Source organism: Phenylobacterium sp. (assembly GCF_036402295.1).
Classification (GTDB): Bacteria; Pseudomonadota; Alphaproteobacteria; order Caulobacterales; family Caulobacteraceae; genus Phenylobacterium.
Genome location: NZ_DASWTE010000010.1, coordinates 1 through 51,822, shown reverse-complemented (window position 1 = coordinate 51,822; position 51,822 = coordinate 1). Strand labels below are relative to the sequence as shown.

Here is a 51,822-nt window from a genome sequence, read left to right as displayed (position 1 = left end):
TGTCGGACCAGCGCGGAACGTCCCTTCGAGCACAGAGTATCGCTGGCTCAGGCCGCGCGCTGCGGTGTCGTTCACCCATTTGGGCCTCTCTACCCAGAGGGAGTTCGCCAAAACGCTCGCATCGAAGTCGGCCTTGCTCAGGTAGATCGCGTTCCCCTCAAACTCGAAGTTCAGGTAGCCAACGACGCGGACACGCTCGCCGTCGTGGCGCACGGGATCGGCGATCAACGCCACCAACGGCAGGTCGCGCGGTTGAGGTGTGGGTGCGGCCTTCGCCGCAGCCGACGTGACCAGAACGAATGAAAGAAGCAGGGCGCGCCACATACCCCATGATGACCACCGCTGTGCAAGCGGGACAATGGGGAGCCCGAACGTCGCCTAAGGGTCGATTTCACGCATTGCCTCACGGCCGACGAGCGGACGTTCGCCGGGGGCCGTCCGTCATCCTGCCCCCTTGGGATGCGCTGAAATCTTGACAGCTGAGTATGATGTTCTTTGTTCTCGTGCAGGCGGTGTCCGTCCTGATCGCGGAACGCATCGACGCAGTGTTGTCGGTGATGGCCGAGGTGTGTCTGGAGTCCCTGGTGGAGGCCGGCCAGAGGCAGAAGGCCGCCGAGGATTTCGAGGCCTTCGAACACTCCGCGCTCGTGTGCCTCCACGGCCACGGCGCCGCTCGCAGCGGCGCTGACGGCCACGCTGGCCTTGCAAGCTTTTGACGCGGGCGCCAGTCTCCGCGCCTCTTTGAAACCCGGGACCCACGTCATGGACCGCGCAGCGGCCCAGCAGTCTTCGCTCGTCCGCGTCGACCTCTCGACCCTGCTGAAGCTGTCGGGGCCGGTCGTACTGTCGCGCCTGGGCATCATGGCCATGGGCCTGACCGACGCGGTGGTGGTGGGACGCTACTCGGCGACGCAGCTCGGCTACCACGCGCTGGGCTGGGCGCCGACCAGCGTGGTGCTGACCATGGTGGTGGGCCTGCTGGCCGGCGTGCAGGTGATGACCGCCCGCGCCATCGGCGAGGGGCGGCGCGACAAGACCGGCGCCGTACTGCGCCGGGGCCTGATCTACGCCTTCTGGATCGGGATCGCCTCGACGGTGTTCCTGGCCATCATCGGGCCGCCGTTCCTGCACGTCATCGGCCTCGACAAGGACCTGGCCGACGGCTCCAGCCGCGCGCTCCTGGTCTTCTCCCTGTCGCTCACCGGCTATGCGATCAGTGTCACGGCGAGCTTCTGGCTGGAGGGACTGTCGCGGCCCGGGCCCGCGGCCTGGGCCATGTGGGCGGCCAACGTCGTGAACCTGGCGCTCGTGCTCTTGCTGGTGCCCGGGACGTTCGGGATTCCTGCCGGCGGGGCCGTGGGCGCGGCGTGGGCCACGACGGGCGCGCGGACGTTCCTGGCGATCGCCACCCTGGGCTACATCGCACTCATGCCCGAGGCCCGCGCCCTGGGCGTGTTCGCCAAGCCCGAGCGCGACCGCGCCGCCGAGGCCGAGCAGCGCCGGATCGGTTACGGCGCGGGTGTGTCGAACTTCCTGGAGGTCTCGGCGTTCGCGAGCATGAACGTCATCGCGGGCTGGATCAGCGGCCTGACCGTGGCGGCGTGGGCCATCGTGCTGAACGTGGCGGCGATCGTCTTCATGGTGCCGCTGGGCCTCGCGACCGGGGCGGCTGTGCTGGTGGGCAAGGCCTACGGCGCGCGTGACCCGGCCGGTGTCAACCGCGCCGGCGCGGTGTCCTTCGCCGTGGCGGCGGTGTTCGGACTGGTGGTCTCGCTGGCGGTCTGGCCGACCGCGACGCTGATTGTGAGCGGCTACACGACGGACGCGCCGACGATCGCCTTGGCGGCGCCGGCGCTGGTGCTGTCGTGCCTTTTCTTCTTCCCGGACTGCCTCCAGGTGGTGGCGGCCCAGGCCCTGCGCGCCCGCGGCGACGTCTGGCTGCCCACCTACACCCACCTGACCAGCTACGTCGCGGTGATGATGCCGCTCGCCTGGTGGTTCGCGATCCCGTTGGGCATGGGGATCAACGGCATCGTATGGGCCGTGGTGATCGCGAGCTTCCTGTCCGGCGGCCTGCTGCTGGGCCGCTTCTGGATGCTGAGCCGGCGGAATCGGCCTGACGCATAGGTTTCACGCTGCCTTGCGACGAGCGGTGTTGCGTCGCAACCTTGCCGCGATTAGTGGTCGAAGACGTCCTTGTGCGTGTGAGGGTGCTGCAATGTCCAAGTGGTTCGCCATCGCGTTGGGTGCGCTGGCGGTGGTGTCGGCTCAGCCTGCCCAAGCCCAGGCGGTCGCCGTGATCAACGGCGTAAAGAGCCAGATCGACAATTCGCCGTCCGATCCGGGGGCCGGCGTGATCGAGGTCGGCAAGATCTCGGAGTATTCGAATCCGACCACGATCGAGGACATCCACACCCTGACAGGTCTCGTGGAGGCCTTCGCGTTCTACGACTTCGATCCGGACCCGTTCGGCCCGACCTACCTGACGTTCGACCTGCTGGCGCAGGGCGGCAGCTATGCGCCGCCGTTCGGACCCGGCAACGTCGACCGGCCCTTCGACGGCGAAATCGCGCTGGGCTGGTTCATCCCGGCGTTCCTGGGTGACCCCGGCCTCGTCGTCACCCCGCTCACCACCTTCTCGGTGGCTGCCGCGACGACCGGTGCGGGGTCGACCTTCAGCCTGCGTATCGACGCGCTGCTGGATACGGTCCTAGCCGGTGTGCCCGCGGCGGGCTCGGACATCGGTTTCAAGCTGACGGCGATCGGCGCGCCCAACGACACCGCCTGGCTGTTCAACAACTTCCGCCTGACCGAGACCGACCAGACGAACCTGATCGGCGGCGCCGTCCCTGAGCCGGCCGGCTGGGCGATGATGATCGTGGGCTTCCTCGCCGTGGGGTCCAGCCTGCGCGGCGCCCGCCGGCTCGCCGCAGCCTAGCTGGCTAGGCGCCGGCTCCCAGGATCCAGCCTTCCTCGCGCTCGGCGTCCAGCACGACGTCGGCGGCGGTGCCCTTCGCCGGCCCGAACAGGACGCCCAGCTTGTTGGCCTCGTCCAGGCGCGCGAAGTGCTCGGCCGTGGTGCGCACCTGGGCCAGGTCCTTCACCTCGCCGGGCGCCGGCGCGGGCTTGAGCAACGACGGATAGACTTCGGCCACCACCGCCTCGACGCCCGCGAGATCCGCCTCGGTCAGCGTCTTGAACCCCGTCTCGAACGGCCAGGCCTTCAAGCCATCGCCGCGCGCCGCCTTGAGCCTGCGCACGAACGGGATGCCCAGGATCGCCTGACCGCCCACCGAGCCGTTGTAGTAGAGCTTCCAGATCGAGGCCGCGCCCTTGGCCGCGAGGTCGGCGTGGCGGAACTCCGGCAGGTCGTCGGGGCCGTGCTCGCGCGTCCGCTTCGGTTGCAGGGTGGTCAGCGTGTCCTTTGGTGGGCAGCCCCAGAACGGGAACGGGCCGCCGGTGATCCGCCGGTTGATCTCGGACCCGACGCCGAAGCGGTTGTTGGTGTTGTCGGCCTTGTCCTTGACCATCTTGGCGAGCTGGTCCCAGGTCGCCCGCCACGGCTCCTCGCCTGGCAGCTTCAGCGCCGCTGAGAACCCGCGCGGGAAGCCCAGCGGGAAGTCGAAGCCGATCAGGACCCGCTCGCTGCGCTTGCGCAGGTCGTCCAGGATCGCCGTCAGCCGCGTCTCGGCCTCGGCCCGGGTGGGCGGGTTATAGCTCTCGAACGCCATCCGGAAGCGGATGTCGCGCTTGAGCACGCCGATCCAGATGGAGTCCGCGCCGGTGGTCGGCTTCGCGGCCGCGCTCCAGTCGACGATCACATAGGCGCTGAACAGGCGCGGCACGGGTGACTCCGGGGGTACTCGGGGAAGGTGCGAGCGTTCTACGCCATCCGCTCCCGGAAGGGGAGGGAAGCTAGGCGAGCTTCACCAGCATCTTGCCCAGGTTTTCACCCTTGAAGAGGCCCAGGAAGGCGTCCGGGGCCTTCTCGATGCCCTCGAAGACGGTCTCCTTCCACGTCACCTTGCCCTCTTTCACCCAGCCGGACAGGTCGTGCAGGAAGGCCGGCATCATGTCCCACGAGCTCGAGACGATGAACCCTTCCATCCGCAGCTGCTTGCCGACCATCATGAACAGATTGCGCGGGCCGGGGGGCAGTTCGGTGGCGTTGTACATCGAGATCGCGCCGCAGAGCGCGAAGCGGCCAAAGGGCCGGGCCGCGGTCAGGGCCGCTTCCAGGTGCTCGCCGCCGACGTTGTCGAAATAGACGTCGATGCCGTTCGGGGCCGCCTTCATCAGGGCCGCGGTCAAGTCCTTCTCGGCCTTGTAGTGGATGGCGTGGTCGACGCCGATCTCCTTCAGGAAGGCGATCTTTTTGGCGCCGCCGGCCGAGCCGATCACCGTGTGGCCCTTCGCCTTGGCGATCTGCACGACCATCGAGCCCACGGCGCCGGCCGCGCCTGAGACGAACACCACGTCGCCGTCCTTGAGCGCCGCGATCTTCAGGAGCCCGACGTAGGCGGTGAGGCCAGGCATGCCGGCCGCGCCCAGGAAGGCCTGGGGCGGCAGGCCCATCGGGTCGAGCTTCTGCACTTGGGCCGCGGGCGCGTTGAAGCCTTCGCGCCAGCCGAAGCCGGACTGCACGAGATCGCCGGGCTTCAGGGCGCCGTCGCCCGAGGCGACGACCTCGCCGACTGCGCCGCCGTCCATGGCCTTCCCCAGCTGGAAGGGCGGGGTGTAGCTCTGCACGTCGTTCATGCGGCCGCGCATATAGGGGTCGACCGTCATCCAGAGGTTCTTCACCTGCACCTCGCCGGCGCCCGGCGCGGGCAGGTCGACGGTGGCGAGCTCGAAGTTGGCGGCGGTGGGAAGGCCCTGGGGCCGGCTCTTCAGGCGGATCTCGCGGACGGCGGTCATGGGGCTTCCTCCAGCTGATTTTCAAACACTTGTATGACCTTCGGCGGGTGGCGTCGAGGGCGCGCAGCGTGCTAGGCGCGGCGACATGAGCGAGACCTTGCGGGGCGGCGTGATCGGGGCGGGCGTGTTCGGGGGGCACCACGCCCGGCAGTACGCGCGGCTGCCCAGCGTCACCTTCGCCGGCGTATACGATACCCACCCGGACCGGGCGGCCAAGGTGGCCATGCTGCTGGGCGGTCGCGCCTTCGCCGATCTCGAGCACCTGCTGGAGGTCGTGGACGTGGTGACGGTGGCCTCGCCCGCGACGCATCATGCCGACCAGGCGCTGGCCGCCATCGCGGCGGGCAAGCACGTCTACATCGAGAAGCCGATCGCCATTGGGGTCGCCGAGGCCGAGAAGGTGCGCGCCGCGGCCGCCCGGGCCGGTGTCGTCGTCGCCTGCGGCCACCAGGAGCGGGTGGTGTTCCAGGCTATGGGCCTGCTGGACGTGCCGGAGCAGCCGCTCTTGCTGGAGGCGCTGCGCCACGGCCCGCCGTCCGAGCGCAGCCGCGACGTCTCGGCCGTACTGGACCTGATGGTGCACGACATCGACCTGTGCCTGGCGATCGCCGCCTCCGAGCCCGTCACCGCCGAGGCCGAGGGCGTCCGCGGGCCCGACGGTGTCTGGGACATGGTGCGGGCCGAGGCCAGCTTCGAGAGCGGCTTCACGGCCATCCTCGACGTGTCGCGCCAGGCCGAAACGCGGCGGCGGACCATGCGCATCGTGTATCCCTCGGGCGAGGTCGAGATCGACTTCATGGCGCGGACCTTCCGCAACACCACGCCCTATCCGCTGAACGCCGACTTCGCCGACACGCCGGCCGCGACCGACCCGCTGGGGACCAGCGTCGAGGGCTTCCTGCAGGCCGTCCGCGGGCTGGCCCCGCGCCCCGTCGTGACGCCGGACGAGGCCATCGCCGCGCTCGACCTCGCCATCGCCGTCGAACAGGCGTTGGAAGACGCCCCGTAACGGAGATAGGTTCCGCGCCGACCCATTCCGCGGAGGCCCCCATGTCCAGCGCCCACGACTACAGCTTCGACGCCATCAGCGGCGGCCCGCTGCCCATGACGACCTTCAAGGGCAAGGCGGTGCTGGTGGTGAACGTCGCCTCCAAGTGCGGCCTCACCCCGCAGTACGACGGCCTGGAGAAGCTCTACTCCGACTTCAAGGACAAGGGCCTCGTGGTGCTGGGCGTGCCGTGCAACCAGTTCATGGGCCAGGAGCCGGGGTCGGAGGAGGAGATCCAGACGTTCTGCCGGACCACCTACGGCATCGACTTCCCGATGACCGCCAAGGTCGATGTGAAGGACGCCGAGGCGCACCCCTTCTACAAGTGGGCGGCGGGCGAACTGGGCGAGCCGGCGGTCCCGGTCTGGAACTTCCACAAGATCCTGGTGGGCAAGGACGGCAAGGCCCTGCAGGCCTTCGGCCCGCGCACCGAGCCGCAGGATCCGGGGCTGGTGGCGGCTATCGAAGCGGCCCTCTAAGCGCGATCACGAGCCGGGGGTGAGGCCGTGTCGCTCGCCCTTGCGGCCGCGCACGGCCAGGTCGACCGTGAGCAGGCGGCGTTCGCCGTCCATGCGCATCTGGTTGCCGGGCATCCACATCATGGCCACGTAATCGCCGAGCGAATCCTCGACGGCGCGGCTGAAGCCCTGGGCGTCCTGGGCCTTGTTCATCTGCAGCTTGGCGAAGCGGAGGTAGCCGGGGTCGTTCTCAGCCACGCGGCGGGCCCAGGCGAAGGTCTCGGACTCCAGGGAAGCGGCCGGCAGCACGCGGTTGACGAAGCCGGCGTCCGCCGCCTCCTGCGCGGTGATGAACCGGCTTTCGAAGCAGAGCTCCTTGGCGCGGCGGACGCCGATATCCCAGGGGATCGACATGTACTCCACGAAGCCCGGCAGGAACTGGGCGTCCTCAGCGGCGAAGACCACGTCCATGGCGGCGGCCAACATCCAGCCGGCGTAAATGCAGTAGCCCTCGACCATCGCCACGGTCGGCTTCTCGAAGTTGCGCCACTTCAGGAGCAGGTCGAGGTTGTACTTCTTGAAGGCGTCGTAGTGCTGGATGCCGCCGGGCCCGATCTTGGCCGCCCGGTACTCCGCGCCTTCGGGTGTGCCCAGGTCGTGCCCCGTGGAGAACACGCCGCCGGCGCCGCGGACCAGCACGACGCGCACGTCGGGGTCCTTGCGCGCCAGGTCGAAGGCGGCGTCGATCTCGTCCAGCATCCGCCAGCTCTGGGCGTTGCGATAGCGCGGCCGGTTCAACGTGATGACGCCGACGCCCGCGTCCACGGCGTAGAGGATGTCTTCGAACGCCACCGGTCGCTCCCTCGTCTGTTTCGCGCGACTATAGGCCCATGAACGGGAAGGGGCGCCCGGCCTTGCAGCCGGACGCCCCCTCGTTCGCCCCTTCAGGAGGCGATCAGAAGAAGCGGTACTGGAGCTCCACGCCGTAGGTGCGCGGCGGGTTCAGTTCGTAGGTGGTGCTCTGCCCGAACACGCCGGTGCGGCCGGGGGTTGGGTTCGGGAAGGTGGGGGTCGTGCCGGCCCGGCGGGTGGCGGTGGCCCCGTTGGCGTAGCCTTCGTCGTTCAGGATGTTCTTGGCGAACGCGATGATCGTGTAGCGGTCGTCCTTGTCCCGCCAGGTCAGGCGCGCGTCGAGCTGATCGAAGTCAGGCGACTTGTAGTAGCTGCGGTTGAAGATGCTGCCGTACTGGGCGCCGCGCCAGACGTAGGTGATCGAGCCGGTCAGGCGGCCGGGATCGAATTCCCACGTGTAGTTGCCATTGATCGTGAAGCGGTGCTTGGCCGAGTTGGGCAGGCTGTAGCCGCTCAGGTCCTGCAGGAACTGCGGGCCCGCGCAGAAGGCGTCGATGACCGTCGTCGCCTGCGTCCGCCGCGCGCCCGGCGCCTGGGCGCAGGAGTCCGCCCCGTCGACGGCCCGGCCCTCTTTGATCTCGGTGTCGAGGAACGAGTAATTCGCCAGGATCTGCAGGTTCTCGATCGGCTGCCAGATCGACTCGAGCTCGATGCCCTTGGACTCGGCTTTCGGCACGTTGAACAGGATCGAGTTGGCCGTGCCACCCGCCGTGGCGGAGGGCTGTGACAGCGGCACCTGGGCGTTCTTGTAGCGGTAGTAGAATATGTCGCCGTTGATCTGAAGCGTCGGGCCGATGTTGGTCTTCAGGCCGACTTCGAAGCTGTCCAGGGTCTCCTTTTCGGTGCGCGGGTCGGCGCCAAGCGACGTGTCGATGCCGATCCGGAAGCCGCCCGCCTTGTAGCCGCGGCTGTACTTGGCGTAGCCCATGGTGTCTTCGGTCGGGTTGTACTGGAACCCGAGCGTTCCGGTGACCGCCTTCCACTTGTCGTCGTAGAGGCGGGTCTTGAAGCCGCTGACGGGGTCATAGGTGGTCGAGACCACGCCTTCGCCGCCGACGTTGCCCAGGGCGACGCGGGTGACGTCGATGGGCAGGTCCGGATGCAGCGTGCCCGGCGCGAAGACGATGCGCACCCGCTCGTAGCCGTGCTTGTGGTCCGTGCCGTAGCGCAGGCCGACGGTGGTCTTCCACTTGGGCGCGAACTCCCAGTCGATCTGAGTGAAGATCGCCTTGGAGTGCAGGTTGAAGTGGGGGCGGTCGTCGTAAATCCGGCGCAGCGGAGCCGGCGGCGCAAGTCCCCCTCCCGCATCGGCGACGACGGTGTCCAGGCGCGCCTCGTCCGGCAGCTGGGTGAAGACCGGCTGGTCGTAGGTCTCGTGGTAGAGGAAGGCGCCGAAGACGTACTGCAACGGCCCGTCGTGGGTGGAGATGAGGTTGATCTCGTGGCTCCACCACTCCTCGCGCTCCTGGTAGTCGAACTCGTAGCGGGTGGGATAGGTGCGGCGCGGCACGGCGCCCGCCAGGCACGCCGGAACGGCCGCGGCCGGCAGGGTGTGGCAGGTCGAGTACGACTGAACGCCGGTGCCGTCCTGATCGCCGGTCAGGTAGTAGTGGTACTTGGTTCCGCCGGTGATGTACTTCAGGTCGAAGTCGTCGGCGTGGAACGTCCAGTGGTTGGCGACGATGACGGTGTCCTTCAGCTTCACCGTCCCGGGCGTGTTCACGCAGATGGTGCGTGAGTCGTTCAGCGCCGGGTTCACCGCCGGACAGCCCGTGTTCACGTTCGTCGCCAGGCCTGAGTAGGCGAAGCCGGCCTGCGGCACCAGGTTGTTGCCCTGGGACTGCTGGGAGGTCGTGTAGGGGAAGGGCGCCCAGCTCGAACGCGAGCCCGGTCCGCCCGCGCCGTTGTCCCACTTGATCAGGCTGACCTTGAACCAGGTCTCGAACCGGTCGCTGAACTGGATCGCGAGCTGGCCTTCGAAGAAGGTCGTATCGACGACGCCACCCTCGTCCTTGGCGCCTGGCGTTGTGCTGACGTTGTCGAACCAGCCCTTCGTCTGCTTGTCCCAGTTGCCGGCCAGTCGGAACTGCATCCAGTCGGTGATCGGCCCTGAGACCGCCGCCTCCAGGAGATGGCGGTTGTAGTTCTGGTAGGTGCCGCGGACTTCGCCGTACCACTCCTCGGTCGGCCGGCGGGAGACGATGTTGATCGCGCCGCCGATCGAGTTGCGCCCATAGAGCGTGCCCTGCGGGCCGCGCAGCACTTCCAGCCGCTCGATGAAGATCGGCGTCTCGCCGGCCTGGACCGTCGAGGTGGAATAGATGCCGTCGGAATAGACCGCGACCGAAGAGTCGGCGGCGTGGCTGTTGTTCAGGCGGCCGACGCCGCGCAGCGAGATGCGGTCGGTCTGGGTGGAGTACTGCAGTCCGGGCGTGAAGTTCGTCATGTCCTGGACGGTGTTGATGCCGACCAGGTCACGCTTCTCGGCGGTGAACGCCGAGATCGCCACCGGCACGTCTTGCAGGCTCTGTTCCCGCTTCTCGGCCGTGACCACCAGTTCTTCGATCGTGTTGACGGTCTGGGCCTGGGCGGCGCCAACGCCCAAGGAAGCGGCCAGCAGAGTGCTGGACGCCAGCAAGTGGAGTCTAAACTTCATTTGAACTGCCTCCCCTCAGTGTTTTTGTCGGCGGACTAGCCGCCTACTCTCTTGATGACGCCGGGGCCGCCGCCGGTTCATGCGCCAGCGTTCGACCCCGGTGAGAACGCGAACTCAGAACTTGTAGCGAAGCTCGACGCCGTAGGTCCGGGGCGGGGTGACGTAGTAGGTCTTCCGGATGCCCTGGACGCAGTAGATCGTGCCGAGCTGGCCCAGCGCCGGGTTGCCCGTGCCGCGGGTCACCGGGCTGCAGGTCAGGCCCGCCGGGTTCGCTCCGTAGAGGAAGGCGGTGTACTGCCCGTCGACGCGGTCGGACGTGGCGCCCTGGTCGTAGCCGGTGTCGTCGAAGATATTCTTCACATATCCGATGACCTCGAACTTGCCCTTCGCGTCCTTCCAGAGCAGGCGGGCGTCCACCTGATCCCAGGACGGCGCCTTGTTGTACCAGCGCTCGAACAGCTCCCCGTAGGTGTTGTCGCGCCAGGAGTACGAGACGCTGGCGGTGAGCGAGCCGGGGTCAAAGTCCCAGGTGTAGTTGGCCGCAACCGCGATCTTGTTCCGCGGCGCATTGGGCAGGTCGTTGCCCTTCAGGCTCTGGATCCGCTGGAAGCCGCCGCCGGGCAGGCCGGCTGTGGGCTCGTCCAGCACGCAGTCGCCGGCGACCGCCGCGCCGCCGGCCAGGCACTCGGCCAGCGTGTGGATCGGCTGGGCGCCCGGCTGGGCGGCTGTCGGGTCGGTGGTGTCGACCGCGAAGCCTTTCTTGATCTCGGCGTCGATGTACGAGTAGTTCAGGATAAGTTGCAGATTATCAATGGGTTGCCAGAGGATTTCGACCTCGGCGCCCTGCGAGCGGGACTTCGGCGTGTTGTAGAACGACGTCGTCCCCTGAGAGACCGTCTGGCCGAGCAAGGCTCCCGTCTGGACCACGCTGATCGGAATCTGCAGGTTCTTATAGTCGTAGTAGTAGAGGGCTAGGTTGGTCTGGAGCGTCGGGCCCCAGTTCTTCTTCAGGCCGAACTCGAAGGCGTCGACGGTCTCTTCTTCCGAGTAGGGCAGGAAGCTCAGGACCGTGAAGATGCCGATGTTGAAGCCGCCTGAACGGTAGCCCTTCGAATAGCTGAGGTAGCTGAGCGTATCGTCGTCGGGAGCCCACTCGATCTTGGCGGTCCCGGTGACCTTGCTCCATTTGGCGTCATAGTCGCGCGAGGCGAATCCCGTGGCGGGATCGTAGCGCGTTGGGCCCACCACGCCGGTGGGGATTGGGTCCAGGGCCCCACCCGTGCCGCCGGCGACCACGGTGGTCACGCCGGTCAGGTCGAGCGGCGCGGCAAAGATTTCCGGGGGGACGCCGCCCAGGCAGGCGGGCAGGCCGAAGCACAGCAGGCGCACGGACTCGGTGCCGTACTTGCGGTCGTGCGAGTAGCGGATGCCGCCCGTGAAGGTGAAGTCGCCCAGCTCATAGCTGGCCTGGCCGTAGAAGGCGTACGAGGTGTTCTTGACGTCAGGCCGGTTGTCGAACCGGCGGCCGATACCGGGCGGGCAAGCCGCCGCGGGCGCCGAGGCGCCGTTGCCGGGCGAGATGCCGCTCAGGCAGACGCCGAAAGGCGGGGCGATCGCCCACTCACTTTGCCGTTCGTCCTCGATGGTGAAGACGGGCTGGCGGTATTCCTGGTGGTAGTAGTAGGCGCCGGCGATCCACTGGAACGGGCTCTCCTTCGTGGAGACGAGGTTCAGCTCGTGGCTGATGAAGCCGTTCCGCTCCTGATAGTCGAACTCCTCCTGGGGATAGACCCTGGTGCGGGGGCCACCCGTGGGGTTGATCAGGTCGTACTGCGTGACGGCCGGGTCCTGGCTGCCGCCGGGGACCGAGCCCGTCAGATGGTACCAGTACCGCACACCGCCGACGATGTATCTGATGTCGAAATCTTCAGCGTGATAGGTCCAGTGGCTCGCCACCGTATACGCGTTCGGAACGCGCACGTTGTAGGCGGTCGGCCGGTTGATCCGCCAAGGACTGTTGTACGACGCGTTCGTGCAGCCGTCCGGACTGGCGAGGACCACGTTGACCGCAAGCCCACTGCACCCGAAGCCCGGGTTGAAGTGGGTCGCCTCGCTGTAGAATTGGGTGAGGTCGAAGGAGTCGGCCCCATTGGGGTTCGTCGCCGAGCGCAGCGCCTTGCGGCTGCCATCGAGGTTGAAGATCTCGGGAGTCCAGCCGGCCGACTGCGAGCCGGGGCCCCCGGCGCCGTGGCGCCAGTTCGTGAACCCGACCTTGGTCCACATCTCGACCTTGTCGTTGAACTGAACCTGGATCTGCCCTTCGACGTAGAAGCTGTTGAGGACGTTGCCCTCGGACGACATGCCGGGGACGGTGTTCTTGATCCAGCCCTTGGTCTGGCTTTCCCAGTTGGCCGCGAGGCGCAGTTGGACCTTCTCTCCCAGATAGCCGGGCGCCGGACCTGAGACCGCCGCCTCGAGGACCGAGCGGTTGTAGTTGCCATAGGTGGCGCGCACCTCGGCGTAGGGCTCGGTGGTCGGCCGGCGCGAGAGGATATTGATCGCGCCCGCGATGGCGTTGCGACCGTACAGAGTGCCCTGCGGACCGCGCAGGATCTCCACTCGGTCGAGGAATAGCGTCGAGCTGCCGGCTCGCACCGCGAAGGTCTCGTAGACCCCGTCGGCGTAGTTGGCGACCGAGGCGTCCGCCGAGAGCACGTTGGTGAGGCGGCCCAGGCCGCGCAACGACACCCGGTCCGTCGAGGTCGAGTACTGCAGGCCTGGCGTGAAGTTGGTCATGTCCTGGATGGACTGGATGCCGACGATGTCACGCTGTTCCGACGTGAACGCCGAGATCGCGACCGGGACGTCCTGCAGACTCTGTTCCCGCTTTTCCGCCGTGACCACCAGCTCCGCGATCGTGTTGGGACTGGAGGTCTGGGCGTTGGCGGATGCGCCGACGAAGGCGGCCAGCAGAGCGCTGGACGCCAGCAGATATGGCTTGAACCCCATCTGTACTGCCTCCCCGCAGCATTGATGTCAGCGCTATTGGCTGCGCTTGAGAGGCAAGCTGAAGCAGGTCCGATAAACCGTCAACGCAGATTCGGCCGTGTGAACGGCGTTAAGTTAATAGCCCTCAGTTACAGGCTTAGCTGTGCCAAAGTCGTTACCGCATATGACCTTGTAAGCTGGACAGTTTTAAGCAATCATCACGCCGTTTCTGACTTTGTTCATCCCAATGACAACCTAGAGGCGCGCCAAAAGCGCGCCTTCTTTGTTTTTACACCGCCCTAAAACAGCCACAGGTGGGTCGAATTTCGCATTTGCGAAACATATGGATGCCTTACGAAATAAGGGATCACGGCTGTCTTGGAGACCGGCGTTATCTGCACTGCAGCATGGCCGCCCGAGGGTCCGGAAGGTACGCGCGAGGGTTGATCAGGCCACCCTGAGTGGGTCTGCTCTTCCGTCCGGGGCGGGGGGACCTTAGAGAGGGCGCCTCAAGTCGCGGAGGCCCTGTCATGCATCGCAAGCCGGATGGATCCTGGGACAAGTCCCGGCTCCCCAGCCGCCACACGACCGAGGGGCCGGCGCGCGCGCCGCACCGGTCGTACTATTACGCGATGGGCCTCGGCACCCGCGAGATCGCCCAGCCGTTCGTGGGCGTGGCCTCGTGCTGGAATCAAGCGGCGCCCTGCAACACCGCCCTGATGCGCCAGGCCAACGCTGCGGCCGAGGGCGTGACGCGGGCGGGCGGCACGGCGCGCGAGTTCTGCACCATCACCGTCACCGACGGCATCGCCATGGGCCACGAGGGCATGCGCAGCTCGCTGGTCAGCCGCGAGGTGATCGCCGACTCGGTGGAGCTAACCATGCGCGGCCACGCCTACGACGCCCTGGTGGGGATCGCCGGCTGCGACAAGAGCCTGCCGGGCATGATGATGGCCATGCTGCGCCTCAACGTGCCATCCGTCTTCATGTACGGCGGCTCGATCCTGCCCGGTCGCCTCGATGGCAAGGACCTGACGGTTCAGGACGTGTTCGAGGCGGTGGGCCAGTTCTCGGCGGGCACGATCGACGAGGCCCGGCTCTGCCAGGTGGAGCAGCACGCCTGCCCTGGCGACGGCGCTTGCGGCGGCCAGTTCACCGCCAACACCATGGCGCTCGTGTCCGAGGCCATCGGTCTGGCCCTGCCGCTCAGCTCGGCGCTGCCGGCCGTCTACGAGAGCCGTGACGAGTATGCGCGCGCCTCGGGCGAGGCGGTGATGCGGCTGATCGAGCAGAACATCCGCCCGCGCGACATCTGCACCCGCAAGGCGTTCGAGAACGCTGCGGTCGTCGTCGCCGCAACCGGCGGCTCGACCAACGGCGGCCTGCACCTGCCGGCCATGGCGCACGAATGCGGGATCGAGTTCACCCTGCGCGACTTCGCCGAGATCTGCGCACGCACGCCCTACATCGCCGACCTGAAGCCCGGCGGCCGGTTCGTGGCCAAGGACATGGGCGAGGCGGGCGGCGCCCCGATGCTCATCAAGACCCTGCTCGAGGGCGGCTACCTGCATGGCGACTGCATGACCGTCACCGGCAGGACGCTCGCCGAGAACGTGGCCGACGTTGAGTGGCGCGACGACCAGGAGGTCATCCGCCCGATCTCGAACCCGCTGTCGCCGACCGGCGGCGTGGTCGGCCTGTGGGGCAACCTGGCGCCCGACGGGGCGATCGTGAAGGTCGCGGGCCTGAAGCACATCAAGCACCGGGGCCCGGCGCGGGTGTTCGACGGCGAGGAAGCCTGCTTCGCCGCCGTGGAAGCGCGCGACTACAAGGAAGGCGACGTCCTCGTCATCCGCTACGAGGGCGCCAAGGGCGGACCGGGCATGCGCGAGATGCTGTCGACCACGGCGGCCATCTATGGCCAGGGCGTGGAGAACATCGCCCTCATCACAGACGGCCGGTTCTCGGGCGCCACGCGCGGCCTGTGCGTGGGTCACGTCGGCCCCGAGGCGCAGGAAGGCGGGCCGATCGCGCTGGTGAAGGACGGTGACATCATCACCATCGACGCCGAGACCGGGACGATCGAGCTGGAGGTGGACGCCGCCGAGCTGGAGCGCCGCAGGGCCGACTGGAAGCCGCGCAAGACCAACTACCAGTCCGGCGCGATCTGGAAGTTCGCCCAGGCCGTGGGCCCCGCCCACCTTGGCGCGACCACCCACCCGGGCGCTGCGGCCGAGACCCACGTCTACGCGGACATCTGATGAAGACCATCGGCGTCCTGGGCGGGATGAGTGCGGAATCCACCGCGGTCTACTACCGCGAGCTGAACCGCCTGGTGCGCGAGCGCCTTGGCGGACTGCACTCGGCCGAGCTGCTGATCCGGTCGGTGGACTTCGCGCCGATCGCCGAGCTGCAGGCCAAGGATGACTGGGACGCCACCGGCGCCCTGTTGGCGGAGGCGGCTACGCGGCTGGAAGGCGGCGGCGCGGAGGTGATCGTGCTGGCCACCAACACCATGCACCTGAACGCCGACGCGATCTGCGACGCCATCGGCGTGCCCTTCCTCCATATCGGCGACGCGACGGCCGCGGCGCTGAAGGCGCGTGGCGTGAGGCGGCCGTTGCTGCTGGCCACGCGCTTCACCATGGAGAAGGACTTCTACAAGGACCGGCTCCGCGCCGCCGGCCTCGACCCCTTGATCCCGAGCGACGCGGACCGCGAGCGCCTGCAGGCGATCATCTATGACGAACTCTGCCAAGGAATGGTGAAGCCCACGTCCCAGGCCGAAGGGATGCTGATGGTCGAGCGCGGCCGCGCGGCGGGCGCCGACGGCGTCATCTTCGGCTGCACGGAGGTGGGCCTGCTGCTCTCGCCGGGCGACATCGACGTCCCGGTGGTCGACACCTCGATCGTCCACTGCGAGGCGGCGGTGGAGTTCGCGTTGGGCTGAGGGTCACCAGACGCCCGGAAGCAGCCGGAAGCGGACCTTATGGCGGTAGTCGTCGTAGCCGGCCAGCTCCTTTGAGAGGACCCGTTCCTCGCCGATGGACCGCAGGGCGACGAGCAGGATCATGGCGGCGCCGCCGACAAGGCCGATGCGCGAGCCCAGCAGCATGGGCGTTCCCAACATCCAGAGGGTCGCGCCGGCATAGAGCGGGTGTCGCACCACCGCGTAGGGCCCGGTGTCGATCACATGCTGCTGGCGGTCGGTCTGCACCTGCACTGCCGGGGCCGCAAAGCTGTTCTCGCGGAAGGTCCGCCACGCGATGGCCATGCAGGTCAACGCCATCGCGCCGCCCACAGCCTGAACCGGCCAACCCCAGGCCGGCGGGTTGAGCCGCGCCTCCCAACCCATCGCGATGAACCACGCCGGGACGCCGAGCAGCAGCACGGTGAAGAACACCCGGTCCCAACCGCGCAGTCCGCGGCCGCCCGAGACCGACGTGCGCTCCTTGAGCAGGGCGGGGTCCGTGCGCGCGAGCCCATAGGCCATCGCGACGCTCGTGACGACGAAGAGCACGATGAAGACCCAGGCTTGCGGCCAGTCCAGGCGGCCGGCCGGGAAGAACAGCATCAGGCCGAAAAGAACCGCTATCACCGCGGTCTGTGCGATCGCTCGACCGAACATTGCGCGCCTCAGGGCAGGGCAGCCACCCCGAACATATAGGGATGCCCCCAGGCCAGCGCCGCCCAGGCGACGACGCCCAACAGGATACGCCACCAGCCGATCTCACCCAGGCTGAGCTTCTGCCGGCCGGCCAGGATCGCGGCGAACGGGATGTTCGAGGTCTGGGCGGCGAAGGCGTCCCAGGTCGCGCCCAGCGCGCGCTTGCGCTTGGCGTCGATGCTGGCCGTGCCAAAGAGCGCCAGCAGCAGCAGCGAGCCGAACAGCACCAGGCTGGCGCGCTCGCCGTTCACGACCAGGTGGCCGAACGCCCAGATCGCCACGCCCCAGAGGAACGGGTGGCGGGTGATGCGCAGCATGCCCTGGATCGCGTCGGGCCGTTCCAGGACGCTTTCCTGGCGCACGCTGGTGGGGTTTCGGGTGGCGAGGCCCGGCACGATCAGCAGCATGGCCACCAGCTGCAGCACGAGCTGCACCTGCCGCGAGGCGTCGCCGACGGTCCAGTAGACCGCGTTCCACGACTCGGTCCGCGCCTGGGCGAACCCGTAGCCCAGCCAGCCCAGGCCCGCGAACGAGGCCAAGACGAAGAGGCCAGTGTAGGGGCCCTGGCCGATGCGCGCGATGATCCCGTCCCGAAGGCGCGTGCCCGAGACGAACAGGTGGATCGCGATGAAGAAGGCGGCGGCGGCGAGCAGGTTCAGCATGGCGTCCAACCTTCGGCCCGTTGTGTTTACAATGTCAATTTATAGCGTCTTCGGAATCGTCTTCAAACGCATCGTCGTCGAAGAGGGGACCGGCCGCGACGGGCGGCGGGCGTGTGGCGATCGGCGCGGGCGCCGCGGCGGGCTTGGCGACCGGCCGGCGGAGGAGCGATTCCATCCGCGACATCCAGCTGTTGGCCTCGTGCAGGGCCCCGTCCGCGTCGAGGCGCCCGCGGCGGCCCTCGTCCTCGAGCCGCCAGAGGTCGAGGTTGAAATCGGGATAGCCGGGGTCGTCGAAGACAAATCGGAGGCGCACCAGCTCCGCGGGATCGGCCAGCTGGTCCAGCGGCCGCCGCGGCTCGCCGCGGAAGGCCCGCGCCGCCACCTGGCGGTCGACGATCAGCTCCACGCCGGTCAGTTCGTCCAGGCGGTAGTCGAGCCGCCAGCCGCCCTTGTCCCACGCGACGCAGACCCGTCCCGCGCTCAGGTCGAACCCGATGCCGGCGCCGCGGCCGCGGGCGATCAGCAGGGGCTGGGGAACGGCGTCCAGCCCCTCGGTCAGGGTGCGCCGGATGCGGCGGCCCTCGTCGAGGAACCAGACGACGGCGCCTCCCAGCAGCGTCAGCGCGCCGCCGGCGAGCGCGAGCAGTGTCAGGAGCCTCGCGAGCTCTTCCATGTGCCGAGACTACGCCGTTCGCCTGAGTCGGCTAAGCCGACCGGATCACGGGGATATGCGGGGCCGCGTCGAGAGGGACCAGGCCCTTCAGCCGCGGGTCGTCGATGACCTCCACCTCGCGGTAGAAGGGTGTGAAGCCCGAGCGGATGTAGAACTGGACCGCGTTCTGGTGGTCGAAGGTGCAGGTGTGCACCCAGAACCGCTTGATCGGCTGCGACCAGGCCCGCCGGATCGCCCGGTTCATCAGCCAGCGCGCCGCCCCGCCGCCCACGAGTCCCTTCGTGACCCCGAAGAAGGCCAGTTCGCAGGTCTCGGGCTCGGCGAAATCGAGCTCCAGCATGCCCGTCTCGCCGCCGGGCGCCTCCAGCCGATAGACCTCCACCTTGGGGTCCTGGACGATGGCCAACAGCTCTGCGGCCGGCATCTGCAGGCGGCTGAACCACATCCAGTCGTGGCCGACGGCGGTGTAGAGCGCCAGGTACTCCTCGCGCGTCGGGGCCTCGATGCGCCGCAGCGTCCACTCGGGGCTCTCGACCTCCGGGCGAAGCGCTGGCGCCGCGAACATCTGCAGCCCGGTGACGATCGCCGCGGCCTTGCCGGGCGGCACGTCGTGGAAGCCGTCGGACAGCATGGCCTAGAGATCGAGCTCAACCACGAGGGGCACGTGGTCGGACGGCTTGTCCCAGGCGCGCACGTGCTTGTGGATCGCGGCGCCCGCCAGCTTGTCGGCCGCCTGGGGCGAGAGCAGGGCGTGGTCGATGCGGATGCCGTTGTTCCGCTGCCAGGCGCCGGCCTGGTAGTCCCAGAAGGTGAAGGCGCCCGGCGCGCCGTCGGCCTGCAGATAGGCTTCGGTGAGCCCCAGGTTCTTCAGCGCCCGAAAGGCGCGGCGGGTTTCCGGCTGGAAAAGGGCGTCATCGACCCAGTTCTCCGGGTGCGCCGCGTCCCGCACCTCGGGGATGACGTTGTAGTCGCCGAGCAGGCAGAACGGCTCTTCCCAGGACAACAACTCGCGGGCGTGCGCGTTCAGCCGGTCCATCCAGGCGAGCTTGTAGCCGAACTTCTCCGTGGCGACGGGATTGCCGTTCGGCAGGTAGATCGAGGCCACGCGCACCGGCTCGGGGCCGGAGACCACCGCCTCGATGTAGCGGGCCTGTTCGTCGCCGTCGTCGCCGGGCAGGCCGCGGCGGATGTCCTCCAGCGGCGTCTTCGAGAGCAGGGCCACGCCGTTGTAGGTCTTCTGGCCGTAGATGGCGACGTTATAGCCAAGCCGTTCAAAGGCTTCGGTCGGAAACTTCTCGTCGATGCACTTGATCTCCTGCAGGCACGCGACGTCCGGGGTGGCCTCCTCGAACCAGCGCACGACCGTCTCCAGCCGCGCGTTGACCGAGTTCACGTTCCAGGTGGCGATCCGCATCCCAAGCTCCCGTTGCGGCGCCGAAGCTAGTGGCGCGGGCAGTGTTGCTCAATGGGCCCGACGCAGCCGCGCGCGGTGCTAGATCGAGAAGCTTACCCCGCAACCGCAGCTGGACTTGGCGTTGGGGTTGCGGACACGGAATTCGGCCCCGGCCAACTCGTCCACGAAATCGATCTCCGACCCCTTCAGCAGGGCCAGCGACACCACGTCGACCAAGGCCGCGGCGCCGTCGCGTTCGACCCTCAGGTCGTCGGGCTGGGCCTCGTCCACCAGGTCGAACTGGTACTGGAAGCCTGAGCAGCCGCCGCCCTCCACGGCCACGCGCAGCATCACCGGGCGGCCCTCGTGGGCGCCGATGGCCTGGATGCGTTTCGCCGCGGCGGGCGAGAGGGTGAGTTCGGTTGTGGTCATGCTCTGTTAGACGACGATGGGCCTCGACTATATGAGGGCGTCCTAGGCTTCGACCAAGAGGCCATGAGTTCAGAACGGTTTTATGGCCTCCACGCTCCCCCCTCGGGCTCCCTTCGCCGAACAGCCTGCCGCGTCACGGGGCCGCAAGGTCCCGGAGGCCCACAGCCGTACGCGCACCGACTTCGCCCGCGACCGCGATCGCATCATCCACTCCACGGCGTTCCGGCGCCTTAAGGAAAAGACGCAGGTGTTCGTGGCCCATGAGGGCGACCACTTCCGCACGCGCCTGACCCACTCGCTCGAGGTGGCGCAGATCGCGCGATCGGTGGCCACGGCGCTCGGCCTGGACGCGGACCTCGCCGAGACCGTCGCCCTGGCGCACGATCTCGGGCACCCGCCGTTCGGCCACGCCGGCGAGGACGAGCTGCAGATCCAGATGCAGGGCTACGGCGGCTTCGACCACAACGTCCAGACGTTCCGGGTCGTGACCAAGCTGGAGCGTCGCTATCCGCGGTTCGACGGCCTGAACCTGACCTGGGAGACCCTGGAAGGGGTGATCAAGCACAACGGCCCGGTGGTGGACCAACTCGCCAAGCCGTCCTGGAGCGCGATTTCCGAGTTCGACGGCCAATATGCGCTGCGGCTCGACACCTGGGCGTCGGCCGAGGCGCAGGTCGCGGCCCTCGCCGACGACATCGCCTACAACAACCACGACGTCGACGACGGCGTCCTGGCGGGCCTCTTCAACCTCGACGAACTGGCCGACGTTCCGCTGATCGGGCCGCACGTGAAGAGCACCTGGGCCGACTACCCGGACTGCGAGCCGGGCATCGTGCGGCTGGAGGCCGTGCGGCGGATGATCGGAGCCATGGTCGACGACGTCATGGCCGAGACACGGCGGCGCGCCGAGGCGGACAAGGTGGGCTCGCCCGAGGACGTCCGCATGCTGGGCCACGCCCTGGTGTCGTTCTCGCGCGACATGATCGAGGACCTGGCGGTCCTGCGCCGCTTCCTGATGGAACGGATGTACCGCCACTGGAAGGTCAACCGCACCCGCAGCCAGGCCCGCCGCATCCTGGCCGAGATGTTCCAGCTGTTCATGGCCGAGCCCGACGTGCTGCCCGCCGAGTGGTTCGCCCGCGCCCAGGGCCGCGACGAGGCCGGGCGGGCGAGGGTGGTCTGCGACTACATCGCCGGCATGACCGACCGCTTCGCGATCGAGGAGCACCGCAAGCTGTTCCACCTCGACGTCTGGAACTGACGCCGCCGTGGACGTGCTGGTGGTGAGAGCGCCGATGTACCACTCGCCGGGCGACGAGGCGGCCTTCGCGGGCTGGCTGAAGCGAATCCGGGCGGTGAGCGGCGTGCAGAACCGCGGGCGCGATCTGCACATCCAACTGCGGCCGGGAAAGGTCTCGTCCGACGAGCTGCGCGAGTTCCGGGCGCTGTTCCACCGCTACGGCATGGACACCAGCGACATCGAGGGGCTGGGGCGGCGCTGAACACCCACAGGATTCAGGGGGCTGCCACACTCCGGTCCTTCCGCGCTCCGATAGACTGCCTCTCTGCGCACTTGATTCGCCTTCGGAGCCTTCGCGATGTCCGACCATGAGCGCGGCGCCTATACGCCGCCCCACGCCGACGCCCCGCTGAGCTTCGACCCGCGCCAGCCCGTGCGCGGCGCACGGCCGATTCCGCTGACCCTGATTCTGTCGGTGCTGGTGCTGGCGGCGCTGGTGGCCGCGATACTGTGGTTCTACCAGTCGGGCGTGCGCCAGGCCGGCCAGGCGCCGCAGACGGTGGGCGCCCCCATCGTCGGCATCAAGGAGGCCGCCAAGGCGGACGCACAGCCGCAGGATCCTGCCGCGGGCCTGCAGATCTACCGTTCCGACGAGGCGGCGGGCGGCCAGATGCAGACGCTGCCGGCCGAGCCCACCTTCGCCCCGCCGCCCGAGACGCCCCAGGCGCGCCCGACGACGCCGATCGTGGTGGCCCAGGCGCCGCCCGCCAAGCCCCCGCCGGCGCAGGCTGCGCCCAAGGCGGCCGCGCCCCCACCCGCCGCGACCCAGGCGGCCCTGAAGCCTCCGATTCCGGCCACGCCTGTCGCCAAGCCCGCGCCGCCGCCGGCCCAGAAGGTCGCCGCCGCGCCGCCACCGCCGGAGAAGAAGGCGCCTGCGCCCGAGCCCAAGGCCGCGGCCTCGGGCGGCGCGCGGGTGCAGATCGGCGCGGTGTCGTCGACGGCGATCGCGGACAAGGCCTGGAAGGAGGCGGTCGCCGCCGCGCCCGGCCTCGCCGCGGGCAAGGGCAAGGCCGTCGAGAAGATCGAGGGCGGGTCGCTCTACCGCACGTTCGTCACCGGCTTCGGCTCGCGCGCCGACGCCCAGGCCTTCTGCGCCAAGCTGCAGTCCGCCGGGAAGAGCTGCTTCGTCCGGTGAGCGTGACGGCCTGCATCCTGGGCTGTTCGGGACCGGTCCTGACAGCGCAGGAGCGCGCCTTCTTCGCGGAGGTCCGGCCGTGGGGCTTCATCCTCTTCGGCCGCAACGTCGACACGCCGGAGCAGGTGCGGGCGCTTACGGCGGCGCTGCGCGAGATCGTGGGCCGCGCCGACGCGCCGATCCTGGTGGACCAGGAAGGCGGCCGCGTGCAGCGCCTGGGCCCGCCGCACTGGGGGCGCTATCCACCCGGGCGGGCCTACGGAAAGCTGAAGACGGCCGACCCGCTGGTGCGGCGGGAGATCGCGCGCCTCGGTGGCCGGTTGATCGCCCATGACCTCGCCGCGGTCGGCATCAACGTCGACTGTCTGCCCGTACTGGACGTGCCGGCGCCCGGCGCGAACCAGGTGATCGGCGACCGCGCCTATGCCGACACGCCGGAGGAGGTGGCGCTGCTGGGCCGGGCCGCCGCCGAGGGACTGCTGGCCGGCGGCGTTCTCCCGGTCGTCAAGCACATGCCCGGCCAGGGGCGGGCGAGCGCCGACAGCCATCTCGAGCCGCCGATCGTCGACGCCAGCTGGGAGGAGCTCGACGCCCGCGACTTCGTCCCGTTCCGCGCGCTGTCCGACATGCCGATGGCGATGACGGGGCACGTGATCTACGCCGCGATCGACCGCAAGCGACCGGCGACGACCTCGGGCAGCGTGATGCGGACGGCGATCCGCGGCGCCATCGGCTTTGCAGGCCTGGTGATGAGCGACGACCTGTCGATGAACGCGCTCGCGGGGAGCCTCCAAGAGCGGGGGGCGGATGCGCGCGCCGCCGGCTGCGACGTGGTCCTGCACTGCAACGGCGACCTGGCCGAGATGGCGGCGGTGGCGGCCGGGGCCGGACCGTTGCGCGGCAGGGCGGCGCGGCGGGCGGAGGCGGCGCTGGCGCGGCGACCGAAAGCTGTGGAGCCCTTCGATGCGGCGGCGGGCCGCGCTCGCTTCGACTCCGCGTTTGAGGGAAGGTTCGCGGCATGAGCGGCGGATTCCAGCCCAGCCTCGACTTTTCCGCCGCCGCAAGCGCGGCCGAGGACGGCGAGGCGCTGATCGTCGACATCGAGGGCTACGAGGGTCCGCTGCACGTGCTGCTTGCGCTGGCGCGCACCCAGAAGGTCGACCTGCTCAAGCTGTCGGTGCTGAAGCTGGCCGAACAGTACCTGTCCTTCGTGCAGGAGGCGCGACGGCTCCGGTTCAGCCTCGCGGCCGACTACCTCGTGATGGCGGCCTGGCTGGCCTATCTGAAGTCGCGCCTATTGCTGCCCAAGCCCGAACAGCCCAAGGCCGAGGAGCCGCCGGCCGAAGAGATGGCCGCGCGCCTGGCCTTCCGCCTCGCCAAGCTGGAGGCCATGCGCAACGCGGCCGAGACCCTGCGCACCGCCCCGCAGCTGGGCCGCGAGGTGTTCGGCCGCGGCGATCCCGAGGCGATCCGCATCGTGCCGTCGGGCCGCATCGAGGGCGACCTCTACAGCCTGATGAGCGCCTACATCGGCCAGCGCCAGAAGGAGGCGCAGCGCAGCTACAAGCCGGCCATCCCGCACACCTATCCGCTGGAGGACGCGCGCGATCGGCTGCGTCGCCTGCTGCCCGACCTCGACCGCTGGACGCCGCTGGCGGGCGTGGCGCCGATGGGGACGCCGACCGCCGGCCCAACGCGAGCCTCGTACGTGGCCTCGACGCTGTCGGCCAGCCTGGAGCTGGTGAAGGAGGGCGCGCTGGAGGCCCGCCAGCTGGAAGCCTTCGCAGACATCTTCCTGCGGGCGAAGCGCAATCCCTCCCCTTCAGGGGAGGGTGGCGAGCCAAGCGAGACGGGTGGGGATATGCGGGCCGGAGCTGGGCATGCGTGATGATCCACACTTCCCCACCCTGGCGCCTGCGGCGCCTGTCCCTCCCCTGAAGGGGAGGGAGCCGTGAGCGACGCCATCGAGACCGCCCGCGAGATCGAGGCGCTGCTATTCGCCGCCGCCGGCCCGCTGACCGAGGCCGACCTCGCCAAGCGGCTGCCCGAAGGCGCTGACGTGGCCGGCGGCTTGGCCCTGCTTTCGCGGCGCTACGAGGGACACGGCGTGGTGCTGGCCAACGTGGCAGGCGGCTGGCGCTTCCAGACCGCCGAGGACCTCGCCTGGCTGATGACCGAGGAGCGCGACGAGCCGCGCCGACTGTCGAAGGCCGCCCAGGAGACGCTCGCCATCATCGCCTACCACCAGCCGGTGACTCGGGCCGAGATCGAGTCGGTGCGCGGCGTGCAGGCGTCCAAGGGGACGCTGGACGTCTTGCTGGAGCTGGGCCTCGTGCGCATGCGCGGCCGCCGCCGCACGCCGGGCCGGCCGGTCACCTACGGCACCACCGACGCTTTCCTGGAGCACTATGGGCTCGCCAGCCTCGCCGACCTGCCGGGCATGGCCGAGATGAAGGCCGCCGGCCTGCTGTCGCTGGACCTGCCGCCGGACTTCGCAGTGCCCAATCCGGACGCCCTGGCAGCCGACGAGGACCCGCTGGACGCCGATGCGCCCGAGTTCCACGTCGATTTCCTGGGCGAAGACGAAGGCGCGCACTGATGCCGCGTTGGCTTGCAGGCGGCGGAACGACTATATAGCGCCGTGAGACAACGGGTGGTCGCCACAGGGGCGTCGCCCAAGGAGAGTTCAGCGCATGGGCGCCCTCAGCATCTGGCATATCCTTCTGATCGTGGTCGTGGCCGCGCTGCTGTTCGGCGGCCGGGGCAAGATCTCCGGCCTCATGGGCGACACGGCCAAGGGCATCCGCGCCTTCCGTGACGGCCTGAAGGGCGAGGACAGCTCGGAAGAAGCCAAGAAGACGCTTCCGACCGACGACAAGGACGGCGCGCGCGGCTGATCGCGCGCAATGCAAAGGTAATCCGCGCCGGCCGCCTTGATGCGGCCGGCGCTTCTCATTAGGCCTCCGCCATGCTCCCTGAAGTCGGCATGACCGAGCTCATCGTCATCGCCATCGTGGCGTTGATCGTCGTGGGCCCGAAGGACCTCCCGATCCTACTCCGCCGTTTCGGCCAGTTCATGGCCAAGCTGCGCGGCATGGCGTCCGAGTTCCGCGCCAGCTTCGACGAAATGGCGCGCCAGTCCGAGCTGGACGAACTGCGCAAGGAGGTCGAGGCCATGCGCCGCGGCCAGTTCGGCGGCACGGACTACGGCGCCGAGATGAATTCAACCGTCAGCGAGATCGAGCAGTCGATGGCCGACGTGGGCGTCCAGCTGCATCCGCCGATGAGCTACCAGTACGACGCCGCCGAAGCGGCGCCGCCGCTGCAGATCTCCGAAGCCCCGCCCGCGGAGCCGAAAACGCCGCGGGCGAAGAAAAAGGCCACAAACGGCGCGGCCGAGCCGGCCGCCAAGCCGAAGCGCGCCGCCAAGCCCAAGGCCGCCGCCGACGTCGCCCAGGCGCCTAAGCCGCGCAAGCGCACCGCCAAGATCGTCGAGGGCGGCGCGTGAGCTACGAACGCGACGAAGCCGAGATCGAGGCGTCCCGCGCGCCGCTGCTGGATCACCTGATCGAGCTGCGGTCGCGGCTGATCATCTGCGTGGTGGCGATCGTGATCGGGTTTGCGATCTGCTTCGCCTTCGCCGACCCGATCTACCGGGTGCTGCTGCATCCGTTCAAAATGGCCGCCCAGATGTACGCGGCGACCGGCAAGGGGCACGCGGGAGGGCCGTTCGACCTCCTGTTCGTGCTGATCGGACTGAAGGAAGCGCCCGCCGCCACGGGCGATCTGCGCCTGATGTTCACCGCGCCGCTCGAGTTCTTCTTCACGAAGCTGAAGCTGGCCGGTTTCGGGGCTGTGATCCTGACCTTCCCGATCCTGGCGTGGCAGGTCTACGCCTTCGTGGCGCCCGGCCTCTACCGGCGGGAACGGCACGCCTTCCTGCCGTTCCTGCTGGCCGCCCCGGTGCTGTTCGCGATGGGCGCGGCGCTGGTCTACTACATCATCCTGCCCTTCGTGCTGTGGTTCTCATTGAGCCAGCAGATCATGGGCGCCGGCATCGCCGTCGAGCTGCTGCCCAAGGTCTCGGACTACCTGACGCTGGTCACGACCCTGCTGCTGGCGTTCGGCCTCTGCTTCCAGCTTCCGGTGGTGCTGACCCTTCTGGGCCTGGCCGGCATCGTGAACTCGTCGATGCTCTGGAAGGGCTGGCGCTATGCGGTGTTCGCCGTGGTGGTGGTGGCCGCCATCGTCACCCCGCCGGACCCGATCAGCCAGCTGCTGCTCGCGACCCCGATCATCCTGCTCTACTTCGTCTCGATCGGCTGCGTGAAGCTGATCGAACTGCGCCGGAAGAAGGAAGACGCGGCCGCCGGCACGGACATCGTGGCCACCTGAGGCACGTGGCCCCTCATCCGGCCGGATGAGGGGTGGGGGGTTGGCCCGCTTCCCGACGCGCTCTAGAGAAACCGCTTCCTCATCCCCTAGCGGCGCCCATGCACGACATCCGAGCCATTCGCGAAACCCCCGAGCTTTACGAGAAGGCGTGGGCGGCGAAGGGCTCGTCCGGGAAGGTGGCCGAGATCCTGGAGCTGGACGCGAAGCTGCGCGCCGCCCAGACGGCGGGGCAGGCCGCCCAGGCCGAGCGCAACGAAGCCTCCAAGAAGATCGGCCAGGCCAAGGCCCAGAAGGACGAGGCGGAGGTCACGCGCCTCATGGCGCACGTGGAGGTGCTGAAGAAGACGCTGGAGGAGCACACCGAGACCGAGCGCGCATCCGGCGAGGCGCTGCGGACCATCCTGGCGGCGCTGCCGAACATCCCGCTCCCGGACGTGCCGCAGGGCGCCGACGAGCACGACAACGTCGAGGTCCGCCGCTGGGGCGAGCCCTCCGCGATCGCGAACCCGAAGGACCACGTCGATATCGGGGAAGCCCTGGGCCTGCTGGACTTCGAGGCGGCCGCGCGGATGAGCGGCGCACGCTTCGTGGTCCTGAAGGGCCAGCTCGCGCGGCTCGAGCGCGCCATCGGCCAGTTCATGCTGGACCTGCAGACCCAGGAACACGGCTACCTCGAGGTGGCGCCGCCGCTGCTGGTCAACGACGCGGCCGCCTACGGCACGGACAAGCTGCCGAAGTTTGCCGAGGACCTGTTCCGGACCACCGACGGCCGCTGGCTGATCTCCACCTCGGAGATGTCGCTGGCCGCCCTGGTCATGGACCAGATCGTGGCCGAGGAGGAGCTGCCTCTGCGCGTGACGGCGCTGACGCCCTGCTTCCGCTCGGAGGCCGGCGCCTCGGGCCGCGACACGCGCGGCATGATCCGCCAGCACCAGTTCAACAAGGTGGAGCTCGTCTCGATCGTCGCGCCCGAGACGTCCGAGGAGGAGCACGAGCGGATGGTCGGCTGCGCCGAGACGGTGCTGAAGCGCCTGGAGCTGCCGTTCCGTACGGTGCTGCTGTGCACCGGCGACATGGGATTCGGCGCGCGCAAGACCTACGACCTGGAGGTCTGGCTGCCCAGCCAGGGCAAGTACCGCGAGATCAGCTCGTGCTCGAACTGCGGCGACTTCCAGGCCCGGCGCATGGACGCCCGCACCAAGAAGGCCGGCGAGAAGGGCACCCGCTTCCTCCATACGCTGAACGGCTCGGGCCTCGCGGTGGGCCGCACCCTGGTGGCGATCATGGAGAACTACCAGGACGAGGGCGGCCGGATCGCCATCCCGCAGGCCCTGCACCGCTACCTGCCGGGGATGACCCACATCGGGGGTGAGGGTTGAGGATCCTCCTCACCAACGACGACGGCATCCACGCCGATGGGCTGGAGGCGCTGGGGCGGATCGCGGCCAAGCTGTCGGACGACGTCTGGGTGGTGGCCCCCGAGTATGAGCAGTCCGGCGCCAGCCGGGCGCTGACCCTGGCCGATCCGATCCGCGTGCGCACGCTCTCGGACCGCCGCTTCGCCACCACCGGCACGCCCACCGACTGCGTGATGCTGGGGATCAACGAGCTGATCCCCGGCAAGAAGCCCGACCTCGTGCTCTCCGGCGTGAACCGCGGTGCGAACCTCGCCGAGGACGTGACCATGTCGGGGACCGTCGCGGGCGCCATCGAGGGCATGGCGCTGGGCGTGCCGTCGATCGCGCTCTCGCAGATGGGCTTCTACGAGCCCGGGACCAGCTTCGCGCCGGCCGAGGCCTTCGGGCCGGGGATCATCAAGCGGCTGGTCGAGATCGGCTGGCCGTCGGACGTGGTGCTGAACGTCAACTTCCCGAACGGGGAGGTGGACAACATCAAGGAGGTCGAGGTCACCCGCCAGGGCTTCCGCGACTTCCAGATCCGCCACGCCGAGAAGCGCTCCGACCTGCGCGGCCGCGACTACTACTGGGTGGGTTTCCGCCAGCTCCGCTCGAGTCCACCCGAGGGCACCGACCTGCGCGCCCTTTACGACGGGCGAATCTCGGTGACCCCTCTGCACATTGATCTCACGCATGCCGCCACGGTCCACGACCTGAAAGGCAAGCTGGGCGGCGTCCCGCCGAAGGTTTGACATGACGGCGCCCGAAGACACGCCCGAAACCCGCATGGCGCGCCTGATCCTGGCGTTGCGCAGCCAGGGGGTGACCGATCCCAAGGTGCTGTCGGCTATCGAGACGACGCCCAGGCCTCTGTTCACCCAGGAGCTCTTCAAGGAGCGGGCGTTCGAGGATTCGGCCCTGCCTATCGCCTGCGGCCAGACCATCAGCCAGCCGTTCATCGTGGGCCTGATGACCCAGGCGCTGCAGATCGACAAACGCGACCGGGTGCTCGAGATCGGCACCGGCAGCGGCTACCAGACCACGATCCTCTCGAAGCTGGCCCGGCTGGTCTACACGGTCGAACGCTACCGGACGCTGATGAAGGAGGCCGAGGGCCGCTTCAAATCGTTGGGTCTGACCAACGTGATCACCCGCTTCGGCGACGGCGGGGAGGGCTGGCCCGAGCAGGCGCCTTTTGACCGCATTATGGTCACGGCGGCGGCGCCGGGAGAGCCGAAGGCTTTGCTTTCGCAGCTGAAACCGACGGGCGTCCTGGTGGCGCCGATCGGGAAGGGCCCGGTCCAGGTCCTGCGCCGCTACACCGGCGACGGGCATGGTGGGTTCACCGTGGAGGACCTTATCGACGTCCGCTTCGTGCCGCTCCTGGATGGCGTGGCCAAGGAGCTCTGACCTTTTCGTGTTCGGTTTGCGGGTTGGCGGGGGCGCCGGCTCACGACCATCATCCCCCCTCACGCCCCGCTTGATTCTGCGAACTGTCCCGGAGCGGCGATGCCTCACCTGTTCGAACGCACGGCCCTGATCCTGCTCGCCGGCACGGCGCTGACCGCCTGCGCCTCCACGCCGCCGGGCCAGCCGCCGCGCGTTCAGCTGCCCCCGGCCGCGAGCTCGCCGCCGCAGGCGCTGGCCGAGGCGCCGTCCGCGGAGCCCGCCGAGGTTGTCCTCCTGGACCTGCCGCCCGCCGCCGCAACGGTCGCTGCGCCCGCCGTGGCGGAGGCCATCGCCGAGGCCGAGGGCGCCGTGGTCGCGCCGGGCGAAGACGCCTTCCAGCGCAGCCGGTCGCGGGGCCCCGCGGCCACCTACACCGTGCGCCGGGGCGACACCCTGGCCGAGATCGCCAACCGGCTCGGGACCGAGATCGACGACCTGGCGCGCCTGAACGGCCTGAAGCGGCCCTACCGGCTGCAGCCCGGCCAGGTCCTGAAGAACCCGAAGGCGCCGAAGGCCGCCGCCACGTCGCGCGCTTCGCGGGCTTCCGCCGGCGCCTCGACCAGCGGTGGGACCTACACGGTCCGTCGCGGCGACACCCTGTTCGCGATCGCCCAGCGCAACGGCACGACGGTCGAGGCGCTGCGCCGGGCGAACGGCATGGGCCGCAACGCCTCGCTGATCCCAGGCCGCAAGCTGAAGCTGCCGGGGGGCGCCGAGGCCGAGGAGCGCGCCGAGGCCCCCGACGAGGACGCCGCGCTCGCCGAGCGCATGGCCAACGCCGCCGCGCGCCGCGACCAGCCCCAGGCCGACGAGCCCGAGCCGCCGGCGCGTCCGGGCGAGCGCGTTGTGACCGACCGCCAGGTGACGGGCCGCGTCGTGACCATCGACATCCCCGGCCGGTCCTACAAGGTGAGGAAGGGCGACAACCTCGAGCGCGTCGCCAACCGCCTCGACAGCAACGTCGCCGAACTGGCGCGGATCAACAAGCTGAAGCGGCCCTACCGCCTGCAGCCTGGCCAGACGATCCGTGGGCCCGGGACGAAAGCCAGGGCCTATGTGGTGGGTCGGGGCGACACCATCTCGGAGATCGCGCGCCGGTTCAGCGTCACCGAGGCTGAGCTGCGCAGCGCCAACGGTCTGCGTCGGGGCGCGAGCGTGGCGCCGGGCCGCCGCCTGCGCCTGCCACCCGGCTACCGCGACCGCGGTCCGCTGACGACCACCACCCGCGTGCCCGAGACTCCGGTGACGCAACCGCCCCCGCCCACGGTCGCCGAACCGCCGCCCGCCCAGCGTCCGCGCCCGCCCGTCGTCACGCTGCCCGGCGCCCCGCAACCCTACCGGCCTCCCACGACCGCGCCCGGGACCACGCCCTATCCGCGGACCGGCCCAGTGCCCGGCGCGCCCGTGGCCTCGCCGCCGGTCTCGGACGCCCAGATCAGCGAGATGGGCCGCGGCCTGTTCGTCTGGCCGTTGCAGGGCCAGGTGATCTCGGGCTTCGGCGGCCGTGGCCAGGGCCCGCGCAACGACGGCCTGAACATCCGCGCCAACGCCGGCGACGCCGTGCGCGCCGCGGCCTCGGGCGACGTGGTCTATGCGGGCGATCAGGTGCCGGGCTTCGGCAACCTGGTGCTGATTAAGCACGCCGACGGCTGGGTGACCGCCTATGGCCACCTCAGCCGTGTGGACGTGCGTATGCAGCAGAAGGTCACCCAGGGTCAGCAGATTGGCCAGGCGGGCACGTCCGGCGGCGTTTCCGAGCCGCAACTGCACTTCGAGGTCCGTTACGCGCCCACGCCGCAGGAACGCGCGCGGCCCGTGGATCCGGCGCTGGTGCTACCGAAATAGAGCGCCTTCCCCTAGAGGGGGAGGGGCTTGCCGAGTTCGCCGGCGAGGTCGCGGATGAACTGCCAGGCGACGCGGCCCGAGCGCGCGCCGCGCAGTTGCGACCACTGCAGCGCCCGCCGCTCGAGCTCGGGGACCTTGAGGTCGAACCGCACGGCGTAGGCGTTCACCGCCGCCAGGTACGTCGCCTGATCCATTGGTGGGAAGCCGATCCACAGGCCGAAGCGGTCGGAGACGCTGACCTCCTCCTCGGCGTCCTCGGCGGCGGCCACGAGGCCGCGGTCCTCCTGGTGGCCGCGCGGCATCAGGTGGCGGCGGTTGGACGTGGCCACGAACAGCACGTTGGCCGGCGGCCCGGACACGCCGCCTTCCAGCGCCGACTTCAACGCCTTGGCCGCCGCCGCGCCTTCCTCGAACGACAGATCGTCGCACAGCACGACGAACCGCTCGTCGCGCCCGCGGAGTCCGTCGAACAGCGCCGGCAGTCCCGTGACCTGGTCGCGGTCGACCTCCACCAGCTTCAGCGCCGGCGCCGCGTCGGACACGGCCATGAACGCGGCCTTGGCCAGCGAGCTCTTGCCCGTGCCGCGGACGCCCCAGAGCAGGGCGTGGTTGTAGGGGAGGCCGCGGGCGAAGCGCTCCAGGTTCTCGACGAACCGCGCCTTCTGGCGGTCGACGCCCACGAGGGTGTCCAGCGCGAGCGGGTAGTTCGGGGCGGCATGGAAGGCGCCGGTCTGCGGATCGTGCCGGAAGAGGCGCGCGCGCTCGAAGCTCACGGCCGCCCGGGCCGGCGGCGCGAGGCGCTCCAGCGCCTCGGCGATGCGGGTCAGAAGCGGCGTCGGATCGCTGTCCATACCGGCGCGCCTAACACACGCCCGGGTTCCATTGCAAAAGCAGGGCTCTGCGCATAGCTTCCGCCGACTTCGCGGGCCCCCACATGGACGAGGCGCCCGCCTGCGCATTTTCGGAGAGGCCATGTTCGCCACCCCTGCCTACGCCCAAGCCGCCGGCGGCGCCGCCGCGGGCGGTCCCGAGGCCATGCTGCTGCAGTTCCTGCCGCTCGTGGCTCTGGTCGTGCTGTTCTACTTCCTGATGATCCGGCCGCAGCAGCGCCGGATGAAGCAGCACCAGGCGATGCTGTCGGCCCTGAAGCGCGGCGACACGGTGGTGCTCTCCTCCGGCATGGTCGGCAAGGTCGTGCGCGTCGAGGAAGCCGAAGTGGGCGTCGAGATCGCCAGCGGCGTGACTGTGAAGGTCGTCAAGTCGATGATCTCCGACGTCCGGTCGCGCGGCGAGCCCGCCCCGGCCAACGATTCCAAAGCCTAGGTTCACAGGTCCCGCCTTCCGATGGTTTCCCTCTCTCGCTGGAAGGTCGTCCTCGTCATCCTGTCGGTGGTGCTCGGGTTGCTGTTCGCAATCCCGAACGCCCTGCCGCCGAGCGTGCGGGACAACCTGCCGGGCTTCATGCCCAAGAACACCCTCAACCTGGGCCTCGACCTGCAGGGGGGCTCGTATCTCCTCCTGGAGGTCGACACGGACGCACTGCGCGCCGAGCGCCTCAGCAACATGGTCGAGGACGTCCGTACGCAGCTCCGCGAGGAGCAGATCGGCTTTGCCAGCCTGGGCGTGGTGAACGGCGGCGTGAGCGTCGACATCGTCGATCCGGCCCAGGTGGAGGCGGCGGCCAAGCTGCTGCGCAACAGCATCGGCGCCACGATGGCCAACGGCGGCCGGGACACGAACGTCCAGGTCCAGGGCCAGCAACTGCGCCTCACTTTCGTGCAGGGCGCCTTCGAGGCCGAAGCCAAGCGGGCGGTGGAACAGTCCATCGAGATCGTCCGCCGCCGGATCGACGAACTCGGCACCCGCGAGCCGACCATTCAGGCGCAGGGCGCGAACCGCATCGTTGTCGCCGCCGCCGGCGAGAGCGACCCCGAGCGGCTGAAGGCGGTCATCGGCAAGACCGCCAAGCTGACTTTCCACCTCGTGGACGTGAACGCCGACGTGGCCGCGGCCATGGCCGGGCGCGTGCCGCCGGGCAAGATGCTGATCCAGGGCGAGACGCCCGGCGACCCGCCGTTGGTCGTGGACCGCCGCGCCCTGATCACCGGCGAGATGTTGACCGACGCTCAGGCCGGCTTCGACCAGTTGTCGGGTCAGCCCAACGTCAACTTCCGCCTCAACGGCGTGGGCACTCGGCGGTTCGGCGAGGTGACCACCCGCAACGTGGGCAAGCCGTTCGCCATTGTCCTGGACGGCAAATACATCTCGGCTCCGAACATCAACGAGCCGATCACGGGCGGCAGCGGCCAGATCAGCGGCAACTTCACGACCGAGACCGCGAACGACCTCGCGCTGGTGCTGCGGGCCGGCGCGCTGCCGACGACCTTGAACGTCGAGGAACAGCGCACGGTGGGCGCCGAGCTGGGGGCCGACGCCATCGCAGCCGGCCAGATCTCGGCCATCGGCGCCTTCGTGCTGGTCCTGCTGTTCATGGTGCTGGCCTACGGCCTGCTGTTCGGCGGCGTCTCGATCATCGCGCTGCTGGTGAACGGCATCCTGGTCGTCGCGGCGATGTCGATGACCCAGGCCACCCTGACCCTGCCCGGCATCGCCGGCCTGATCCTGACCTTGGCCGTGGCCGTCGACGCCAACGTGCTGATCTACGAGCGCATGCGTGAGGAAGTCCGCGCCGGCCGCTCGCTCATCAGCGCCATGGACGCGGGCTTCAACCGCGCCATGCTGACCATCTTCGACGCCAACATCACCCACCTGGGCGCCGCCCTGATCATGTTCAGCCTGGGCGCCGGCCCGGTGAAAGGCTTCGCCTGGACCCTGGCCATCGGCGTGTTCACCTCGGTGTTCACGGCCGTGCTGGTCACCCAGGTGCTGCTGGCGCTGTGGCTGCGCGTCGCGCGACCCAAGATCCTGCCTATCGAGTGAGCCGCAAGATGACCAAGTCTCCCTCCAAATGGTGGCCGTTCATCAAGCTGCTGCCGGTCAAGACGAACTTCCGGTTCATGCGGTTCGCGAAGGTCTACGCGGCCGTGTCGCTGGCGGCGACGCTCGCGGCCGTCGTCCTGACGCTCTACCCGCTGACGCCGCCCTGCGCGGGCCTGAACTGCGGCGTCGACTTCCGGGGCGGCACGCTGCTCGAGCTCACCACCAAGACGCCGGCCGACCTGGGCGAGATCCGCGAAACCCTGAACGCGCGCCGGCTCGGCGACGTGCAGGTGCAGGCCTTCGGCAGCGCCACCGACGTGCTCGTCCGCTTCGAGACGCCCGAGGGCCAGGCTCCGGCTGTCGCCGTCGAGGGCGCCAAGCAGGCGCTGGTCCAGGCCATCGGGCCCATGGAGTTCAAGCGCACCGAGGTGGTCGGCCCGAAGGTGTCGGGCGAACTGTTCCGGAACGGTGTCCTGGCGCTCGCGCTCGGGATCGGGATGATGATGGTCTACATCTGGTTCCGGTTCGGCCTCACCTTCGGGGTGGGCGCCGCGGTGGCCCTGCTACACGACGTGCTCCTCACCTTTGGGCTCTTTGCCGTCACCGGCATGGAGTTCTCGCTGAACACCGTGGCGGCGATCCTGACCATCATCGGCTACTCGGTGAACGACACCGTCGTCGTGCTCGACCGGGTCCGCGAGAACCTGCGCAAGTACAAGCGGATGCCGATCTCCGAGGTCATCGACCTGTCGATCAACGAGACCCTGTCGCGGACGGCGATCACCGGCGTGACCGGCCTGATGGCGCTGGGCGTGCTGGCGGCCTACGGCGGCGAAGCGCTGTTCGGCTTCTCGATCGCCATGATCTTCGGGATCGTGGTCGGCACCTACTCGTCGTTCTTTGTCGCCGCGCCGGTCCTGATGTGGCTGGGCGTGAAGCGTGGCGAGGAAGCCGAGCCGCTGAAGCCGGCCGACGTCAGGCCCTAGCCAGCGCCATGGCGCGGAACGCCCCGAGTATCGACGCCTACGGCGGTGGCGGCTTCCGCCTCGCCGGGGAGCGCCACGACGGCTCGGTGCTGATCCTGAACGACGAGCCGCGGTCCTGGCGTGTGGCGGCGATGTCCGAGTTGACGCTCGCCGACCTCGCGCCGGTGCTCGACGCCGGCGCGGCGGACGTCGAGTTCGTGCTGCTGGGCACAGGCGCGCGCAACGCGCTGCCTCCGCGGGAAATCCGCGACGGCCTGCGCGCGGCGGGCATCGGGCTGGAGTTCATGGACACGCCGGCGGCGGCGCGGCTCTACAACCTGCTCACCTCCGAGGGCCGCCGGCTGGCGGCCGCGCTGATCGCGGTCTGACGCCGTAAGTCCTGTCGCTTCCAGCCTGAAACGAATGGCCCTATACCTCCTGCCCCAGGGCAGGGACTCAGAGGGCAACTAGATGGCCGGACTACTCTCCAACTTCCGCAATACCGTGATCCTCAGCGTGATCCTCGCGCTGGTGATGGTCGGAGCCTATTCCCAGAGCCCGCAAGGGACGGACGTGGCGTTCTGGCAGGCCGTGTTCCGGTGGCTGCACACCTTCTTCGGCATCCTCTGGATCGGGCTGCTCTACTACTTCAACTTCGTCCAGATCCGGAAAATGCCGGAAATCCCCGCCGAGCTGAAGCCGGCGGTTTCCAAGTACATCGCGCCCGAGGCGCTGTTCTGGTTCCGCTGGGCGGCGCTGTTCACGGTGCTGATGGGCCTGATCGTGGCCTACACCCGCGGTGTCGACTACGCGCACGAGGCGCTGACGATGGGCCTCTACAACGGCTACGCGGTCAGCGATCAGGGCTTCACGCTACTGGGCCTCGGCATATGGCTGGCGATCATCATGTTCATCAACGTCTGGGTGTTCATCTGGCCGAACCAGAAGATCGCCCTCGGCATCGTCGAAGCCGACGCCGACGCGAAGGCCAAGGCGGGCCGCACCGCCATGCTGTTCTCGCGGACCAACATGCTGCTGTCGATCCCGATGCTGACGGCCATGACCATGACGCAGACGCTGTACGGCTGAGGCAGGACCCGAGCTACGGAAAGGCCCGCCTCGCCGGCGGGCCTTTTTCGTTGAAGCGATGATGAGCGACGATCTCGACGACCTGGTCCGCCGCGTGGACCCGGACCGCTGGCTCTCCAGCCGGTTCATCGGGGATGCGGGGCTGCGCGCCGACGTGGTCGCGATCTACGCCTACGACCATGAGCTGGCCCGCGCACCCAAGGTCGCCAGCAACCCGCTGCTGGGCGAGATCCGGCTGACCTGGTGGCGCGAGGTGCTGGACGAGGTCTACGCGGGCCGACACGTGCGCCACCACCCGACGGCGCAGGCGCTGGCCGACGTGGTGGGCCGCCACGGCCTGCCGCGCGGGCCGCTGGAGGCGATGATCGACGCCCGCTATCGCGAACTCGACGCCACGCCGATGGGCGACGACGAGGCGCTGGCATGGGCGCGCGACACGGCCGGCCGCGCGGCCGAGACCGCCGTGCGCGTGCTCGACCCGGCCGGCGCGCCTGAGCGCGCCGTTCTGGGCGGCGCCGTCTGGGCGCTCGGCCGACGCGAGCCCGCGCTGATCGCACGTCTGGCCGCGCCGGCTCGGGCCGAAGCGAAGATGCTCAGCCCTGGGGCGTTTCCCGCCGTGGCCCACGCGGCGCTGGCCTTGCACCCAGCTGGCTCCGAATTCGGCAAGCGTCTGCGCCTCACCTGGGCCGTGGCGCGCGGGCGGATCTAGCCGCGCCAGGGCGTGAGCCTAGGAATCCAACGCGGGACGGCGGCGCAGAAGGCGGCGTAGTCCTGCGGGAACTGGCGGCGCAGCGTCGGCTCCTCGTAGCCCAGCACGAAGGCGTGGAAACCGGCCCAGACGACCGCGCCGTAGATCAGGAGCGGCAGGCTCGCGAACAGCGCCGCCTGGCCCAGGATCAGTGAGACCACGGCTACGTACATCGGATTGCGGACGTGGCGGTAGGCCCCGCTCACGACGAGCCGCTGCGGCGGCGCGACGGGCGCGGGCGTGCCAAGGCCCTGCAGGGCGAACCGGGTGAAGCACTCGACCAGCAACACCGCACCCAGCGCCATGACCAGGCCGCCCACCATCGCCAGCGCCGCGTTGGGGATCGGCGCCGGCCAGCCGACGAAGAGCCACGGGATGAGTCCGGCGATCGTCCCGGGCGCGAGCGCCAGGAACAGAGCCGAGCCGAGCAGGGCGGTCGTGCGGGACATTCCTCCCTCCTTAATGGGGAGGGACAGCTCGCCACAGGCGAGCAGTGTGGGGAAGTGGGGATCAAGCGCAGGCGTGGGAGTTCTCGCCCAGAACTCCCCACCCTGACCGCTTCGCGGTCTGTCCCTCCCCATTAAGGGAGGGAAGTCAGGCCGGCTCCAGCGCCCGCGAACCCTCGGCCCAGCCCTTGAGGTCGGACAATGCGCGCTCGCCCATGAGCCGCTTCTTGAGCCGGGTCTTCTCCTTGGAGCCCAGCCGGCGGCCCTCCGCGTCGCGCTTGGGCGGGGCGATGGGCGGCAGGAGGCCGTAGTTGATGTTCATCGGCTGGAACGAGCCCGCGCCGCCGTCCAGGTGGCCGCCCGTGATGTGGCCGATGAGAGCGCCCAGCGCGGTCGTGGGCGGCGGCGGGTCGATTGGTTGGCCCAGGCGTTCGGCGGCGGCGAAGCGGCCGGCCAGGAGGCCCACCGCGGCGCTCTCCACATAGCCCTCCACGCCCGTCACCTGGCCGGCGAAGCGCAGGCGCGGCTGGGCCTTCAGGCGCAGGCCGCGGTCCAGCAGGCGCGGCGAGTTGATGAAGGTGTTGCGGTGCAGGCCGCCCAGGCGGGCGAATACGGCCTTCTCCAGCCCCGGGATGGTGCGGAAGATCTCGCTCTGGGCGCCGTGCTTCAGCTTGGTCTGGAAGCCCACCATGTTCCAGAGCGTGCCCAGCGCATTGTCCTGCCGCAGCTGCACGACGGCCCAGGGCTTCTGGTCCGGCTTGTGCGCGTTGGTCAGGCCCACCGGCTTCATCGGCCCGTGGCGCAGCGTCTCGCGGCCGCGCTCGGCCATCACCTCGATCGGCAGGCAGCCGTCGAAGTAGGGGACGTTCTCCCACTCCTTGAACTCGGACTTCGGCCCCGCGAGCAGCGCGTCGATGAAGGCCTCGTACTGCGCCTGGTCCATCGGGCAGTTGATGTAGGCCGCCGCGTCGCCGCCGGGGCCTTCCTTGTCGTAGCGCGACTGGCGCCACGCCACGTCCATGTCGACGCTCTCGAAGTTTACGATGGGCGCGATGGCGTCGAAGAACGACAGCTGCCCCTCGCCGGTGAGCTGCAGGATCGCCTCGGAGAGCGCGGGCGAGGTGAGGGGGCCCGTGGCCACGATCACGCTATCCCACTCGGCGGGCGGCAGGCCGGCCACCTCGCCACGGGCGATGGTCACCAGCGGGTGGGCTTCCAGGCGCGCGGTGACGGCTTGGGCGAAGCCATCGCGGTCAACGGCGAGCGCGCCGCCGGCCGGGACCTGGTGGGCGTCGCCGCAGGCCATGATGATCGACGACAGCGCGCGCATCTCGGCGTGCAGCAGGCCCACGGCGTTGCCGGCCCAGTCGTCGGCGCGGAACGAGTTGGAGCAGACCAGTTCGGCCAGCTGGTCGGTCTGGTGGGCGTCGGTGCCGCGCACCGGCCGCATCTCGTGCAGGACTACGGGAACGCCGGCGCTCGCGATCTGCCAGGCGGCTTCCGAACCGGCCAGGCCGCCACCGATCACGTGGATAGGGGTTATGGACATGCGTGACGTCCTAGCAACGATCTGACGGGATCGCGAGCGGGGCCTTGCGAGGCCTTGCACGGCCAAGCCGGTGCGCGGCAATAAGGGCTCCCCGTTGGTGCGCGGGGACGAAGGGACGAGGATGACAGGGTTTTCGGCGACGGACGCCGCGCTCGAAGGGTTTCGGATCACGCGGGAACGGCCGAAGGCGCTCATGGCGTGGACGGCGTTCTGTTTCCTCGTGAACGTCGCCAGCGTCCTCATCACGGTCAACCTGCCCAAGGAGGCCCGTGACGCGCTGGAGTCCCTGCAGACGGACCCCAGCCAGACACCTGACGTCGACGCGCTGATGTCGGCGCTCACGGTCCTCTCGCCGATCCTGGCTTTCGGCCTCGCGGTCCAGTGCGTGATGGCCGCCGCCGTCTATCGGATCATCCTGACGCCTGCCGACGGCAAGTTCAGCTACCTGCGCCTCGGCAAGGACGAATTGCGGCTGATGGCGCTGACCCTGATCTACGTCGTGCTCGGCGTGATGTTCCTGGCCGTGGCCCAGCTCGCGATCGGCATCGTCGCCTTCGTGGCCTCGGTGTTCGGCCAGACGGCGTTCGCATTCGTACTCTCGGTGTCCGAGCTCTTCATGCTCGGCCTGTTCTTCTACATCCTGGTGCGCATGTCGCTGGCCCCGGTCATCACCTTCGACAAGGGCCGGCTGGCGATCCTGGATTCTTGGGAGGTGACCAAGGGCCAGTTCTGGCGATTGCTGGGAGCCTATATGCTCGCGATCTGCTGTGTCGTGGTCGTCTCAATCCTGGCCCTGACGCTGTTCTTCATGTTGGCCGGCGTCGTGGTCCTGCTCACCGGCGGCTCGCTCGCCGAGCTGTCGCAGATTTTCCGGCCGGACGAGACCAAGCTAAGCACCTACCTGAACCCGTTCATGATCGCCTACATGGTCGTCGGGAGTGTCTTCACGGCCGTCTATTACGCCGTGATCGCAGCCCCGGGCGCCTGGGCGTACCGGGAGCTGACGGGCAAGGGCGAGCTCGCGCCCGTGCCTGCCGCCGACATCTAGGCCCCCGCGCTGGGCCGGTCGCTGACGCGGTCGTGCCAGACCTTCAGGTTGGCGAACTCCGGCTCCAGCGGCAGGCCGATCCAGGTCGCGAAGTCCACCGTCGAGAGCAGGCAGATGTCGGCCATGCTGTAGGCCTCGCCCGCCACGAACGGCTTGCCGTCCAGCTCGCGGTCCAGCCACTTCTGGGCGCCCTGGTAGTGCTCCCTGTTGGACTCGCCGAAGTCCTTGAACTGGTTGAGCAGGCGCGCCGTAAACGGGTGCGCGTGGCGCCAGTACTGGCCGACCGGGCCCATGACCGTGAACTCCATGCGCCGGACCCACATGTCGACCAGCGCTTTCTCGGCCGGCGTCTTGCCGAACAGCGGCGGGTCGGGCTGGACCTCGTCGAAGTAGCGGCAGATGGCGACGGTCTCGGAGATGCAGGTCCCGTCGTCCAGCTCCAGCGTCGGCACCTGGCCCAGCGAGTTGCGCGCCCGGTGCTCCTCGCTCTTGTGCTCGCGCTTCATGATGTCGACCGGCGTCTCGGGGAGCTCGATGCCCTTCTCGGCCAGGAAGATGCGCACGCGCCGCGGATTCGGCGCCGGCATCGGCGCGCCATAGAGCTTCATGAAATTCTCCCCTCGTGGTTGGGGAGGACGCTAGTTCAAACGTGCGTTTGAATGCAAGGCGATCCGTCAGTCGCGGAGCGAGGCCGGGACCTTGCCGCCGTTCTTCTCCAGCGACGTCCAGACGGCCTTGATGAGCGCCATATTCTGCTCGGGGCTGCCATGCGCACCGGCGTTCACGCCGAGCTCTGAGGCGAGCTCCTTGCGCGCCTCGAGGCTGGAGTCGAGGTCGAGGAGCTTCAGGAGATCCACGATCGACGTGCGCCAGTTGCCCCCGCCACCCTTCTCTGCGGCCAGCTCCGTCAGGACCTCCTCGACGTCCACCGGGGCCGGCGGCGGCGCGGCCCGGGCGGCGGGCGCGGCCTGCGGAGCCGCCGACGCGGCCGGGCTCCCATGGTCCGCGGCGGAGGGCGCCCGCTTGCGGTGGAAGATCCGGTCCATGATCGAACTGAAGATGCCCATCGTCGCCTCCTGCAGATGCTGGCGATGGTCAACTCCGCTCGGCGGAGGAGGTTGCGCCCCCTACGCGCTGACCAGCTTCTTCTTCCGCTCGCCCTTGCGTGCGCGGTGGCGTTCCAGGAGTTCGTGGAGGTAGCGGCCGGTCCAGCTGCGGGGGTTGTTGGCGACGTCCTCGGGCGAGCCCTGGGCGACGATCTCGCCGCCGCCATCGCCGCCTTCGGGGCCGAAGTCGACGATCCAGTCGGCGGTCTTCACGACGTCGAGGTTGTGCTCGATGACGACGACCGTGTTGCCCTGATCGGCCAGCTCATGGAGCACCTCCAGGAGCTTCTTGGTGTCCTCGAAGTGCAGGCCGGTCGTGGGCTCGTCCAGGATGTAGAGGGTCTTGCCGGTGGCGCGGCGGGACAGCTCCTTGGACAGTTTCACCCGCTGCGCCTCGCCGCCCGACAGGGTGGTCGAGGACTGGCCGACCTTCACATAGCCCAGGCCCACGCGCTTCAGCGTCTGCATCTTCTCGCGCAGCACCGGCACCGCCTTGAAGAACTCGGCGGCCTCCTCGACGGTCATGTCCAGCACGTCCGAGATGCTCTTGCCCTTGAACAGGACCTCGAGCGTCTCGCGATTGTAGCGCTTGCCGTGACAGACATCGCAGGTGACGTAGACGTCCGGCAGAAAGTGCATCTCGATCTTGATCAGCCCGTCGCCCTGGCAGGCCTCGCAGCGGCCGCCCTTGACGTTGAAGCTGAAGCGCCCCGGGCCGTAGCCGCGCGCCTTGGCCTCGGGCAGGCCCGCGAACCAGTCGCGGATAGGCTGGAAGGCGCCGGTGTAGGTGGCCGGGTTTGAGCGCGGCGTGCGGCCGATCGGCGACTGGTCGATGTCGATGACCTTGTCGAAGTGCTCCAGCCCCTCGATCCGCTCGTGCGGAGCGGGTGCGTCCGACGCGTTGTGCAGCCGCCGCGCCGCGGCCTTGTAGAGCGTCTCGACGGTGAAGGTGGACTTGCCGCCGCCGCTGACGCCGGTGATGCAGGTGAAGGTTCCCACCGGGATCTCGGCGGTGACGGTCTTCAGGTTGTTGCCGGTGGCGCCGACGACCCGAAGCACCTTCTTCTTCGAGATCGGGCGGCGCTCGTCGGGCACGGCGATCTCGCGGGTCCCGATCAGGTACTGGCCCGTGATGCTATCGGGGTTGGCCATGATGTCCTGGGCCGTTCCCTGGGCGATGATCTCGCCGCCATGCACCCCGGCGGCCGGGCCCATGTCGATGACGTAGTCGGCGGTCATGATCGCCTCCTCGTCATGCTCGACGACCAGCACGGAATTGCCGAGGTCGCGCAGGCCCTTGAGGCTGACCAGCAGGCGGGCGTTGTCGCGCTGGTGCAGTCCGATGGACGGCTCGTCCAGGACGTACAGCACGCCGGTCAGGCCGGAGCCGATCTGGCTGGCCAGGCGGATGCGCTGACTCTCGCCGCCCGAGAGGGTCCCCGAGTTACGGCTGAGGTTGAGGTAGTCCAGCCCGACGTTGACCAGGAAGCGCAGGCGGTCGTTGATCTCCTTGAGGATCCGACGGCCGATCTCGAGCTGCTTTTCGGTGAGCTGGCTTTCGAGGTCCTCGAACCAGGCCTGGGCGCTCTTGATCGCAAGCCGCGAGACCTCGCCGATGTGCTGGCCCGCGATCTTCACCGCCAGGCTCTCGGGCTTCAGGCGATAGCCTTCGCAAGCCAGGCAGGGCGTCTCGGACTGGTAGCGGCCCAGCTCCTCGCGGACCCACGATGAGTCCGTCTCGCGCCAGCGGCGCTCGAGGTTCGGCAGCACGCCCTCGAAGGTCTTGTTGACCTCGTACTTGCGGGCGTTGTCGTCGTAGATGAACCGGATCTTCTCGTCGCCCGAGCCGTAGAGCACCACCTGCTTGGCCTGGTCGGGCAGCTTCCAGAAGGGCTCGTCCATCGAGAAGCCGTAGTGGCGGCTGAGCGCCTGCAGCGTCTGGGTGTAGAGCGGCGAGGGCCCCTTGGCCCACGGGGAGATCGCGCCCTTGTGCAGGCTCTTGTCCTTGTCGGGCACGATCATGTCGGGGTCGAAGGCGAGCTTCGCCCCCAGGCCGTCGCACACCGGGCAGGCGCCGTAGGGGTTGTTGAACGAGAACAGCCGGGGCTCGATCTCGCTGATCGTGAAGCCCGACACCGGGCAGGCGAACTTCTCGGAGAAGAGCAGTCGCTTCGGCTCGGTCTCGCCTTCGGCCATGTCCGCCCACTCGGCCACGGCGATGCCTTCGGCCAGCTTCAGCGCCGTCGCCAGGCTGTCGGCGTAGCGCTGCTCCTGGCCGGCCCTGGTGACGATACGGTCCACGACGATGTCGATGTCGTGCTTGAACTTCTTGTCGAGCACGGGCGCGTCCTCGATCAGCATCAGCGCGCCGTTGACCTTGACCCGCTGGAAGCCGGCCTTTTGCCACTCGGCGAACTCCTTGCGGTACTCGCCCTTGCGGCCGCGCACGACGGGCGCCAGCAGGTTGAGGCGCGTGCCTTCGGGCAGGGCGTTGAGCTTGTCCACCATCATCGAGATGGTCTGGCTCTCGATCGGCAGACCGGTGGCGGGCGAGTAGGGGATCCCGACCCGCGCCCAGAGCAGGCGCATGTAGTCGTGGATCTCGGTCACGGTGCCGACCGTGGAGCGCGGGTTGCGGCTGGTGGTTTTCTGCTCGATGGAGATGGCTGGCGACAGGCCCTCGATGAGGTCCACGTCCGGCTTGCTCATCAGCTCCAGGAACTGGCGCGCGTAGGCCGACAGGCTTTCGACGTAGCGCCGCTGTCCTTCTGCATAGATCGTATCGAACGCCAGCGAGCTCTTGCCCGAGCCACTGAGCCCGGTGATCACCACGAGCTCGCCGCGCGGGATGTCGACGTTGACGTCCTTCAGATTGTGTTCGCGCGCGCCGCGAACGCGGATGTGATTGTGCTGGTCAGCCATACGGTCCCGGAAACACGGAGGGCCCGCGGAAGGGTCCTCCCGCGAGACCGCCTAATGTAGGTGACGGGACTCAGACGTAACACAGGAACGTAGAGGGAACAAAGCCCCTGCGTCATCGCGCGCGTGAGGGCTGCTGACACCACGCTGTCAGCAGCGGGAACAGGCAAGGAATTGTCGCCGGGCGGAACGTCGGCGCTCACGGATTGGTTATCCGCCCGTCCCGCGCGAACGGGACGAGGGAGACCTGTAGATGAACCGGAAGACCCTGATCGCCGGCGCCGCCGGTGCGTTCGCCCTGGCCGCCACCGTGGCCATCGCCCAGACCTACCAGACCCCGTCGAACCAGCCCGCGGCGCCCGCGGACACCTCCGTCAACGCGCAAAGCGCCGACACCGCCGCCACCGACACGGCCACCACCACGGCGGGCGAGCGGGGCTGAGTCACGCGGCCGCTGAGGCCAAGGCGCCGGGCGAAACCCAGCACTGGGCGCTCGCCGCCCTGGCCGGCGCGGCGGTCCTTGCGGGGGCCGTCGCGCCGGCTGCGCCCACAAGCCTCCTGAGTGGACCGCCGGCCGCAGTTCGGCCGGTTGATCCGTTACGGGCCGTCCTGGCGCGCGAGGCGCGGGCCGAGATCGCTGAAGCCTACCGCCGTCACGGCTATCGCCTGTTGTGGGTGGCGGACGGCGTTGTCCGGCCCGAGGCGCGGGGCCTGGTCGCGCGGATCGAGCGTGCGGCCGACGATGGGCTGCGGCCCGAAGCCTATCGGCCGGACCTGTTGCGGGTGGCGATCGCCGCCGCCGAGTCCGGCGAGCCCGCCGATCTGGCGCGCGCCGAACTGGCGCTCTCGCGGGTCGCCGCGGTCTACCTCGCGGACCTCCACCGACCCTCGTCGCAGGCGCAGATGGCGTTCTGGGATCCGACCCTGAAGGGGCCGCCGGTGACGCCTGCCGCGGCGCTGGCCAGCGTCTTCGAGCACGGCTTCGAGGCTGCCGGACGGATGCACCCGACCTACGACGCCCTGCGCGCGGAACTCGTCCGCCGCGGTGAGGACGATCCGCTGCGTCCCCTGATCCTGGCGAACATGGACCGCGCCCGCGCCCTGCCCGCCGCACCGGGCGCGCGCCATGTCGTCGTCGACGCCGCCGCCCAACGCCTCTGGCTGTACGAGGACGGCGAGGTCGCCGACACTATGAAGGTGGTGGTGGGCACGCGGCGCGATCCGACGCCACCGCTGGCGGGCCTGATCCGCTATGCCAACTACCAGCCCTACTGGAACGTGCCCGTCGACATCGTCCGCGACGAGATCGCGCCCCGGGTCCTGCGCGAAGGCGTCGCCTATCTCGACAGCGAGGAGATGGAGGTGCTCTCCGATTGGACGCCGCAGGCCTCTCTGCTGGACCCGGCGAGCGTGGACTGGTCGGCCGTCGCCACCGGCCACCGCACCCTGCGCATGCGGCGGCGCCCCGGCGAGGCGAACATTCTTGGCCAGGTGAAGCTTATGCTGCCCAACCGGCTCGGCATCTATCTGCACGACACGCCCGGCAAGCAGCTGTTCGAGCGCGACCAGCGGACGCTGAGCCACGGCTGTATCCGGCTGGAGGACGCCCAGCGGCTGGCGCGCCGCCTGATCGGCCCGGCGGCCGACCACCCGCCGGCGGGCGACGACGCGCGCCTGGACCTGCCACGGCCCGTGCCGGTCTACGTGGTCTACTTCACCCTCGCGCCCGAAGCCGGCGGCCTCGAGCGGCGGCGCGACATCTACGGCCGCGACGCGGCGCTGATCGCCGAACTGCAGCGCCGTCGCGCGGCCTAGCGCCGAACCCGAATTTCTGCGTTTTTCGTCGTCCGCGAGACCGGCTACCGTGCGCCGGGGCGAGTTCGAAAGGTCGAGATGGCGGAGACGGCGCGGGTTGTGCCGCTGCTGCGGGCGGGCGCCCAACCGCACCGGGTGAAGGTGCTGGGTGGGTTCCGCGTCACCGCGCCCGACGGCTCGGACGCCACGCCCCGAGCCCGGAAGACCCGCGCCCTGCTGGCCTTCCTCCTGGTCACGCGCAAACCCTGGACCCGCGAGCGGCTGGCGGCCCTCTGCTGGGCGGACCGTGCCGACGAGCAGGCGAAGGCCAGCCTGCGTCAGGCGCTCTACGAGCTGCGGGACCTGGCGAGCGGGCCGCATCCGCTGCTGATCGTGAAGCGCGACGAGGTCGAAGCCGCGTCCGACGGGTTCGAGCTCGACGTCGACCGCATCGTGGCCCTCGCGAGCGGCGGCGACGTCACCGGGCTCACCGAGGCGCTGTCGCGCGCTCAGCTCGACCTGCTGTCGGACCTGGAGGGCGCCGGCGGCGATTTCGAGGAATGGCTGAGCTGGGAGCGGCGCCAGACCTTGGAAACCCTGCTGGGCGTGGCCGTCGAGGCTGGCGAGACCGCGTTGGCCGACGGGCGCTTCGCCGAGATCCGCAAGCTGGCCGACGCGCTGGAGGGCGTCGACGGCCTGAACGAGCCGGCGGTACGTCTGGGCCTTGCCGCCGATCGCGGCGTAGGGGACCTGTCGGCGCTGCGCCGCCGCTTCGACCGCTTCGCGCGCCGGCTGAAGGAAGAGCTGGACGCCGAGCCCGCGCCGGAGACCGTCGCGCTGCTACAGGCCCCGGCGCACGCCGGGCCCGTCGCCGAGCCCGACGGCCAGGCGAGTGAGCGATCCACGACGGTTGTCGCGGTCACGACGCGCCGGCGCCTCTGGCCCTGGCTGATTGCGGGCGTCGCCGCGCTCCTGCTGGCGCTCGCCGGCGTCTGGGGCTGGTCGCGATACCTGCCCGCGCCGGCGTCGCCGTCATTGGCGGTGCTGCCGTTCAAGGCTGGCGACGCGCGTGAACCCTACTTCGGGGCGGGCGTTTCCGAGGCGGTGCTGGACCTGCTGGGCCGCGATCCCGAGCTCCAGGTGGTGGGGAGCGCCACGGCCCGGCAGCTGGGAGTCGACCCGGTACGCGCCGCCCGCCGCCTGGGCGTGGACTACCTCCTGCAGGGCGAGACGGTGGCGGCCGGCCAGCGCACCGACGTGACGGCGCGGCTGGTGCGCGTGCGTGACGGCCGGGTGATCTGGAGCCGCCGCTACCAGCGTCCGGCCGACGACATCTTCGCGGTCCAGAACGAGCTGGCCGCCGCGGTGGCCGAGCGGCTGGGGGCGCGGATCGCCCCGCGGCCGAACCCGCACCTGCGGACCACGCCCGAGGTGTACGACCGCTACCTGCAAGCCCGCAGCCTGGCCCGCGAACGGAGGGGCCAAGCGCTGCTCGAATCGCGCCGCCTGTTGCTGGAGGCCGCCGCCCTGGACCCTGACTTCGCGCCCGCGTTTGCGAGCCTCGCCCAGGTGACGATCTTCCTCTCGAACCACCCCAGCACCTATGGCGTGACGCCGATCGTCGAGGCCCAGGCCGAGGCCCGCCGCTATGCCCGCCGCGCCCTGGAGCTCGCGCCCGAGCTGGGCGAGGCCTACGCGGCCTATGGCCTCATCTCGGTGAGCGACGCCCAGTCGCTGCCCTTCCATCAGCGGGCCGTGGCCTTGGACCCGCAGCGGCCCGATTTCCACCGCTGGCTGGCGCAGGCCTACTCGGCCGTGGGCCGCGAGGCCGACGCGCTCGCCGAGTACCAGCGGGCGGCCGCCCTCGACCCCTTGATGTGGCTCTCGATCGAGCACCTGGTCGGCCAGTTCAGCTTCATGGGGCGTGAGGCCGAGGCGCGCGCCGTGGTCGAGCGCTTCGAGCGCATCTCCACCGATCCGTTCGCGACCGCGCGTGTGCAGGCGAAGCTGGCCGAGCAGGAGGGCCGGCTGGCCGACTTCCTGCGGCTGGCGGAGCGGGCGGCGCAGCGCTGGCCGGGCGAGCGGACGCTCACCCTGTCGCTGGCCGAGGCCTGGGCCCTTCTGGGCGAGAACGAGCGGGCGGCGCGCGCGCTTCTGCCCGGCGAGACGATCGCGCGGCTGTCGCTGCGGGGAGACCTCGCCGGCCTTGCCCGGGAGGCCCGCCGCCTGGGTTCCGGCTTCTGGCATGTGGAACCCGGCTACTGGGCGTTCGCCGAAGGGCTCGTGAGGGGCGGCGAGGGCGCGCTGCTGCTGCAGCTGTTCGACGCCGAGTTCGCGAGCGTCGAGGACTTCAACGGCCGCGCCCCACAGAAGGCGCTGGCCGCGGGCCCGGTCCTGATCGCCGCCCTGACCGACGCCGGACGGACGGACGAGGCGGGGCGGCTGGCCGCGGCCCTGGCGCGTCGCCTGGACGCGGACGAGAAGACGGGAATGACCGCCGCCCACGTCGCCTACGACCGCGCCAGCGTCGCGGCGTTGACCGGCGATAAGGACAGGGCCCTGGACCTGCTGGGCCTGGCGGCCCGGACGAACTGGATCGAGATGTCCTGGGCGCCTGTGCGCAGGCTCGAGGACCGGGTCGCCTTCCGCAGCCTGCGCGGCGACCCCCGGCTCGCCACGATCCAGGCCGAGCTCGATAGCGCCGTCAACCGCCAACGCGCGCTCTTGGGCCTTCCGCCGCTGCCGAAATGAGCCATCCGGGTCGCTTTTGACGCGGCTTTGACGATCCTTCGCGGCTCGCGCTGACGTTCGCCCGCCACCCCTGACGGCGACGTCGAGAGGCGGAACGGACAGGGGATCAGACATGCGTATCGCTTACGCCGCGATGGCCGCCGCGCTGCTGGCGGGACCCGCTTGGGCCCAGCGCGCCGACGACAATGCGGTCAAGTCGGCCGAGGACGCCTTCGGGACCAGCGTGGGGACCGAGAACATCGGGCTCTATCGTCCCGTCGAGGTGCGCGGCTTCAGCGCCATCGATGCCGGCAACGTGCGGCTGGACGGCTTGTACTTCGACCGGCAGACCGACCTCGCGGCGCTGATCGCGCCCAGCCAGACGATGCGCGTGGGCATCTCGGCCCAGGGCTATCCGCTGCCGGCGCCGACCGGGATCGTCGACTACGAGCTGGTGCGTGTCGGCGACAAGCGGGTGATCAGCGTCCTGGGCTCGTATGGGCCTTTCGACGGCTACCTCGGCGAAGTGAACGCCAAGCTGCCGCTCGTCGAGGGCAAGCTGGGCCTGGCGCTGGGCGCGAGCTACCAGAAGTTCGCGTTCGAGTACGGCAACAGCGAGCGCGACCTGTCGCTGTCGATCGCCGCTCAGTGGCGGCCGACCGACCGTATCGAGATCATCCCCTTCTACGACCGCTACGAGGCCACGAGCTCCGAGGCCGTGCCGCTGATCTTCGTGTCCGGCGCCCACCTGCCGCCCAAGTTCAAGCGCGGTCGCTTCTTCGGCCAGGACTGGACTGACAACGAGAACGTCGGGACCAACTACGGCGTCGTGACCACCGCCGGCCTGGGCCACGGCTGGACCTTCAAGGGCGGCCTGTTCCGCTCGGTGTTCGCGGCCGACCGCGGCTTCGCGGACCTCTACCTCAACACCGACCAGGCCGGCATAGCCGACCACATCATCATCGCCGACCCGAAGCAGCGGTTCGCCTCAACCTCGGGCGAGGCGCGGCTGTCCTACGCCTTTGCCGAGGGCCCGCGCCGGCACACGATCCACCTGATCGGCCGCGGCCGCGACCAGGACCGGCGCTTCGGCGGTTCGGACGTCGCCGACTTCGGTCGGGCCCAGGTTGGCGAGGTGGTCCGCCTTCCCGAGCCCACCTTCACCTTCGGCCCGCTGACCCACGACAAGGTCAGCCAGTGGACCGGCGCGCTCGCCTACCAGGGCCGCTGGGACCGGCTCGAGGTCAGCGGCGGGCTGCAGCGGACGCGCTACCGCAAGACCGTCACGGAGCCGGGCGGCGCCGAGCACAAGGGCCGCGACGACGCCTGGCTGCCGAACGTCGCGGTGGCGTTGAAGGCCACCGAACGGCTGGCGTTTTACGCCGGCTACACCAAGGGCCTGGAGGAGGGCGGCGTCGCCCCGGACAACGCCGTCAACAAGGACACCGCCCCGCCGGCCATCCGCACGAAGCAGGTCGACGCCGGCTTCCGCTACGCGCTGACCCCGCAGGTGAAGCTGGTGGCCGGCGTCTTCGACGTCCGCAAGCCCTACTACAACCTCGACCAGGCCAGCGTCTTCCGCGAGCTGGGCGAGGAGCGGCACAAGGGCGTGGAAATGTCGCTCTCGGGCGAGGTCGCCAAGGGCCTGAACCTCGTGGCCGGCGCGGTGCTGATGCGGCCGCGCGTGGTGGGCGAGGAGGTGGACGCCGGGCGGATCGGCAAGATCCCGGCGGCCCAGGTCAAGCGCCTGGTCGTGATCGGCGCCGACTATCAGCTGCCGTTCGCTGAGCGCGTGTCCGTCAACGCTACCGTGATCAACCTCAGCAAGCGCGAGACAAGCAGCGCCAACAACGTACAGATCCCGGGCCGGACCACCCTGGACCTCGGCGCGCGCTACCGCTTCCAGGTGGGCGAGGCGCCGGCCACCCTGCGGGTGCAGGTGTTCAACGTCTTCAACAAGAACGGCTTCCGCACCAACGGCTCGGGCGTCTTCACGCCCCTGGCCCAGCGGCGGGTGCAGGTGACCCTGGCGGCGGATTTCTAGGCTCGTCGCCTCCCGGCCCACGCGTAGAGGAGGGCCATCACGCCGAGGTAGCCCGCGAGCGCCAGCACCGGGGCGGGCGCGAAGCCTTCCGGGACGAGGGCCAGGGGCGCGCCCGAGTTGGTGGCCACGATCAGGCCGGCGAGCGCGACGTTGAACAGGCTCTCACCGACGATCAGGCCCGAGACGACCAGCACGCCCAGCCGCTTGGCCGCCTCGCCGTCGGAACGGCCGGCCACGCGGCGGTCGTAGAGCCAGCCGGCGACCGCGCCCACCACGACCGGCAGGGTCAGGGTGGCCGGCAGGTAGATGGCCATGCCCACGCCCAGGGGCGGCAGGCTGTAGCGCTTCGTGCGGCGGAGCAGCTCGTCGATGACGATCAGACCCACGCCAACCAGAGCGCCGACACCGATCAGGCCCCAGTCGAGCTGGCCGCCGATGACGCCCTTGGCGATGGTGGAGATCAGCGTCGCCTGCGGCGCGGGCAGGGGGTCGTCCGAGATGCCCGCCATGGGGGAGCCGGCGAAACCGTTGGAGCGGTTCAGCAGCTCCAGCACCGGCGGGATCATCGCCGAGCCGGCGATCACGCCCACCACCAGCGACGCCTGCTGGCGCCAAGGCGTGGCGTCGACCAGTTGGCCGGTCTTGAGGTCTTGCAGGTTGTCGTTGGCCGAAACCGCCACGGCCAGCAGCGTGCCGGTGACGAGGAGGGCGAAGGCCACCAGGGGCATCGGGTCGCCCAGGGCCGCGCCGGCGCCGATGGCCGCGACGATCAGCGAGGCGCCTAGCACGGCCAGGATCGCCAGACCCGAGACCGGGCTGTTCGACGAGCCGATCAGGCCCGCCATGTAGCCGCAGACGCCGGCGATCGCGAAGCCGGCGATGGCGATGTAGGCGAGCGCCGCGGCGGTCAGCGGCATCGCGACGGACGCCAGCGGCCCGGCCTGCAGGAAGTTGAAGATCAGCACGCCCATGGGGATCAGGCAGACCGCCGAGACGGCGGCCACGACGCCGATGGGGATGTCCTGCTCGGTCCGGTCCAGACTCCCCGCGTCGCCGGACGCCCGGCGATCCTGGGCGGCGAGCGCGCCGGCAAGGCCATTCCAGACCGGCGCCGCCA

50 protein-coding genes are annotated in these 51,822 nt (G+C 69.5%); 31 read left to right on the top strand and 19 right to left on the bottom strand.

Annotation, left to right across the window (positions count from 1 at the left end):
• Positions 1-324, bottom strand: a 324-nt coding sequence (locus VGD44_RS00820; protein ID WP_331082868.1) for a hypothetical protein, incomplete at its 3' end; no start/stop codon positions are given.
• Between the two features lie 164 nt (positions 325-488).
• On the opposite strand from VGD44_RS00820, the gene VGD44_RS00815 reads away from it, so the two are divergent.
• From VGD44_RS00815 to VGD44_RS00805, 3 genes are all read left to right on the top strand, one after another.
• Positions 489-716: a hypothetical protein gene (locus VGD44_RS00815; RefSeq protein WP_331082866.1), complete on the top strand. Its 228-nt coding sequence runs from the start codon at positions 489-491 to the stop codon at positions 714-716.
• A gap of 46 nt (positions 717-762) precedes the next feature.
• Positions 763-2,127, top strand: a complete 1,365-nt coding sequence (locus VGD44_RS00810) for an MATE family efflux transporter (protein WP_331082864.1) — start codon at positions 763-765, stop codon at positions 2,125-2,127.
• Positions 2,128-2,218: 91 nt separating this feature from the next.
• Positions 2,219-2,938 carry a PEPxxWA-CTERM sorting domain-containing protein gene (locus VGD44_RS00805; RefSeq protein WP_331082862.1) on the top strand — a complete coding sequence of 240 codons (720 nt, stop codon included), beginning with the start codon at positions 2,219-2,221 and terminating at the stop codon, positions 2,936-2,938.
• Between the two features lie 4 nt (positions 2,939-2,942).
• Here the strand turns inward: VGD44_RS00805 and VGD44_RS00800 are convergent, their stop codons facing one another.
• Together VGD44_RS00800 and VGD44_RS00795 are read right to left on the bottom strand one after the other, a co-directional pair.
• Positions 2,943-3,845 carry a cobalamin biosynthesis protein CbiG gene (locus tag VGD44_RS00800; RefSeq protein ID WP_331082860.1) on the bottom strand — a complete coding sequence of 301 codons (903 nt, stop codon included), beginning with the start codon at positions 3,843-3,845 and terminating at the stop codon, positions 2,943-2,945.
• A gap of 70 nt (positions 3,846-3,915) precedes the next feature.
• Positions 3,916-4,917 carry an NADP-dependent oxidoreductase gene (locus VGD44_RS00795; RefSeq protein ID WP_331082858.1) on the bottom strand — a complete coding sequence of 334 codons (1,002 nt, stop codon included), beginning with the start codon at positions 4,915-4,917 and terminating at the stop codon, positions 3,916-3,918.
• 85 nt (positions 4,918-5,002) lie between these two features.
• Between VGD44_RS00795 and VGD44_RS00790 the strand changes: the two genes are divergently transcribed.
• Together VGD44_RS00790 and VGD44_RS00785 are read left to right on the top strand one after the other, a co-directional pair.
• Entirely contained in the window at positions 5,003-5,926 is a 924-nt protein-coding gene (locus VGD44_RS00790; RefSeq protein ID WP_331082857.1) for a Gfo/Idh/MocA family protein, read from the top strand.
• Between the two features lie 41 nt (positions 5,927-5,967).
• On the top strand, positions 5,968-6,444 hold the full coding sequence (locus VGD44_RS00785; protein ID WP_331082855.1) for a glutathione peroxidase: 477 nt from the start codon (positions 5,968-5,970) through the stop codon (positions 6,442-6,444).
• A gap of 6 nt (positions 6,445-6,450) precedes the next feature.
• Here the strand turns inward: VGD44_RS00785 and VGD44_RS00780 are convergent, their stop codons facing one another.
• From VGD44_RS00780 to VGD44_RS00770, 3 genes are all read right to left on the bottom strand, one after another.
• Entirely contained in the window at positions 6,451-7,275 is an 825-nt protein-coding gene (locus VGD44_RS00780) for an enoyl-CoA hydratase-related protein (protein ID WP_331082853.1), read from the bottom strand.
• 103 nt (positions 7,276-7,378) lie between these two features.
• The gene (locus VGD44_RS00775) at positions 7,379-9,991 is read right to left on the bottom strand and encodes a TonB-dependent receptor (RefSeq protein WP_331082851.1); all 2,613 of its coding nucleotides are present in this window, start codon (positions 9,989-9,991) and stop codon (positions 7,379-7,381) included.
• Between the two features lie 114 nt (positions 9,992-10,105).
• Positions 10,106-13,000 (bottom strand): TonB-dependent receptor, encoded by a 2,895-nt coding sequence (locus tag VGD44_RS00770; protein WP_331082849.1) that lies wholly within the window; start codon positions 12,998-13,000, stop codon positions 10,106-10,108.
• 509 nt (positions 13,001-13,509) lie between these two features.
• Between VGD44_RS00770 and ilvD the strand changes: the two genes are divergently transcribed.
• Both ilvD and VGD44_RS00760 read left to right on the top strand, forming a co-directional pair.
• Positions 13,510-15,240 carry a dihydroxy-acid dehydratase gene (gene ilvD / locus VGD44_RS00765; RefSeq protein WP_331082847.1) on the top strand — a complete coding sequence of 577 codons (1,731 nt, stop codon included), beginning with the start codon at positions 13,510-13,512 and terminating at the stop codon, positions 15,238-15,240.
• A complete protein-coding gene (locus VGD44_RS00760) occupies positions 15,240-15,929 on the top strand; it encodes an aspartate/glutamate racemase family protein (protein WP_331082845.1) in 690 nt (229 codons plus the stop codon). Before ilvD ends, VGD44_RS00760 begins: the two co-directional genes overlap by 1 nt.
• A 3-nt stretch (positions 15,930-15,932) precedes the next feature.
• Here VGD44_RS00760 and VGD44_RS00755 read toward each other — a convergent pair whose 3' ends face one another.
• The 6 genes from VGD44_RS00755 to erpA form a co-directional block, all read right to left on the bottom strand.
• Positions 15,933-16,607 (bottom strand): isoprenylcysteine carboxylmethyltransferase family protein, encoded by a 675-nt coding sequence (locus VGD44_RS00755; protein WP_331082843.1) that lies wholly within the window; start codon positions 16,605-16,607, stop codon positions 15,933-15,935.
• 8 nt (positions 16,608-16,615) lie between these two features.
• Positions 16,616-17,308: an NnrU family protein gene (locus VGD44_RS00750; RefSeq protein ID WP_331082841.1), complete on the bottom strand. Its 693-nt coding sequence runs from the start codon at positions 17,306-17,308 to the stop codon at positions 16,616-16,618.
• A 34-nt stretch (positions 17,309-17,342) separates the two neighbouring features.
• Positions 17,343-17,981: a hypothetical protein gene (locus VGD44_RS00745; protein WP_331082839.1), complete on the bottom strand. Its 639-nt coding sequence runs from the start codon at positions 17,979-17,981 to the stop codon at positions 17,343-17,345.
• Positions 17,982-18,012: 31 nt separating this feature from the next.
• A complete protein-coding gene (locus VGD44_RS00740; protein WP_331082837.1) occupies positions 18,013-18,612 on the bottom strand; it encodes a GNAT family N-acetyltransferase in 600 nt (199 codons plus the stop codon).
• 3 nt (positions 18,613-18,615) lie between these two features.
• Entirely contained in the window at positions 18,616-19,395 is a 780-nt protein-coding gene (xth, locus tag VGD44_RS00735; protein ID WP_331082835.1) for an exodeoxyribonuclease III, read from the bottom strand.
• A 78-nt stretch (positions 19,396-19,473) separates the two neighbouring features.
• Complete coding sequence (gene erpA, locus VGD44_RS00730; protein ID WP_331082833.1) at positions 19,474-19,806, bottom strand: iron-sulfur cluster insertion protein ErpA; 333 nt, start codon at positions 19,804-19,806, stop codon at positions 19,474-19,476.
• A gap of 82 nt (positions 19,807-19,888) precedes the next feature.
• On the opposite strand from erpA, the gene VGD44_RS00725 reads away from it, so the two are divergent.
• The 13 genes from VGD44_RS00725 to VGD44_RS00665 all read left to right on the top strand — a co-directional run bounded on the left by VGD44_RS00725 (position 19,889) and on the right by VGD44_RS00665 (position 31,327).
• A complete protein-coding gene (locus VGD44_RS00725) occupies positions 19,889-21,067 on the top strand; it encodes a deoxyguanosinetriphosphate triphosphohydrolase (RefSeq protein WP_331082831.1) in 1,179 nt (392 codons plus the stop codon).
• Between the two features lie 7 nt (positions 21,068-21,074).
• Positions 21,075-21,308: a hypothetical protein gene (locus tag VGD44_RS00720; protein WP_331082829.1), complete on the top strand. Its 234-nt coding sequence runs from the start codon at positions 21,075-21,077 to the stop codon at positions 21,306-21,308.
• A gap of 96 nt (positions 21,309-21,404) precedes the next feature.
• Positions 21,405-22,241, top strand: coding sequence for an SPOR domain-containing protein (locus tag VGD44_RS00715; protein WP_331082827.1), 837 nt, complete (start codon positions 21,405-21,407; stop codon positions 22,239-22,241).
• Complete coding sequence (gene nagZ, locus VGD44_RS00710; RefSeq protein ID WP_331082825.1) at positions 22,238-23,263, top strand: beta-N-acetylhexosaminidase; 1,026 nt, start codon at positions 22,238-22,240, stop codon at positions 23,261-23,263. Before VGD44_RS00715 ends, nagZ begins: the two co-directional genes overlap by 4 nt.
• Positions 23,260-24,129 carry a ScpA family protein gene (locus tag VGD44_RS00705; protein WP_331082823.1) on the top strand — a complete coding sequence of 290 codons (870 nt, stop codon included), beginning with the start codon at positions 23,260-23,262 and terminating at the stop codon, positions 24,127-24,129. Before nagZ ends, VGD44_RS00705 begins: the two co-directional genes overlap by 4 nt.
• Before the next feature lie 63 nt (positions 24,130-24,192).
• The gene (gene scpB, locus VGD44_RS00700) at positions 24,193-24,840 is read left to right on the top strand and encodes an SMC-Scp complex subunit ScpB (RefSeq protein ID WP_331082821.1); all 648 of its coding nucleotides are present in this window, start codon (positions 24,193-24,195) and stop codon (positions 24,838-24,840) included.
• A gap of 94 nt (positions 24,841-24,934) precedes the next feature.
• Positions 24,935-25,138 (top strand): twin-arginine translocase TatA/TatE family subunit, encoded by a 204-nt coding sequence (gene tatA / locus VGD44_RS00695; RefSeq protein ID WP_331082818.1) that lies wholly within the window; start codon positions 24,935-24,937, stop codon positions 25,136-25,138.
• A gap of 71 nt (positions 25,139-25,209) precedes the next feature.
• Positions 25,210-25,749, top strand: coding sequence for a Sec-independent protein translocase protein TatB (tatB, locus tag VGD44_RS00690; RefSeq protein ID WP_331082816.1), 540 nt, complete (start codon positions 25,210-25,212; stop codon positions 25,747-25,749).
• The gene (tatC, locus tag VGD44_RS00685) at positions 25,746-26,636 is read left to right on the top strand and encodes a twin-arginine translocase subunit TatC (RefSeq protein WP_331082814.1); all 891 of its coding nucleotides are present in this window, start codon (positions 25,746-25,748) and stop codon (positions 26,634-26,636) included. The genes tatB and tatC overlap by 4 nt, the downstream gene beginning before the upstream one ends.
• A 98-nt stretch (positions 26,637-26,734) precedes the next feature.
• Positions 26,735-28,015: a serine--tRNA ligase gene (serS, locus tag VGD44_RS00680; protein ID WP_331082812.1), complete on the top strand. Its 1,281-nt coding sequence runs from the start codon at positions 26,735-26,737 to the stop codon at positions 28,013-28,015.
• Positions 28,012-28,785 carry a 5'/3'-nucleotidase SurE gene (gene surE / locus VGD44_RS00675; RefSeq protein WP_331082810.1) on the top strand — a complete coding sequence of 258 codons (774 nt, stop codon included), beginning with the start codon at positions 28,012-28,014 and terminating at the stop codon, positions 28,783-28,785. The genes serS and surE overlap by 4 nt, the downstream gene beginning before the upstream one ends.
• A 1-nt stretch (position 28,786) precedes the next feature.
• Entirely contained in the window at positions 28,787-29,443 is a 657-nt protein-coding gene (locus VGD44_RS00670) for a protein-L-isoaspartate(D-aspartate) O-methyltransferase (RefSeq protein ID WP_331082808.1), read from the top strand.
• 99 nt (positions 29,444-29,542) lie between these two features.
• Positions 29,543-31,327: a LysM peptidoglycan-binding domain-containing protein gene (locus VGD44_RS00665; protein WP_331082806.1), complete on the top strand. Its 1,785-nt coding sequence runs from the start codon at positions 29,543-29,545 to the stop codon at positions 31,325-31,327.
• Positions 31,328-31,338: 11 nt separating this feature from the next.
• Here VGD44_RS00665 and VGD44_RS00660 read toward each other — a convergent pair whose 3' ends face one another.
• Positions 31,339-32,178 carry an ATP-binding protein gene (locus VGD44_RS00660; RefSeq protein WP_331082804.1) on the bottom strand — a complete coding sequence of 280 codons (840 nt, stop codon included), beginning with the start codon at positions 32,176-32,178 and terminating at the stop codon, positions 31,339-31,341.
• A 121-nt stretch (positions 32,179-32,299) separates the two neighbouring features.
• Here VGD44_RS00660 and yajC point away from each other — a divergent pair, with 121 nt between their 5' ends.
• From yajC to VGD44_RS00630, 6 genes are all read left to right on the top strand, one after another.
• Positions 32,300-32,650 (top strand): preprotein translocase subunit YajC, encoded by a 351-nt coding sequence (gene yajC / locus VGD44_RS00655; protein ID WP_331082802.1) that lies wholly within the window; start codon positions 32,300-32,302, stop codon positions 32,648-32,650.
• 21 nt (positions 32,651-32,671) lie between these two features.
• Positions 32,672-34,267 carry a protein translocase subunit SecD gene (gene secD / locus VGD44_RS00650; protein WP_331082799.1) on the top strand — a complete coding sequence of 532 codons (1,596 nt, stop codon included), beginning with the start codon at positions 32,672-32,674 and terminating at the stop codon, positions 34,265-34,267.
• A gap of 8 nt (positions 34,268-34,275) precedes the next feature.
• On the top strand, positions 34,276-35,253 hold the full coding sequence (gene secF / locus VGD44_RS00645) for a protein translocase subunit SecF (protein WP_331082797.1): 978 nt from the start codon (positions 34,276-34,278) through the stop codon (positions 35,251-35,253).
• A gap of 8 nt (positions 35,254-35,261) precedes the next feature.
• Positions 35,262-35,621 carry an Mth938-like domain-containing protein gene (locus VGD44_RS00640; protein ID WP_331082795.1) on the top strand — a complete coding sequence of 120 codons (360 nt, stop codon included), beginning with the start codon at positions 35,262-35,264 and terminating at the stop codon, positions 35,619-35,621.
• 82 nt (positions 35,622-35,703) lie between these two features.
• Positions 35,704-36,321: a urate hydroxylase PuuD gene (locus VGD44_RS00635; protein WP_331082793.1), complete on the top strand. Its 618-nt coding sequence runs from the start codon at positions 35,704-35,706 to the stop codon at positions 36,319-36,321.
• A 61-nt stretch (positions 36,322-36,382) separates the two neighbouring features.
• The gene (locus tag VGD44_RS00630; RefSeq protein ID WP_331082791.1) at positions 36,383-37,030 is read left to right on the top strand and encodes a squalene/phytoene synthase family protein; all 648 of its coding nucleotides are present in this window, start codon (positions 36,383-36,385) and stop codon (positions 37,028-37,030) included.
• Here VGD44_RS00630 and VGD44_RS00625 read toward each other — a convergent pair.
• The gene (locus VGD44_RS00625; protein ID WP_331082789.1) at positions 37,027-37,518 is read right to left on the bottom strand and encodes an isoprenylcysteine carboxylmethyltransferase family protein; all 492 of its coding nucleotides are present in this window, start codon (positions 37,516-37,518) and stop codon (positions 37,027-37,029) included. The genes VGD44_RS00630 and VGD44_RS00625 overlap by 4 nt on opposite strands.
• Before the next feature lie 145 nt (positions 37,519-37,663).
• On the bottom strand, positions 37,664-39,064 hold the full coding sequence (gene trmFO / locus VGD44_RS00620) for a methylenetetrahydrofolate--tRNA-(uracil(54)-C(5))-methyltransferase (FADH(2)-oxidizing) TrmFO (RefSeq protein WP_331082787.1): 1,401 nt from the start codon (positions 39,062-39,064) through the stop codon (positions 37,664-37,666).
• A gap of 193 nt (positions 39,065-39,257) precedes the next feature.
• Between trmFO and VGD44_RS00615 the strand changes: the two genes are divergently transcribed.
• A complete protein-coding gene (locus tag VGD44_RS00615) occupies positions 39,258-40,112 on the top strand; it encodes a hypothetical protein (protein ID WP_331082785.1) in 855 nt (284 codons plus the stop codon).
• Here the strand turns inward: VGD44_RS00615 and VGD44_RS00610 are convergent.
• The 3 genes from VGD44_RS00610 to uvrA form a co-directional block, all read right to left on the bottom strand.
• Positions 40,109-40,720, bottom strand: coding sequence for a glutathione S-transferase family protein (locus VGD44_RS00610; protein WP_331082783.1), 612 nt, complete (start codon positions 40,718-40,720; stop codon positions 40,109-40,111). The genes VGD44_RS00615 and VGD44_RS00610 overlap by 4 nt on opposite strands.
• Before the next feature lie 66 nt (positions 40,721-40,786).
• A complete protein-coding gene (locus VGD44_RS00605) occupies positions 40,787-41,179 on the bottom strand; it encodes a DUF3597 family protein (RefSeq protein WP_331082781.1) in 393 nt (130 codons plus the stop codon).
• Positions 41,180-41,239: 60 nt separating this feature from the next.
• The gene (gene uvrA, locus VGD44_RS00600; protein ID WP_331082779.1) at positions 41,240-44,140 is read right to left on the bottom strand and encodes an excinuclease ABC subunit UvrA; all 2,901 of its coding nucleotides are present in this window, start codon (positions 44,138-44,140) and stop codon (positions 41,240-41,242) included.
• 250 nt (positions 44,141-44,390) lie between these two features.
• Between uvrA and VGD44_RS00595 the strand changes: the two genes are divergently transcribed.
• The 4 genes from VGD44_RS00595 (at position 44,391) to VGD44_RS00580 (ending at position 50,705) form a co-directional block, all read left to right on the top strand.
• Entirely contained in the window at positions 44,391-44,579 is a 189-nt protein-coding gene (locus tag VGD44_RS00595) for a hypothetical protein (RefSeq protein WP_331082872.1), read from the top strand.
• A complete protein-coding gene (locus VGD44_RS00590) occupies positions 44,576-45,952 on the top strand; it encodes a L,D-transpeptidase family protein (RefSeq protein ID WP_331082870.1) in 1,377 nt (458 codons plus the stop codon). Before VGD44_RS00595 ends, VGD44_RS00590 begins: the two co-directional genes overlap by 4 nt.
• Positions 45,953-46,030: 78 nt before the next feature.
• Entirely contained in the window at positions 46,031-48,682 is a 2,652-nt protein-coding gene (locus tag VGD44_RS00585; protein WP_331082777.1) for a BTAD domain-containing putative transcriptional regulator, read from the top strand.
• A gap of 112 nt (positions 48,683-48,794) precedes the next feature.
• On the top strand, positions 48,795-50,705 hold the full coding sequence (locus VGD44_RS00580) for a TonB-dependent receptor domain-containing protein (RefSeq protein ID WP_331082776.1): 1,911 nt from the start codon (positions 48,795-48,797) through the stop codon (positions 50,703-50,705).
• On the opposite strand, the gene VGD44_RS00575 is transcribed toward VGD44_RS00580, so the two are convergent.
• A partial coding sequence (locus tag VGD44_RS00575; protein WP_331082774.1) for an OPT family oligopeptide transporter occupies positions 50,702-51,822 on the bottom strand: 1,121 nt, incomplete at its 5' end. The two genes, VGD44_RS00580 and VGD44_RS00575, sit on opposite strands and share 4 nt — an antisense overlap.

Bases quoted from the DNA above. Each gene is read 5' to 3' on its own strand.
- VGD44_RS00815 (WP_331082866.1), top strand. From the start codon at position 489: ATGTTCTTTGTTCTCGTGCAGGCGGTGTCCGTCCTGATCGCGGAACGC.
- VGD44_RS00810 (WP_331082864.1), top strand. From the start codon at position 763: ATGGACCGCGCAGCGGCCCAGCAGTCTTCGCTCGTCCGCGTCGACCTC.
- VGD44_RS00805 (WP_331082862.1), top strand. From the start codon at position 2,219: ATGTCCAAGTGGTTCGCCATCGCGTTGGGTGCGCTGGCGGTGGTGTCG.
- VGD44_RS00795 (WP_331082858.1), bottom strand. From the start codon at position 4,917: ATGACCGCCGTCCGCGAGATCCGCCTGAAGAGCCGGCCCCAGGGCCTT.
- VGD44_RS00790 (WP_331082857.1), top strand. From the start codon at position 5,003: ATGAGCGAGACCTTGCGGGGCGGCGTGATCGGGGCGGGCGTGTTCGGG.
- VGD44_RS00785 (WP_331082855.1), top strand. From the start codon at position 5,968: ATGTCCAGCGCCCACGACTACAGCTTCGACGCCATCAGCGGCGGCCCG.
- VGD44_RS00775 (WP_331082851.1), bottom strand. From the start codon at position 9,991: ATGAAGTTTAGACTCCACTTGCTGGCGTCCAGCACTCTGCTGGCCGCT.
- VGD44_RS00770 (WP_331082849.1), bottom strand. From the start codon at position 13,000: ATGGGGTTCAAGCCATATCTGCTGGCGTCCAGCGCTCTGCTGGCCGCC.
- ilvD (WP_331082847.1), top strand. From the start codon at position 13,510: ATGCATCGCAAGCCGGATGGATCCTGGGACAAGTCCCGGCTCCCCAGC.
- VGD44_RS00760 (WP_331082845.1), top strand. From the start codon at position 15,240: ATGAAGACCATCGGCGTCCTGGGCGGGATGAGTGCGGAATCCACCGCG.
- VGD44_RS00755 (WP_331082843.1), bottom strand. From the start codon at position 16,607: ATGTTCGGTCGAGCGATCGCACAGACCGCGGTGATAGCGGTTCTTTTC.
- VGD44_RS00750 (WP_331082841.1), bottom strand. From the start codon at position 17,308: ATGCTGAACCTGCTCGCCGCCGCCGCCTTCTTCATCGCGATCCACCTG.
- VGD44_RS00745 (WP_331082839.1), bottom strand. From the start codon at position 17,981: ATGGAAGAGCTCGCGAGGCTCCTGACACTGCTCGCGCTCGCCGGCGGC.
- VGD44_RS00740 (WP_331082837.1), bottom strand. From the start codon at position 18,612: ATGCTGTCCGACGGCTTCCACGACGTGCCGCCCGGCAAGGCCGCGGCG.
- xth (WP_331082835.1), bottom strand. From the start codon at position 19,395: ATGCGGATCGCCACCTGGAACGTGAACTCGGTCAACGCGCGGCTGGAG.
- erpA (WP_331082833.1), bottom strand. From the start codon at position 19,806: ATGACCACAACCGAACTCACCCTCTCGCCCGCCGCGGCGAAACGCATC.
- VGD44_RS00725 (WP_331082831.1), top strand. From the start codon at position 19,889: ATGGCCTCCACGCTCCCCCCTCGGGCTCCCTTCGCCGAACAGCCTGCC.
- VGD44_RS00715 (WP_331082827.1), top strand. From the start codon at position 21,405: ATGTCCGACCATGAGCGCGGCGCCTATACGCCGCCCCACGCCGACGCC.
- VGD44_RS00705 (WP_331082823.1), top strand. From the start codon at position 23,260: ATGAGCGGCGGATTCCAGCCCAGCCTCGACTTTTCCGCCGCCGCAAGC.
- tatA (WP_331082818.1), top strand. From the start codon at position 24,935: ATGGGCGCCCTCAGCATCTGGCATATCCTTCTGATCGTGGTCGTGGCC.
- tatB (WP_331082816.1), top strand. From the start codon at position 25,210: ATGCTCCCTGAAGTCGGCATGACCGAGCTCATCGTCATCGCCATCGTG.
- serS (WP_331082812.1), top strand. From the start codon at position 26,735: ATGCACGACATCCGAGCCATTCGCGAAACCCCCGAGCTTTACGAGAAG.
- VGD44_RS00670 (WP_331082808.1), top strand. From the start codon at position 28,787: ATGACGGCGCCCGAAGACACGCCCGAAACCCGCATGGCGCGCCTGATC.
- VGD44_RS00665 (WP_331082806.1), top strand. From the start codon at position 29,543: ATGCCTCACCTGTTCGAACGCACGGCCCTGATCCTGCTCGCCGGCACG.
- VGD44_RS00660 (WP_331082804.1), bottom strand. From the start codon at position 32,178: ATGGACAGCGATCCGACGCCGCTTCTGACCCGCATCGCCGAGGCGCTG.
- yajC (WP_331082802.1), top strand. From the start codon at position 32,300: ATGTTCGCCACCCCTGCCTACGCCCAAGCCGCCGGCGGCGCCGCCGCG.
- secD (WP_331082799.1), top strand. From the start codon at position 32,672: ATGGTTTCCCTCTCTCGCTGGAAGGTCGTCCTCGTCATCCTGTCGGTG.
- secF (WP_331082797.1), top strand. From the start codon at position 34,276: ATGACCAAGTCTCCCTCCAAATGGTGGCCGTTCATCAAGCTGCTGCCG.
- VGD44_RS00640 (WP_331082795.1), top strand. From the start codon at position 35,262: ATGGCGCGGAACGCCCCGAGTATCGACGCCTACGGCGGTGGCGGCTTC.
- VGD44_RS00635 (WP_331082793.1), top strand. From the start codon at position 35,704: ATGGCCGGACTACTCTCCAACTTCCGCAATACCGTGATCCTCAGCGTG.
- VGD44_RS00630 (WP_331082791.1), top strand. From the start codon at position 36,383: ATGAGCGACGATCTCGACGACCTGGTCCGCCGCGTGGACCCGGACCGC.
- VGD44_RS00625 (WP_331082789.1), bottom strand. From the start codon at position 37,518: ATGTCCCGCACGACCGCCCTGCTCGGCTCGGCTCTGTTCCTGGCGCTC.
- trmFO (WP_331082787.1), bottom strand. From the start codon at position 39,064: ATGTCCATAACCCCTATCCACGTGATCGGTGGCGGCCTGGCCGGTTCG.
- VGD44_RS00615 (WP_331082785.1), top strand. From the start codon at position 39,258: ATGGCGTGGACGGCGTTCTGTTTCCTCGTGAACGTCGCCAGCGTCCTC.
- VGD44_RS00610 (WP_331082783.1), bottom strand. From the start codon at position 40,720: ATGAAGCTCTATGGCGCGCCGATGCCGGCGCCGAATCCGCGGCGCGTG.
- VGD44_RS00605 (WP_331082781.1), bottom strand. From the start codon at position 41,179: ATGGGCATCTTCAGTTCGATCATGGACCGGATCTTCCACCGCAAGCGG.
- uvrA (WP_331082779.1), bottom strand. From the start codon at position 44,140: ATGGCTGACCAGCACAATCACATCCGCGTTCGCGGCGCGCGCGAACAC.
- VGD44_RS00595 (WP_331082872.1), top strand. From the start codon at position 44,391: ATGAACCGGAAGACCCTGATCGCCGGCGCCGCCGGTGCGTTCGCCCTG.
- VGD44_RS00585 (WP_331082777.1), top strand. From the start codon at position 46,031: ATGGCGGAGACGGCGCGGGTTGTGCCGCTGCTGCGGGCGGGCGCCCAA.
- VGD44_RS00580 (WP_331082776.1), top strand. From the start codon at position 48,795: ATGCGTATCGCTTACGCCGCGATGGCCGCCGCGCTGCTGGCGGGACCC.